This window comes from Paenibacillus sp. FSL R5-0345 (assembly GCF_000758585.1).
GTDB lineage: Bacteria > Bacillota > Bacilli > Paenibacillales > Paenibacillaceae > Paenibacillus_AQ.
In genome coordinates, this window is record NZ_CP009281.1 from 1268773 (window position 1) to 1322569 (window position 53797).

Below are 53797 nucleotides of genomic sequence, written 5' to 3' on the forward strand. Positions count from 1 at the left end.
GTGGAAAATTGTTCCTATTTCCGAGTTGCAGCCGGTACGCTTGGCAACTTATACAGATGCACAAGTAGCTACAGATTTCTTGTATGAATCCGCAAACGGTGCACTTAAGCACGGATTAATTGCTCCAGATACTGCTGATTCATCCGATTATCTATGGTATATAGAGGATTATGACGGCAATAAACGTATTCGTAATGCAGCAACTAATCATTATCTTTCGTATAGTGATGGCACAGCCAAGGCCTTGCAGATCAGTGGTAGCCAACCATCGGATCAATGGAATTTTAAAGATTCTGATGATTATGATGACTACCAGACGTTAGAAAATTGCGGGAGTAAAGGCATCTATCTATCTACCTTGGGTGGAGACAGTGCAGGAGCAAGTGGGGATGCGACTTCATTAAGCGCCCAGTGGCAGCTTCTAGACCCTAACACACCAACAGATGGCACCATTCCATATTATCGTATTCAAAATGGCTGGAAGTCTTTTTATTGGTATGAATCTGCTGACGGCCTTTTGAAGTACGGAAATATGCAGAAGGATGGCTCTGATCAATGGCTGGTTGAGAAGTACAATGGCCGTAAGCTATTCAAGAATAAGAAAACAGGCCACTATATTAACACGGTGAATATGCCAGATGGCCATATTCAGGTCACCGAGCTACCAGACAGGAATAATGTGCAGCAGGCATACATCTGGACAGGAAAAAATATTGGGAATAGTACCTACGTAATCAGTAGTGTCCTCGACAAGGAACCTAATACATTCCCAGAAAAATTCATCTCACTTCAGAATCTCACTAAATATGCTGAGTATGGTGTGATCAATCCAGGTTGGGGCAGTCCGCAGTGGAGATTTGTTCCTGTCACCGAGAAAAAGCAGGACTTGTTCCGCTTCAAGCTAGACGCTGTAAATGGTGAAGATCAATATCTTAAGGACGGTCCTTTGCTGAGTTCTCCAGATGTACTAGAGAAATTGCTAGAATCTAAGACTGTCACCGAAGCTGTCTATGATTCGCAGGACACTGAAGTAGTGGTGCCGCAGGATAAGACGGAATCTGCAACCGCTGACGCAAAAATGACCCCTCTAGCCGCTGCGAACGAGGATGTAACAGTAGGTCAGGCTACTTATGGTTCACTTGATATGAACGACGATACCTTTGTCTGGCAGCTGCAAGAAATAGCTGGCAGCAATGGATCTGTGAAGATTAAAAATAAAGGTACTGGACGTTATCTCTCCCTGGAGCATATAGGTGGTGCAGTAGATGAGGTTGAGCCTAATGTTGCCGTTCAGACACTGCAAACTGTCTATGATGTATGGGGCAGCATTAAGTGGATTGTGGATATGCAGCCTTCAGGTTTGACTACTTTCAAGAGTGGATGGGCTGGCCACTATATGTATGGGGCTTCCGATGAGAAGGGAAATCCGATTATTAAGATTAGTAAGGCTCCCGATGCAGCGGATAGAAACAGTGCGCATTTTACCGCTGAAGCCGTTGAAGCGATTGCGCCGACGATCCCTGCTTACCCTGTAAGATTTAAGAATGCAAACAGCGGGGAGTATTTATACGAGAATGAGCACGGAGTTGTTCTGTACGGGCAGCCGTCAACAGAGAATGGATTCTCGCATTGGAATATAGCTGTGCAGGACGGCAAACAGACGATTATCAATCGTGCAACTGGACATTTTTTAACATTGAATGGAGATTATTCATACTTGGAGAGCAGTAGCGCAGAACCGGCTATAGACGGAGCATCTGCTTGGGAAGTAAGCTTGGCTTCCGATTATACGCATTACACCATTCGTAGTCTCTATGGAGAATACGACGATGAATTAATAAACATTGCGAATAAGACAGGATATGCTGAACGTGCGCTCCTACTAGAGAGTGACGGCTTAGCTCAATGGACGCTTGAAGCAGCTTCGCAGGAGTTTACTACTCCGTCTGGAGAACTGCGCAATAACAAGACAACAACTCCAGTTCAGAACGATACCAATATTATAACGATCGTGCCGAAAGGGCTAACTGGCAAAGTATTGGCTGAACAAGAAGGGGCGCTCGTATATGCGGAACCTTCCGATAACGCTGCTCACTCCCAGTGGATCGTTCAGGATGTAAATGGACGTAAACGCATAATGAACGTTCAGACCAAACATTATCTTTCTTTAAATGAAGCAGACCAAGCCCTCTTGTTAGCTTCTGGGGAAACTGAACGTTCCAAGTGGACGCTGGAAGAGAAATTAGGCTACAAGCTCCTGCTAAGCGCGGATAAAACAGCCTATCTTACTCACGACGCATCAGCTGTTCAACTTGGCTCTGCTGTGGGAACCGATAGCACTCTTTGGAGCTTCTTGCCCATTCCTACAGATGCAATTTATGCAGGAGGAGAAGCATTCCAAGGCGATCATGTTATGCGGTTTGCAGTCAATGCCCAGCAAGCTGGAGAATACGATGCCGTTGTTCGATACAAGAACACTTCCAGTGATGTAACGGATCTGTTGCTTGAGGTGAACGGCCTGAAGGAATCGGCTAAAGTTAGCTTGGCGAAGTCCTCCTCTTGGACGACTGAACAGGTGAAGCTGAAGCTTCGTGCAGGGATTAATACGGTTTCTCTAAGCAACGGCAACATTGATTGGGGCAAAGTAAGTATTGATAGCCTGACCGTAAAAAATAGCGTAAACAAAGTTTACCGCGGAGCCACAGTTCCTTACATTAGTTATGAAGCTGAAGATGCAGCGACTAACGGAACGCTGATCGGTCCTTCGCGGAAATATCGTACAATGGCTTCAGAGGCTTCTGGACGACAAGCTGTCGCCTTGAAGAATACGGGGGACTATGTAGAGTTCAAGCTTGCAGAAGCAGCTAATTCTATTGTTCTTCGCTATTCCATTCCTGACAGTTCGGATGGTACTGGTGCTGATGAAACTTTGACCCTATATGTAGATGGAGTTAAGAAAAAGCTAAATCTGACATCAAAATACGCTTGGGAATACGGTAGTTACCCATGGTCTAATGATCCTCGTCAAGGTAGTGGACATCGCTTCTTTGATGAAATTCATGCTCTGATTGGGAACGCTCCTGCTGGAGCTACCATTCGTTTAGAGAAGGGAACAGGAGACAATGCCACTTCATACGTCATCGACTTGGTGGATATGGAGCAGGTAGCACCTGAGTTAACACGCCCTGAAGGATTTATTTCCGTAACGGATTTTGGAGCGGTAGCCAATGATGAAGATGATGATACCGCAGCCTTTAAGGCAGCGCTTGCCGAAGCGAAGGCAACAGGTACTGGGGTTTGGTTCCCAGCAGGTACCTTCAATGTCGGAAAGGGTTTGCTGGATCTGGATACGGCTGAAATTCGTGGTGCAGGCATGTGGTATACAGTTCTGAATGGAGCAAAATTTTATGGTCATGGCGGCAAAGTCGGTGTATACGACCTATTAATTGATGGTGGTATAAACGTACGAGATGATGAAGCATTCACCAACGCCTTCCATGGTGCTTTTGGGCAAGGCTCGGTCATTCAGAACGTATGGATTGAACATACCAAAGCAGGCTTGTGGTTAACACAACCTATTGGTGAGAAGGCTCGCACAAATGGTCTGTACATGGCAGGTCTTCGAATCCGTAACCTTATGGCAGATGGAATTAACTTTGCCGTAGGCACGGGCAACAGCATGATGGAACAAAGTGACATCCGTTATCCAGGGGATGATGGTATTGCAATGTGGTCGTTCACAGATGCCAAATTGAATGAAGTGAATGGCGCGGAACGGACACTTAGCTATAACAATACGGCACGCTTTAATAACGTCTCACTGCCATGGTTGGCCGATAACATTGTGGTCTTCGGTGGTAAAGATAACAAAGTTCAAGATAACGTGGTAAAAGATACTGTGACTAACGGAGCCGGGATCGCTGTATCTACCCGTTTCTCCGCAGAGCCGTTCCAAGGAACGACTATAGTTGAGCGGAATACATTACTTCGCACAGGTAGTTATGATTCCGGTTATGGGGTGAATCTCGGTGCGTTATGGCTGTACGCTGGTGAGAGTGATCTGAAAGGAAAAGTGTTCATCCGTAACAATACGGCGCTCGACAGCACCTATTCTGGCCTGATTGCCCACGGTAACCTTGAGGGAGAAGCGCTCACGACGATTGATGGAATTATGCTGACGAATAATGTATTAGACGGGGCAGGCACAAGCGGTATAGAAGTTACGAAAAATCTGAAAGGTAACCTGCTCGTCGACAACTTGATTATTCGTGGCGAACGGATGAATCTCCTGACCAATGCATCTCCTGAATTAAGCATCATTGAACAGAACCAAGGAATAGCCACAGCTGTTAAACCGTTCTCCCTCAAGCTTGAAGATGGACAGAGCGGACCTGTTGTACTGGAACAAGGAAAGTCAGCGATCCTTCAGGTGTTGGACAAAGAAGGGGTGGAGATTACTTCACAAGCTACACTTGTGCTGACGAACAGTGATATTGCTACTTTTACAAACGGCAGTCTGCATGGGCTTAAAGCGGGAAGCACAGACTTCACGGTAACTGTTGGCAACGATAAGAGGGTGTATACAGTTGAGGTGGTATTACCTAATGGTGGGACGGGTCCTGTGGATCCGACTGAACCAACAAGTACACCTAGTCCAACGAGTACACCAGCTCCAACGAGCACACCAGGTCCAACTAGTACTCCTGATCCGGCGGGGTTAGTAAATCCTGTTGCACCTGTCGCTACACCAATGCCAACACCAGCTGCAAATCATGATGCGCAGTTAAAGGCTAAGGCGACTGCTGGGCAGGCTGTGATTGAGATTTCAGCTAATGGAGATGGTACAGCTCGCTTTAGCGCAGAAGCTTTACGCAATGCGGCAGTACTTAGCCCGAATGCGGTGCTTGTTATTGCCAGTGGCGATATGAGCTATCGCTTCCCTCTAGGACTCGTGGAGAGCGTGCTGAAAGCGGCACAAATGCCAGCAGGTACGCTAGAGTTCCAAGTAAATCCGCTAAGCGGAAAAGGATTGGAACAACTGCTTGCTAAGGCTAAGCAGCAAGGCTTTACTGTACAAGGAACTCCGGCAAGTATTACCTTAAAGGTTACAGATGGCAAAACCATTGTACCTGCTAATGGATTCGGCACCACCTATGTAGAACGTGCATTTATGATTAAGGAAGCGCTGGATGCGAAGACGGGGGTAGTCCTTATTTATGATGAACAGACAGGTTCCTTCCGTTATGTACCTGCGATGTTCGAACTCGTGGATGGGATGACCAAGGTTACTGTTAAGAGCAGTAGTGCGAGCGGTGTATTCGTCGCAGCACTGCACCCTGTTACATTTGGGGATATTTCTTCACACTGGGCAAAGAATGAGATTGAGATGCTTGCTAGTCGACTGATCTTGACCGGACAATCCGCAGATACATTTGCGCCTCAGGAATCAGTTAGTCGTGCCGAGTTCGCGGCTATGCTGATTCGTTCGTTGGGTCTTGTCGTTGGGAATACAACGAGGACCTTCAGTGATGTGTCCGATTTATCGTGGTATGCAGCGGACGCAAGAGCCGCAGCAGCTCTAGGATTAGTTCAAGGCTATGAGGATGGAACCTTCCGTCCGAATGCTCCTATTACACGGGAGCAAATGGCTGTTATGGCAGCTAGAGCATTGAAGCTGCTGAACCTTGGAGCTGAAGTATCTGGAGCAAACACTGCTACAAATGTTTTCACAGATGCATCTTCTATTTCTTCTTGGGCAACTGAAGCTGTGAATGTCTTAACTGCTAAAGGGATTATGAAAGGCCAATCCGCAGGCAGCTTTGCGCCTGGCAGTGATACTAGCCGTGCAGAAGCAGCTGTGATTCTAGTTCGTTTGCTTAGAACAGCTAAATTATTGAATTAGCTTTGGTAGTAGAAGCTATAACATTTCATATGTAAAAAGACAGCAGAGCAGCGGTTCTCCGATTATTGGAGAATTGTTGCTCTGCGTTTTTGCATATAAGGTCAACTGATTCGATAGCGGCCTCCTACGCGATACAGCCTTATTTCAGCTTTCCCATTGATAGATTGACTCTGTAATTTCCGAACTTCAGCAGCTCGTCGAGAAAGTTATTCAATTCCTCTTGGCTTCCCGTACGAACACGTATCCAATAGCAGCCTTCTCCACTGACGCGATGTATTTCTTTAACGCTGTCATGCTGCTTTGCGAATGTCTGAAAGGCTGGATGGACCGTATTCGAACCCAGAAACACAGTAATAAAGGCATGTATAGTCTCCCCAACCTTATCCGGATTCCAGCGAACGGTGTAACCTTCAATGACTCCTGTGTCCTGCATTTTGCGAATACGCGCGCCCACAGCTTGACCTGTCATATGGACTTGCTGCCCAATGTCTCTGTGACTGATCGTGGAATCTTCAATTAGAAGCTGTAGGATGCGAAAATCCACATCATCTATGGAATAAGAACTCATCATTATCTAAAATCCTTTCTGCGTGAAAGTAGAACAGGCCAATCTCTTTCTAATCTCAATGTATTCTGTTTCAAGGTCAAACTATAATTAAATGTAGCAGAAGAGATCTGAAAGAAAGAAGGGCTTACGATGAAAATACAGCATATTCGCAACGCGACCCTATGGATTGAGTATGGAGGATGTACATTTCTGATCGATCCTATGTTGAGTGAGCAGGGTGTTAATCCTCCCATTTTTAATACCGAAAATGACCGTCGGAATCCACTCGTTCCTTTGCCGGGAGCCATAGAACAATGGCTGAGTCCTAATGTAATTCTTGTCACACATCTTCATCAGGATCATTGGGATGCCGCTGCCATTTCTTTGTTGCCGCATGATCTACCACTATTATGTCAGGAAGGAGACGGAGATAAATTATCGAAGCAGGGGTTTGAGCATACCACGGAAATTAGAGATTCGCTGACGTTTAATGGAATAACTATAACACGTACTGATGGACGGCATGGCACTGGAGTGACTGGTAAACTTATGGGTAAGGTATCCGGGTTTGTGTTTCAGGCGGAAGGAGAACCTGTTCTATATGTGGCTGGGGATACAATTTGGTGTGATAAGGTGAAAATGGCATTGGACGTTTTTAAACCTGAGGTGACAGTTGTAAATGCTGGTGGTGCGCAGTTTTTAAGCGGATGCCATATCACAATGAATGAGCAGGATGTCGTAGACTTATGCGAATATGCTCCTTCTTCTAAGGTCATCGCTGTACACATGAACGCCATCAACCATTGCCTAGTTACCCGAGATAAGTTAAAAGCTCACTTGGAGAAGGAGGAGCTACAAGATCGAGTACAGGTTCCGGAAGACGGGGAATGGTGTGTATAGACTAGAGGGGGATAGCTCCCTCTTAAATCTATATTGAGGCAGAGTAAGAGGTAAATTTGAAAACGATCACAAAAATTATTTTACCCGCTTGACTAGACCTTGAAATCATGATAAATTAATTCATGTTCACTTCTAAATTTACTTCTAATGTTCCCTGATAGCTCAGTTGGTAGAGCACTCGACTGTTAATCGAGTTGTCACAGGTTCGAGTCCTGTTCGGGGAGCCATTTTTATGGAGAGATACCCAAGTGGCTATAAGGGGACCCTCTGCTAAGGGGTTAGACTGCGTAAGCGGTGCGTGGGTTCGAATCCCACTCTCTCCGTTCTGAATTACATAAGAAGAGCTTCCATTTTGGGGGCTCTTTTTTTGTTGTATAAATTGTCTTTTTTCTAAATTATTAGTGATGATGGTGGCCGGATTCTATATTTGGGAAGGTGAATAGAGTGAGAAAAGCGAATGTTTACTAATAAGCCTAACGAAGTCGATTACATCAGCTAACACAGTAGTTATACTGCGGAGGGAAAATGAAAATTTTAAATCAATTACAAACTAAACCTTCAAGTAGATATGATAGTCTTGATCGTGATCAAGAAGGAAATAAAAATACCAAATTTGCTGACATAATAATTGATGATAGGTCTCTTTACCAAACGCTTAAAAAACATGACATGGTTCCATCCCTCGGGTGGGGGAGTGAAGAGCATCAAAGGAAAATGATTAACTATTTCTTGTTAAACGAAATGCATGAATATTTGTACTATAGGTACCCAATATTAGTCTGTCCCTGGTGTGGAGATGAAGAATGCGGCTTTATATCCGTATTTATTGAAAAAGAAGAGAATCTTATCATATGGAGAGATTTCAAACTGGAACCCAGCAATAAAGCTATTAATGTTGGGCCTTTTTATTTTGAATGGGATGAGTACGAGAAAGTTATAAATGGGACTTTTGGAATTGCGGGGATTCAATGTTAGAGATAAAACATCCGGAGGAACTTATGTCGATTAATCCTAAGATACTTTATAGCTCAAATGAAGAAACAGATTACGTTAGAAAAAAACTTATTGAATTTAATTCTAAACAAGTACCAAATGGCATCTATGAGGAGGTGAATTTATGCTTGAAGGATGATAAAGGAGATATTATTGCCGGTATCAACAGTGCGATATGTTGGAATTGGATGGAGATTGGTATTTTGTGGGTGGATGATAACTATCGTAGTCAAGGTTACGGGAAAAGATTATTGGAAGAAGCAGAGCAAGTTGCTAGAGCGAAAAAATGTACTTTTATCAAATTAGATACATTCAGCTTTCAAGCGCCTGGATTTTATAAGAAGTATGGATATAAAGTGATTGCAACTATTGAAGATGCTCCACTTGGGTGTAAGCATTTTTACTACAAGAAGGATCTTAGCTATGAGTAAGGTGGATTGAGAAAGGATTAACCTAAAATTAAAGGAGCGCAACAAATATGGAGCTTTTTAAACAAATACCCTTGTACAGATTTTTGGCATTGTGTAATGAAAGTGGTATGGAAAAAACAATATTAGATTGTGGTGCAGGAGGGGATACACCTCCACTAAGTTTGTTTGCGAATTATGGATACGCTACATACGGAATAGAGATGAATGTTGAACAAATGAACAGAGCTAATCAGTTCGCAGCAGAAAGAGGGCAGAATTTAAACATTCATCAGGGTGACATGAGACAGTTGGCATTAAACGATGAGTCGATGAGTTTCGTGTATTCGTATAATTCTATTTTTCATATGAAAAAACAAGATGTGAAAGAAGCAATAAATGAATTGAAACGGGTGCTGAAACCTGGTGGGCTATTGTTCGTTAATTTTTTAACCCTTAAGGATTTTCGAGTCGGTGACGGGGTTGATTTAGGGGAACATCAGTATGAGCAAATGGAAGATGATGAATTAGTGATCCACTCTTATTATGATTATCATGAGGCGGATTCTATGTTTGAGGATATGCAATTAATATACAAAGAAGATCGAGTATTGGAAAGAAAGTTTGAAGGCGAATGGATACGGCAAGGATTTATTGATTACATATATAAAAAATAAGCTCTTGGAATGACAGCTTCGGTTTTTGTAAAGCGAGTTACTAGTAAGTTGAGTTCTAAAGAGGTTGGAACTATTATCTTAAAGCAAAACGAAATTAACATTACTGTCAGAGATGAACTTGGTCATAGTCTATTAGTGGGCGCAGCTGATAGTGAAGAGAAGTTCTTATTGGCAAGTTTGTTACAACATCAAATAAGTCAAATGATGTAATCTTTTTAGAAAGAATTATTCTGGGATTATGATGATAAAAAAGGAGATATGCAAATGAATAACCGATCAGACTTGCTAAATCAGTTTAAGGAATGGAATGGATTTGTTCTAGAAATTATTGATTTAGATTGGAAAACACCCATCGCTGAAGGAAAATGGGCAATTCATGATGTTGTTAGTCATATAATGCTTTGGGATAAATACTTTTATGAATCGACAATAGAACCGATAGTGTGCGATAAAGCGATAACACTTCAACTTATTGATTTCGATCTATTTAATAATGATGCTGTTACATATGGTAAGACAAAAACTAAAGACGAAATAATAGAATTGACGATGAAGTATCGTAACTTAATATTAGATTGTATAGGTAGTCTTGAAGAGGAAAAATACTCGGAAAAATATGTTGACGGAAGGTTTTGCTTTGAGTCATATTTAAAGGATTTTATATCACATGACCGACATCATATGATGCAGATTAAAGAATTAGAATTAAAAGAGAAAATGTGAACAGCTTATTCTCCTTCCGTTTATCGGTTGGGAATAAGCTTTTTTTTGTATGTCATAATGAGATAAATGTTATATTATTTCCCATTGAGTTCAGCATTCGAATGAATATCGAACATGGGTCAATTGGTGCCGAACTTCAAAAATCTCTGATTTCCTCAGTTTTCCTCCTCCCTACACATTTTTCCGTAGAATCACTCCTTGTTCAATGAATTTATATGTAATGTAATATAACGTAAATATTGAATTTTTTAGTAAATAACACAGTTATCGTTAATCTATTTGTATTTTTATGTTAATATAAGTGACATAAAATAATGAAAATGAATGTAAGCTTAAGAAAGGTGCTTTTTAAAAAGTGAATATAGGAATAGGGGGACGGCGATGGAGTATTTCATTCAACAATTAATTAACGGGATTTCTGTAGGGAGCATATATGCTCTGATCGCACTAGGGTACACCATGGTTTACGGGATTATTAAATTGATCAATTTTGCTCATGGTGATGTGTTTATGGTGGGGTCGTTTATTGGATTGTTCAGCGCTAGGTATCTGGCTACGGCAGGGCTGCCTCCAATCCTGGTCTTACTTATTTCATTGGTGATCTCTATGACCATCAGTGCGTTACTGGGGATGTCGATCGAACGGCTAGCCTACAAACCTCTACGAAAAGCCTCGCGGATCGCTGTACTTATTACTGCAATCGGCGTTTCTTTTTTTCTGGAATACACAGGTGTATTTGTTCTCGGGCCTCAGGCTAAAGGCTTTCCAGAGATACTTAATAAGCAACAATACACCTTGTTTGGTTCTTCGATTCAGGTAGACTCCAACCAAATTATGATCTTGGGAACGACGGTTGTTTTGATGATCATTCTCCAGTATATTGTGCACCGAACCAAGATCGGTAAAGCGATGCGGGCTGTTTCTTTTGATATGGAAGCTGCACGCCTGATGGGAATTAATGTAGATCGGACAATTTCAGCTACTTTTGCTATAGGATCTGCACTTGCGGCAGCGGCGGGCGTTATTTTTGGAATGACTTACAATTCGGTTGACCCGATGATGGGTGTGCTCCCAGGACTCAAAGCTTTCGTGGCTGCTGTGCTTGGTGGCATTGGCAGCATTCCCGGCGCTTTGGTGGGTGGGCTTCTGCTGGGTACAGTTGAGACAGAGGTTTCTTCTCTGGGGTATTCTTCGTGGCGTGATGGTGTGGCCTTTGCTGTACTCATCCTAATCCTTATCTTTAAACCGTCCGGGCTGTTTGGTAAAAATGTCCGTGAGAAAGTGTAGGGAGATGCCGTATGAAGAAGATAAACAAGTCATTTTGGATCGGCATCGTCTTAGCTATTGTCCTATATGTCATCATTCAAGTTCTTCTAACAACGGGAATATTTGATGATGTTATGGAGTCTACGCTAATTCTGATTTGTATAAATGTCATGCTGGCGGTGTCTTTGAATCTGATTAACGGGATAACAGGGCAATTCTCAATCGGGCATGCTGGGTTTATGTCCATTGGTGCGTATGTTTCTTCTATTCTAACTCTGAATTTTGACATGCCTTTCGTACTGGCGTTAGTAATCTCTGGTCTGGTGGCTGCATTCTTTGGTGTACTTATTGGGATTCCGACCTTACGGCTAAATGGAGATTATCTGGCGATTGCTACGCTGGGATTTGGAGAGATTATTCGGATTGTCCTGCTCAATACAGAATATGTGGGCGGAGCTTCAGGTCTAAGCGGCATCCCCAATCAAACGACTTGGACGATTATGTTTCTGTTCACACTGGTCACGGTTGTTGTCATCAATAACTTTATACGTTCCACTCACGGCCGAGCTTGTATAGCGATTCGGGAGAATGAAATTGCTGCTGAAGCGATGGGGATTAATACGACTTTGTACAAAGTCATTGCTTTTTCACTCGGTGCATTATTTGCGGGGATAGCTGGTGGTCTCTCTGCTCATAAGTTCTACGTCATCAATCCTGGTAGCTTTAATTTTCTGAAATCATTCGAAATTCTAGTCATGGTTGTGTTAGGTGGACTAGGAAGTACAAGCGGTGCCATCGTGGGTGCGATTGTGCTGACAGTGCTCTTTACGGTGCTTCAGGAGTATCCGGAGCTGCGGATGATTATTTACTCGGCGATTCTAATTCTGATGATGATTTTTCGGCCTAAGGGGCTGCTTGGCAGCACGGGTTTTTCTTTCTTGAAATTGTCTAAAAAGGAGGTCAAGCCAAGTGACAGCATTAACAGCGGAAGTGCTTCTTGATGTTCAACAGGCGAGTCGTGCATTTGGGGGACTTAAGGCGCTGAATGAAGTAACCCTCCACATTAATAAAGGTGAGTTGATTGGACTTATTGGACCTAATGGGGCGGGGAAAACAACTCTTTTTAATCTGTTGACGGGGGTATATCCGCCTTCCAGCGGTAACATTACTCTGAGCAATCAGGCTGTAGGTGGGATGAAGCCTTATCGTATTAATCGAAAAGGGGCTGCGCGGACATTTCAGAATATTCGGCTATTTACCGCTATGACGGTTCTCGATAATGTTAAGATCGCGTTTCACCAGCATGCCAGACATTCAATCTTTACCTCTATGCTCCGGTTGCCTAAGCATTTTACTGAGGAGAACAAAATTACACAGAAGGCTATGGACATTCTCAAAATCTTTAATCTAGCTGATCAATGTGATGAATGTGCCGGGAATCTTAGTTACGGAAATCAGCGGCGACTGGAAATTGCGCGTGCGCTTGCAGCGGGGCCTAAGCTTTTGCTATTGGATGAACCTGCGGCAGGGATGAACCCGAACGAAACCAAAGAGCTAATGAATCTGATTGCTTGGATCCGTGAGTCCTTTGATCTGTCGATCTTGCTTATCGAGCATGATATGTCCCTTGTAATGGGAGTGTGTGACCGGATTTATGTGCTGGATCGCGGAATGCTGATTGCTGAGGGTACACCGCTACAAATACGGAATCATCCAAAAGTCATCGAAGCCTATCTAGGACAGGAGGCGTAGTGGACCATGCTTAGTATACAAGAAATTAATGTGTATTATGGGGCCATTCATGCCTTGAAGGATTTAAATATGCATGTAAAAGAAGGCGAGATCGTAACTCTAATTGGAGCTAATGGAGCAGGAAAGTCTACATTGCTCAAGACCCTCTCAGGATTGCTGAAACCGAAGACAGGTACTATAGATTTCCTTGGAAAATCGATTGCGAATCAGAGTGTGCAGTCCATCGTAAAACAGGGGCTTATTCATTGTCCGGAAGGCAGGCGTGTATTTGCTAATATGTCGGTGGAAGAAAATCTGGAGTTAGGCGCTTTTTTACAAGATTCGGGCAGCTTAGCTGCTGACTTTGCCAAGGTCTACTCCACCTTCCCGCGTCTTTTAGAGAGGAAAAAACAGCTTGCCGGCACCTTGTCTGGCGGGGAGCAGCAGATGCTCGCTATGGGGCGTGCAATGATGGGGCATCCCAAGCTATTGCTGCTAGACGAACCTTCCATGGGGCTGGCTCCATTGCTCGTTCAGGATATTTTTCGGATCATCCAAGAAGTGAATGCCTCTGGAACGACAGTACTTCTTGTAGAACAAAATGCGCATCAGGCACTTAAGATTGCTCATCGAGCTTATGTGCTCGAAACAGGCAGAGTGGTGCTTGAGGGAGATGCCAAGGAATTGGCAGACTCGGAAGAGATCAGAATGGCTTATCTGGGACATTAATTCATCGGCTAGTTCACAACAGCATCACAGAAAGAACCTATAAATCATTTATTTTGGGAGGCTGGAAGAGAATGAAGAAAATCGGGGCCATATTGATGACTGTGTTATTGGCTGGTGGATTGCTGGCAGGCTGTGGGAACAAGACAGACGACACTACCGCTGAGGGCGAGAATGCTGGTGGAGGGACCATCAAGATTGGAGCAGACCTTGAGCTTACAGGCGGCCAGGCTTCCTTCGGTGATTCTGCACTTAAAGGGGCAAAGCTGGCGGTAAAAGAAATTAATGATGCTGGTGGAGTGCTCGGCAAAAAACTTGAATTGATTGAAGCGGATAATGCATCTAAGTCGGAAGAGGCGACACGCGCAGCGCAAAAGCTAATTACTACCAATAAAGTCGTAGCTATTATCGGTGCAACTACATCTACGAATACACTAGGGATTGTTCCTGTTGCTCAAGAAAAAGGCATTCCTCTGGTCAGCTCCTCAGCCACAAACCCCAAAGTAACTGTTGATGAACGTACTGGTGACTTGAATGAATGGGTATTCCGCGCCTCTTTTATTGATCCTTTTCAAGGAGAAGTAATGGCGAACTTCGCCAAGGATACACTTAAAGCGAAAACAGCAGTTATTTATACAGATGCATCTAGTGATTATTCCAAAGGGCTGCAAACCTTTTTTAAAGCTACTTTTACTAAAAATGGCGGCTCTATCTTAAGCGAAGAATCCTATCAACAAAAAGATTCTGATTTTAAAGCCGTGTTAACACGTATTAAAGAAGCTAATCCCGATGTGATTTATCTCCCGGGCTATTATGAAGAGGTCGGCAAAATCGTAAAACAAGCTCGTGAGATGGGGATCACTATTCCGTTTATGGGCGGGGATGGCTGGGATTCACCACAGCTGGCTGAGATTGCCGGCGCTGAGGCGCTCAATAATACGTATATGTCCAATCACTATTCACCTGAAGATAGCTCGCCTGAAGTGAAATCGTTCGTAGATGCCTTCAAGGCTGCTAACGGTGATCTTGTTCCAGATGGGATGGCTGCGCTTGGATATGATGCTGTGAAGCTAGTAGCGGATGCTATTAAACGTGCGGACTCCACGGACCCTGAGAAGCTGAAGGAGGCACTCGCTGGGACGAAGGATTTACAACTGGCTACGGGTAAGATCACAATGAATGAAACGCATGACCCGGTAAAAGCAGCGGTGGTGCTAAAATTTGTAGATGGAGTACAAACCTTCGAAGCGAAGGTTAATCCATAAGTTCAGAGGAAAACAAAAGAGCAAACCCAGATCATCACACTGGGTTTGCTCTTTTTTCATATCTAAATTATTACAATTCTAAACGTTCCGCTTACATTGCCATGACCCTTGCTACTTGGCATCAAGTTAGAATGGGCTCAAGAAGTAAATTGAAGGAGGAAGCTATGAAAATTGAGCTGCACTGTCATACGAGAATGTCGGATGGTTCACTTCATTTTACAGAGCTGCTGGAGCTTGCTGTTTAAGAACAAATTGGGCACTTGGCAGTTACCAATCATGATACAACACAGGGGCTAGCTGAGATGGACGAGATGTGCAGAGAGCGTGGCATCGAATTTATCCCTGGCATTGAGATATCAGGCTATGATACGCAGCGCCAACGTCGGATTAATATTCTTGGCTATTTTATCGAACAGGATCATGAAGTCATTAATGCTTTATGTAGTCCTCTACTTCTACGGCGTCATGAAGGCTGTTGCTTGGCAACTAAGTGGTTAATCGAAGCTGGCTATAACATTCGCTGGGAGGATGTCCTGAGCTACGCCGAAGGCGGAACGGGAGTATATAAGCAGCATATTATGCATGCGCTAATTGATCAAGGCTATACGGATCGGATCTATGGCGACTTATATAAAAAGCTTTTCTCACGAGGGCAGCGAGGAGAGCGACCTGGCATTGCTTATATTCCAACAGAATATGTCGATGCGAAAGATGCAGTTCGGACCATTATTCTGGCTGGTGGTGTTCCTGTGCTAGCACATCCGGGGCAATACCAGAGCTTTGAGGCTGTAGATGAACTTGTGGAGGTTGGTTTACAAGGCATTGAGGTATGGCATCCATTGCATAGAGAAGAAGATGAGCTTCGGGCACGGGAATTGGCACTTAAATATAATCTGATCATGACCGGAGGTTCAGATTTTCATGGCTTCTATGGTGAAAGTCCTATAACACTTGGCAGTAAAAGTCCTGATGCTGCAGTTGTAGGTGCGCTGAAGGAACGTAAGCAATTGCTGCTATGGGGGTGATCAGAATGTCTGAAGAAATGGATATTATGGATCATTTGATCGCCTCTATTCAGTCAGGTGAGTATGTGTCTGACGATAAATTGCCATCGGAGCATGAGCTTGCAGAGCGGTTCAAGGTTCCGCGTATGACCGCTCGGAAAGCATATGAACGCCTGCAGGAGCTGGGGCTTGTTTATTCCACGCAGGGGAAGGGGAGCTTTGTTCGGGATAGAAAACTGCGCATTCCGCTCGCCCTCTCAGCTGGAAAAAGCTTCAGTAAGAAGATGATCGAACTTGGATTCAATTATGAATCCGTGAATATATTCGTTAGAGCCTCAAGGGCTCTTTTTTTGTTAGTTAGTGGGAGTGAGGAATATGGATTAAAGAAAAATAGAACGTTCAATCAAGTATGCAAAAATATCGTTTTATATGAACATTGTTATGGCCGTTGGAAAAATGATTGTAGGGCTCTATACTGCCTCAATCTTCTTATGCATATATGCTTTGTACAATGTAGGGTTAGCCTTAGCGAAGGCAACTGCGGTTAAAAGGCATCTTAAGGGGAAGCGGCCGCCTGACGAAACACATCCGTATGGGTACGGCAGAGAAGAATATAAGAGCTACTTCAGGGTTGGAGTCATCTTGACTACGTCTAGCATAGTTTTTATCATTTATTGCGTGCGGTTATTTCTGTACGGCGGTGCATGGATCGATTGTTACAATGAGAAAAGGAAAAGCGCCGGCAGTTTCGGCAATTAAACTATCCAATCTAGCAGCCTCCTTGATATCCCTCGTTCTTACGCAGACCGTTATACTTTCGTTTACACATCAAGGGGATATGTCTTATTATAACGGCCTGGCAGGACTGATCTTCGGTGGGCTTGCTGCGTTGATCGGCGTTGGTATGATGCTACATATGCATCGCGTACTGAATGGTAAGCACTATCCTTCTATTAGGAGAAAGCTATCCAAGACTGTAATATCTTGTGGCGCAAATCTTTCTATTGAACCTATCCGTTATGAGGACCATGGCTCCAGAAGAAAGCTTCTTTATGTCTATGAGATACACAGCGATTCAAGGGAACAATATGAGTGGGTCAAGGTCAGAATTAGATCTGATTGGGATATAGAGATGATTGAAGTATCTAAGAATGCTATGGGCTGAAAAATGGATGAAAAAAAGTGCTTGCCATGTCTTTATATTTCTGGTATCATAATTTTTGTTGTCACGTTAAGACAACCTTGCTAAGGCCCGTTGGTCAAGGGGTTAAGACACCTCCCTTTCACGGAGGTAACATGGGTTCGAATCCCATACGGGTCATATTATGCGGTAGTGGTGGAATGGCAGACACGCTATCTTGAGGGGGTAGTGGGTGTATACCCGTGGAGGTTCGAGTCCTCTCTACCGCATACAAATAAAAGTAAGAAATCCTTTGCTTCGCAGAGGTTTTCTTACTTTTTTTTATAAGATTAGATAAACTGATTAGTTCTTAAAGGCTCTGGCATATTGGGGATAAAGCTGTCTGACACAGTCTGGGCAGATATCATGGGTGAATTGTAGAGCAAGCTGTTGCTTTAAAAAATGTTCAATAGTGATCCATTCATCCTTAGAATTTCGAATAGATTTGCAGGAAGCGCAGATAGGGATTAACTCATGTGTTGACTGGCATGTCGAACAGAGGCTTGTGATTCCTGAGAGCTGAGTTCCTTCTATAAAAGCGCCCAAATCATATAGAGAAATAATAAAAGCATTTTCTAAGTAATCATCTGAAAGAAGAGGATAGAGCTCCAAACGAAAAATCCGGTTCCCTTTATTGATGGGTTGTATGGAGAATTCAGCAGTATAAACCTGATGTTCTCTGCTGAGTATGATTGTCACCGACTCACAAAGCTTGGCCCATTGTTCGGAATCGACAATCACATCTTGCATAAGCTCCGAATAATAAGCTCCAATCCATTTGTTATGGGGGGAGAGGCCGTATTCATGACTAAATACCTTCCACTTCCGATTGGTGAACTGGATAACTCCTTGATTGTTGATGACCACTGCATTGTGGGGGAGGCGTTCAAGTGAATGGATAATGGAAGATGATAAGCACTTTGACAAAAGTAACCGCTCCCTCCTAGAGATCCTTCAAGATGATAAGATAATAAAGGGAGTTACTTGTCACCTGAGTCGCCTCTTATCGTCATTCTAGCCATATGATATAATCGGATAATACATAATAGCACCAATTATATACTTTTTTACGTTATTTTACAATACGAATCACTTAAATAAGTCTTTTTTTATTTTTTTTGTGAAAGGCGGTTCACTGATGCAGACCATTTACGAACGTATAGAGTACTTAATTAAGCAAGAAGGTCTGACCAAGAAATCGTTCTGTGAGCAGTTAAATATTAGCACAGGGAATATGGGCGATTGGAAGCGGGGGAAGTCTACTCCGGGAACACATAAATTGATTGAGATCGGTGCTTTTTTTCATGTGAGTCTGGATTGGCTTATCTTAGGCAGAAACACACCTGAGATATTGAAAGAGAGCAGTGCGACCTATGATTTCGAAGAAGTGAAGACAAGTGAAGGTCGAGTGGATGAATTGCTTCCAGAAGAAAAGGAATTCATTAAAGAATACATAGCTTTTGCTGAGTATCGCAAGCAGAAATTGGTAGATGAAAATTCTTGAATCAACGCCTTTACATTTTGGAGAAGTACATTTATAATAATGAATGTTGACCTCAAACAAAGTTTTATGTTTAACACACCGCGCGGTAGTGGTGGAATGGCAGACACGCTATCTTGAGGGGGTAGTGGGTGTATACCCGTGGAGGTTCGAGTCCTCTCTACCGCATATAGATTGACGAAAGAAGCCTTGCGACGCAAGGCTTCTTTTTTGTGCTTAATCAAGTATTGGGGAAAGCACTACTTTTTCTTAATAGGGACGCATAAATGGGCTTCGAATCGTTCATCATCTGGTCCGGAATTTTCTGTATATTGAATGAAAAAGACACCATCCGGATTGAATATATATTCAGAATGCGGCAGCCATTCATTATGTATGTGATTCCAAGTGTTCTGAAAAGCCGAGTGAGGCACCCCGTTTGCTGTAAATATGGCATAGGTTGATGCAGGGAAGGTCTTCTGCACAAGCCCTTCAGGAATGAAATCTAGCTGCTTTACTTCGACCGCAAGGAAGAACTCATGATCCCAAGCAGCTTGTTCCCACAATCGGGGGACAGATGTACGATTCTGAAATAGACCCAGATAACAACCGCTGTCTTGAACTTTTGAGGGGATGGAGTCAAATTTCGCATCAATATCTAACTCACCAAAAACAAATTCCCAAAGATTCGGATAAGGCTCTCCAGAGGCATTAACATTTGTCCAACCGATAACCTGTAGTTCTGGCAAATCACGCAGTTTAACCATCGCTTGCCCCTCCCAGTAATTTTCTCAAAAATATAAATTATTCCAAAGGGGTTAGGAGGGGGATTTATCACAATATCATGTTTAAAGACAAAAAGGATACTGACCGCATATCAGCTAGTGGACTGAGTGATGTGGCCGGTATCCTTTTTCGGAATTTTTTCTTAAACGGATTATTTCAAAAGCTTGGAGATATAAGATTCGATCTGCTGAGGAGTAGTTTTAGGAGCAAAACGCTTAAGGACACGGCCTTCTTGATCCACCAGGAATTTCGTGAAGTTCCATTTCACGCTTTTTGAGCCTAGAACACCAGGTGCTTCCTTAGATAAGTATTTGAATAAGGGATGTGCTTCGTCGCCTTTTACATCAATCTTCTCGAACATGGGGAAGGTTACTCCATAATTAATCTCGCAGTATTCTGCAATTTCATCACTTTCACCAGGCTCTTGGCCGGCAAACTGATTGCTTGGGAAACCTAACACTTCGAATCCACGATCCTTAAATTTCTCGTACACTTCCTGAAGCCCTTTATACTGAGGCGTAAATCCACATTTGCTAGCTGTATTCACAACAAGGAGCACTTTGCCTTTGTACTTGGACAATGATTCTTCTGCACCCCGAAGAGTGTTGACTTCAAAATCATATATACTCATGGATGCCACCTCCTTTTGAATTCCTATTTTGATTTATCACAATTTAATTGTACACCATTTATGAGAGAGAGCCAAATAAGAATGTTCTATGAATTATTAACGCTCGTTCACTTTATCAAATCATTGTGAAATTAATGATCATAAATTAAATGTATCTGTATATATTTTATGGAAATAATGACTGAATAAAGGCGTTGATCATAAAAGAGTAATAAATAGCCTCCGTGTTAGGCGTCTTTGGTTGACATCACCCTTAAAATTCTTTAATATGTCTAAGTATCTGAGAATATGTTGCGTGTGCAATTTACAACCAAAAATTTAAATAATGGGTGATGAAGATGTCTTACAGACCGAATATTACGAATGTGACCAAAGCCAGCAGCAACGATAAGGAAGGATTGTACGAGTTCATTATCAAGCTTGCTGATGGAACGGAGTGCCGTGCGTTTTATAATCGGTTTCCGGAATGGAAAATGACGAACATCAGCCGCCTGCTTAAAACTCCATGTCCAATTTGTCGCAAAGATTTCATCTGTAAATGCATGGAGGCATTCACTGCTGATTTCGAAGGACAAATGATCGGCGATCAATGGATTGAAAAGGCAATTGCTGAATAATTAAAGAACGGTACATGTTGGCGCGGGATTTCTATCCCGCGTTTTTGTTTTACCCAAAATATGCGATACACTTATCTTTATCAGGGAGGGGGAGCAATGAACGAGGAGCTGAACATTATGCAAAATAAATCCATTGTGCTGATCGATGGGGTGTGTCATCTTTGCCAAGGTTTGATTCGTTTCATCATCCCGCGTGATCCCAAGGCTAAATTTCTATTTGCGCCTTTACAAAGTGAAATTGCTGCTAAGCTAATGAGGGAGGCTGGACTTCAACCTGGGCAGTTGAACACAGTTGTATTGCTGGAGAACGGTGTGTGTTATACAGAGTCGGCTGCTGTACTGCGGATTGCGCGTAGATTGAGATGGCCTTGGCCTGTTGCGTATTTCTTCATTATAGTGCCGCGCCCAATACGGAATATCCTTTACCGCTTTGTTGCAAGGAATCGTTACCGTTGGTTCGGGCGCGATGAGCAGTGTCTGCTCCCAACACCGGAGATCAAACAAAGATTTTTGTAATCCGAGATTTGGCTAGATGTTATAATGTAACCATAATTTGGTATAGTTTAGGACAGTTAGCGAGGGGTGAAGGGATGCTGCGAAAGGCAGGGCTTTATCTATTAATAGTTATGTTAGTTTCTTTAGGTACGATGGGAACGGTATCCGCAGAGGCTAAGCTCAAGGTAATGGTGAATAATTCGAGCGTGAATTACGGTGTGCATATCGTTTCTGGACAGACGATGGTTCCGCTGAAGGCTTTTGAGAGCTTCAAGAATACTTCTATTCAGTGGGAAGCCCGTACAAAGCAAGTAGCGATCATCAGAGACTCTATGAAGATTAAGCTTACAGTAGGTTCTCGAACAGCATGGAAGAACTCGGAATCTGTACAACTGGATGCACCTGCTAGAATCATGGATGGAAGAGTTACAGTACCGCTAAGGTTTATTGCAGAAGCTCTTGGGGCTAGAGTAACTCTGGACGCTAGTACGAATACTGTCCGGGTTCAGGAACGTGCAAATGCAAAGCTTGTGCAGAATTATAATAGTAACGATTTGGTTGTTTCCCGCATTGCTGCCTTACAATTTCCGTTTGAAGAAAGAGAGCCGTCTCAATTAACGGGTGATAATGAAGCGTTATCTATGTCGTATTATTTTCCAGAAGGCAGGTCTGATGGATATTTCATAATCTATGGGCATTTTGTATCGTATTATGAGATTAAAGACAACATTAGAACAGTCGTATGGGAAGCAGATTTGGACGATTCGAAAGAGGCTGATAAACAAGATTTTACCGCGATATTTGGACATCCTATTGCAAAGGAATATGGTAAAGCCCCTGTTTTAGCACCATCCTATGCCTATTATTATACGAGTGTATGGGGAAGTCAGATTATTTGCGGAATCGTTAATGTGGATGGAACGACTAAGGTTTCAGGGAAGTCGCTGAACTGGGAGAATAACAAGCCCTTTGTCGTTGCTATTCCCGGCGAGACCAAGCTTTAAGCACTCTACAAGTCATATAGAATATGGAGATGAATTATGAATAAAGGGAAGCCTAAAGGATTTATGCGTTTTGATTGGCCTTATCATTTTGTAACTATGCCGCTTGCGCTAATTTTGTTTGTGTGGTCGGCGATTTATGCTGTTCAAGAGATACGTGATGATGGGGTTTTAACGGTGCCATTGCTGTTATTTGGCTTGTCCTTATGCCTACTATTTGCGATTACGAGAATTCGTATATATGCGACAAAAAATCAGGATCGCGTGGTGAGAGTGGAAGAGCAATTTCGCTATTTCCGTCTGACAGGCGAAGCTTTGAACCCGGAGCTTGAATTATCCCAAATTATAGCGCTGCGCTATGCAGGTGACGATGAGTTCCCAGCACTGTGTCAGCGAGCCGTGAAGGAGAAGCTCAATCCTAACGATATCCGGTCTGCCATTAAGAACTGGCGCGAAGATAAGATGAGAGTATAGTATCCAGCTAGTGTGCGAAAAAACTTATTGCTGCCTTCTTGTATATATGCTACTATAGCTGTAAATTAAAGGAATAGCGACGGAAGCACCGTTCAATTACCGTATCCACGGTTATTGTCGGTGCTTTTTTTGCTGTCTTTTTTGAGAAAATAATGGATTTCCTTTTATCGAAAGGAGCGTGGTTTCATGGCGGCAAGGATTGTGCTCGCAGTGCGTGAAAGTCAATATATCGAACCTCTATTACATTATCTTCATCACAGCGAGTACGGAGAAATGCTGCGTATTACGGCTTTTAGCCGAAAGGATGCTTTTATTGATTTCATGAGGGGAGAGGACATCCCGGATGCTGTTGTAGGGGACTCTTCTTTCATCGAGGCTTGGCTGATAGAGGGAAAAAACATGGTTCCATGGGCGGTCCTGAGTGAGGATGGAGGTTATCTTGGTAAGAGTGCTAAGAGTCTAGCAGGAGGGGTGATGATTGCCAAATATCAGGCATTGCCTTCCCTTCTGGGGGCTTTCCTTCAGTTATGTGAAGTCCAAAGAGGTAGAGGATCTTCTGTGCTAGATGAAACGCTGTTACTTGGGGTCGTCTCTTCTAGCGGTAACATGGGCAAAACCACAATAGCATTGAATATGGCTAAGCAGCTTGGTGAGATGGGCCTTTCGGTGTTTTATCTAAACCTTGAAAGTGTAGATAGCAGTGGGTTGTTTCTTCGAATCCCTGCAGGTCATACGCCTGGGCTAGAGCGACTGCTTTATGAAATAAAGGCCAGTCGAGACAAGGGTGAAGCAGATACGATCGAATTAGGACAATACTTCATTAGATATGATCACCTCCGAACGGCTGCTTTTAGGCCAGTTATTAATGTGAAGGAAATGCTTCAGATGACTATGGAAGATACATTGGATTTGTTAGAGCGTCTAGTTGCTGAGAGAAACTTTGATGTTGTTATTGTGGATACCGGCAGTATCGAGGAAGAACGAGCAAAAGCTGTGTTACAAAGAAGCAGGATTCTACTGTGGGTCCTGAAAAATGATGATGTATGCATGTATAAGACTATGAGGTGGTTATCGCATTGCAACACCCCTAACTCTGGTATGACACCCCATGTGATGGACAAGAGTAGATTTGTAGTGAATTTTGCGGGAAATCGTATGGAAGAGTGGGTGCCTCCTGAAGGAATTAGCATTGAAGGGGTATGCCCCTTTATCCAATCATGGACGCTGCAACACCGTGAGGAGCTCTTTTTGAACTCACCGCAATTTCAGAGGGAAATCTTGCAGTTGTGTAAGCGGATTGTAGAGCCAGAACTCCCATTAGTTTTTACTGGGAAGAACTTGCATGAATGAGGAGATGTTCAGGGCGCTGCGTAGTGAGATTCGTGCAGGACTTGATGTAACTTCTGCAGTAGGAAACCGTGAACTCACCGGTTATATCGAACGAACGATTCTAGAAAGTGAAAGTCTACGTTATTTAACGGCGCATGAGAAGCATGAGTTAGTAAAGAGATTGTTTGATTCTTTCCGAGGATTGGATGTGCTTCAGCCATTAGTGGATAACCCGGCGATCACGGAGATTATGATCAACAGTCATACTGAGATTTTTATAGAAGAGGAGGGTCAGATTCGTCGTCTTCCTTTGGAATTTGAGTCCAGTAGCAGGCTGGAGGACATTATCCAAACGGTAGTCTCCGGAGTTAACAGGGTAGTTAATGACTCCTCTCCTATCGTTGATGCTCGGCTTAAGGATGGATCCCGTGTGAATATTGTACTTCCGCCAGTCTCGCTGAAAGGACCGGCGATGACTATTCGTAAATTCCCAGAGACGCCGATGACGATGAATGAATTGGTGGGGCGTGAAGCCTTAAGCCAGGAAGCAGCAGAGCTTCTGCAAATCTTAGTAGCTGCTAAATACAATATTTTTATCAGCGGGGGAACGGGCTCAGGGAAGACCACTTTTCTAAACGCGTTATCTCAGTTTATCCCTTCACAGGAGAGGGTCATTACGATAGAGGATTCCGCTGAGCTACAGATTGTAACTGTGCCTAATCTTGTATCCTTGGAGACTAGAAACGCGAATACAGAAGGTAGAGGAGAGATCTCCATTCGGGATTTGATCAGATCTTCGTTGCGGATGAGGCCTAATCGAATTGTTGTGGGTGAGGTGCGGGGAGCGGAATGTCTCGATATGCTGCAGGCGATGAACACTGGACACGATGGAAGTCTATATAATGCAATATGGTACTCATTAAGTGAAATATGAGTACCATATCATAATATTTAATTGTGAAGTTAATTAAATGATACATCTTGAATATAAGCATCAAAAAACTTATTTTTCACACCTTTAGGCTTTGTTAAGTCAGTATTTATTTCGATCCTATTGAAAATAGTGTAGATGTATTCTTTCTTTTCATCATCATCAATATATTCCCATGCCTCAGCAAGTCCTGCTAATTCAGTAACTCTCGGAATTCCTGAAAGTGATTTTTGATTATTAGCGATTCTTTGTCGAGCTTCTTGTTCTGCGACATCTTCCTCAGCCATTTTATGGCGTATGTCTTCTTTTGATATTAGACCCTCTACAAACATATACTGCCATTTCTCTCGGCGGTCTGCTATTTTGATTAGATCTCGTTTCGCCTTATCAATTTCAGTTGTCTTTTTTCCTTCATCTGCAATCATTTCTAACGATGCGGATTTTAATTTGTCAGTATCTTCCTGAACCCTATTTATATAATCCATTATTAAATATTCAACGTGATTTTGCCTAAACGTAGGCAGATCACACTTATCACCATGGTGCTTTCTAGAACAAATATAGTAAGGTGTTCTCACGACACCCTTAGTTGTTGTGCGTCTAGTTGATAGATGTCCAAACATAGCTCCGCCACATCTACCGCAGCGTAAAACTCCACTGAACCAATATGTTTTAATTTGACTATATCCACTGTGTGTTTTTCTTTTCATGAACTGTTTAATTTCATCATATTCTTCATCTGTAAATATAGATACATGACTTCCTTTACCGTATATACATTTCACTCTTTCGCTACGTCTAGTATTAACGTAAGATCCTTCAGGTGTTTTAGAACCTATTCTGATAATTCCTGCATAGAAAGGGTTCTCTAGTGTGTAACCCACAGTGGCACTCGTCCATTCACTATCGCGTCGTGATTTACCTTCACGATTCATCTTCATTGCAATGGTTTTATAACCCATACCACTCATGTACAAATCGCGAACTTCTCTAATCAAATCTGCTTCTTCAGGAATTAGTTCACCTTCTTGCGTATAACCGTACGGCAATACGCCACCAGGTCGTCTTCCCTCGGCTACCATTTGTTCCACTCCGAAACGTACACGCTCTGAGATCGTCCCACGTTCCCATTCAGCCATTGCACCAACGAGTGTGATGAAGAATCTACCCATAGCAGTAGTGGTCTCAAAAATCTCTGTAGCTGACTTAAACTTAACTCCATATCTATCAAATGTATTTAAAAGTCCGTGTAAATCTCCAACGGATCTGGTTAAACGGTCAAGTTTGTACACCAAAATTACCTCAAACTTCTTTTCCTCCATATCTTCCATCATACGGATCATGGCCGGACGTTTGAGATCCTTAGCGGAATATCCATCGTCGATGTAAGTATCATAAACTTCCCAATCTTGAGAATCTGCATAACTATTAAGCCGTGTACGTTGTCCTTCGATAGAAAAGCCGTCTTCAACTTGCATATCAGTCGAGACACGAATATATATGGCTACTTTCATTTTTCCGATAGGTGTTTCATCTGCCTTAGCTACCACATGATCACTCCTTATCTGTATGTATGTATTGTAGGGTAGGGGTAACAAAAAGACCATACCCACATTTAGGCACGGTCTGATATAATCGTAGAGTACAATGGCATAAGGGCGGTCGGCTAATCTCCCGGAAGGGAGGTGAAGCCTGTGGAGGTATACCAAGCGATGACGCTGATGATTTCATTTGCGACTTTGGTTGTGTTGATTTTATCCTTCAACAAAAAGAAATAGACCGCCCTCTGGTAAAGGACTGCGGTCTATTCTGATCACCTTTGCAAAGCCGACCGCTCTTATAGCGGATTGTACATTGGAGTCGTGTTAGCGCACGGCTCCTTCTTTAGTATATCTTAGCATAGTGGGATTTATGCAGCAATATGACTAACACAAAATTACACTAATTACATCCTGCTGCAGCTAATGATTTTTGTTGATTATTAATTAATTGTTCCTTTTGATACCCTGCTGATCCATCCCACGCAGTTGGTGCATTGTTTCTTTCATATGATGCAAGTTCTTCAGCTTGTGAATTCCTCAATACTTGGCATCCGTCTGATTTTTGCGTGGTTTGGCTAGGCTGTATATTCGTCTGTATATTTGTCTGTGTGTTGGTAGTTGTATTCTGTGTATTACTTGTTTGTGTAGGTGTTATTATCTTATATTTTTTTGCAAATTGTTCTACTGTGGTCTTCCCATCATAAAATTCTCTTGCGTCTTTTACGTAAATTGTTAGTTCATATTTATCAATCGTTTTTATTGTCAATGTATCTACGTCTGTTTTTGTACTACTTAAAAATAATGCATTTATATTATTATCTAAATCAGTAAATGACTTACTATAGTTATAAATCAGAATGGACGAAGTTCCATTAGAACTATAAACAATAGAAGATATGTAATCTCCTTTTAATTGACTGGCTAAAGTTGAGATACCCATATTCTGAGTTGTTGTGCTCTGCGCTGGTTCATTAACTACTACTGGAGATTTAACATCTACAGTTTTATTATCCTGATCCCAGTTATACCCTAATCCAATCTGCCCCAACATATTTATAGGAATCATCGTTCGACCATTGTAACTAATCGCTGGAACATCATTAGTCTTCAGCGCAACTCCGTTAGAGGTTATTCTAATGATATCATTCCCCTTATATGTACCCCACATGCTTGCTGCACTTACAACTCCAGTCATTAATAAACTCGCTGTAACTGCTATTGCTATGATTTTCTTCTTCATTATAATTTCCCCTTATATATCCGCATCGGCTGCGGAATTTGCTGTAACATATATTATATCGGATTTTAATTTGTAAAACTTATGTATAAAATCAATTTCAAGCATATAAATGCATTTTTTTACCGCTATTAATTACTAATATATCCATGGTAAAATTTGCTCATAAATGAAGGGACAACAACACTATAAAGTATACGCGTTGATATACTTTCATCCGGGTCGGAGCAGCTAATGCCGCTCAAGCCTACTCGCGAATAAACTCATATAAATCGTCAATATGGCAACCAATGGCTACAGATATTGTCTTTGCTGACGACAATGACATATATCGAGTGTTTGTAGCATAATTGGAGATTTGGGTTTTGCTGATACCAGTAACTTCACTTAACCATTGTTGATTTTTACCGATTTCTCTGAGTCTTCTACCGAGTAGGCAACGACCAGGTTTGTAACCCATGATCGAGCCTCACAATATATTTTTTTATCAAAAATGCGAACATAAGTTCCCGAGACTGACAGTAATGTGGTATATTTATAAAACATTGCTGAACCTAACACTAAGGGGTTGTTTCTATGGATAAAATCACGATGGACATTACGCGAACTACATTAGAAGAGGTGGGAGTCCGACCGGATTACATAGTAAACTGTATAGCAATGATGAACCCTGTTGATGTTAAACCAGAGTATGTTAAAGCTTATCTTCTTTTACACCCTGAACGGCAGACACTTGTTTCTTCATAGAACGTTCTGCCCTAACCAACGCTATGAATCTCATTACATCGTCGTCTTCTAACTTTATTCCATCTACAATGAAATCCATTTTTTTCATAATTTCTTCATCTGTAAGGTCCAAAGAATCAATTAAAACCCGGGATGGTTCCGATAAAACTTGTTCTGGGTTATCTGTTCTTCCTAGTAAGTAATCAATCGAGACAGAGAAGTAATCTGCAATTAGTTCTAAACGTTCTCTCTTAGGCAATTCCCCCCTTGTTTCATACCTCCTTAATGATGAAGATGGAATATCCAACGCTCCAGATAATTGATCCTGTGACAAATTCTTTTGTTTTCTGAGTTCTTTAAGTCTATGTTTGAACTCATTTTCCATATTTGACACCATCCTTTTATTCCTCCTTATATTGTAGTTTAAATTGTTCATAAAATAAACGTTCAGTAATTGATCTAAAAGTGTTGACATGTTCAATTATTGAACGTATAATAAATTCAAGAAGTTCAGTAATTGAACAGAAAGAGTGGTGAACAATCGTGACTGAAAAAGAACTAAAACCATTGCCAAATCTTATAAATTCAAGAATTGAAAAAGGTTTAACCCAAGAAAAGTTAGCGAAGAAGGCAAAGGTTTCAAGACCATTATTATGCAACATCGAACGAGGTTACGCTTTACCTTCGTTACCTGTTGCATACAGAATTGCAAAAGCACTAGATAAGCCTATGGAACATCTTTTTTTTAATAAAAATGTTCAAAAATTGAACAAACCAGCCTAAGGAGTGATTATGGTATGAACCAACTTCAAAGATTTATGTACAGCAATCAAGAAGTACGCAGCACAATTATTGATGGTCAACCTTGGTTTGTAGCGAAAGACGTTTGTGATGTTCTAGAAATTTCTAACAATCGTGATGCTTTAAATAGGCTAGATGAAGACGAAAAGGATGTAGTTTCAACCGACACCCTTGGAGGAATGCAAAATGTTTCCGTTGTAAACGAACCTGGCCTTTACTCCTTAATACTCGGCAGCCGCAAACCTGAAGCCAAACAATTCAAACGATGGATCACACACGAAGTTATTCCAAGCATCCGTAAACACGGCGCTTATATGACACCAAAAAACAATAGAGCAAGCCATCACATCACCAGACTTTCTTATCCAACTTGCAAACAAAATTAAGGACGAACAAACGAAAAATAAGTTGCTTGAAGAAAAAATTGAGCAAGACAAACCTAAAGTTCATTTTGCTGAATCGGTTGAAATCTCCAAAGATTCTATCCTGATTGCTGATTTAGCCAAGTTATTGAGGCAAAAAGGTGTAGATATTGGAGAACATCGACTTTACAGATTTATGAGAGAAGAAGGCTACCTTATAAAGTCTGGTTCTGAGTATAACAAACCAACGCAACGGTCAATGGATCTAGGAATATTTGAGATTAAAACAGGCTATCGCAGCGGTACAGGTGGGGTAACAAAACTAACTCATACATCTAAGGTAACCGGAAAAGGACAAATTTACTTCATTAATAAGTTTTTAAAACATTCTGCTTAATACAATTCAATTTTGCACAACTAATAACCTTCTCAAAAGGGATAAATTTACACAGGAGGAACACACATGCTCAAACAAAAGGTGTTTAATCCAGGAATGTCACAAAAAACATGGGACAAGCTGCACAAAATGCTGGCAGCAACAAACATTAAATATAGCGCGGAAATCCAAAAAGGAAGAATGAAGGAGGAGAAGAAAGTTGGCTAAAAAACTGGAAGAGGTAAGAAAGCTAGCAGTAGTTCGCACAATCAGACCACCAGTACCAATGGTAGCACGCTGCGGATGCGGAAAAACTGCTGACTACGAAGTGTACGAGCACCACGAACCACACTGTCGCGATTGCATGCTGGAGGCTGTAGATTGCTCGACCTTTATTGTAGTGAGACGCATTGGGGGTTATGGGGATGCAAGCTAATACGGATACACGGTACCCACAGCCCACACAGTACATGGTCGACATGGCTGACGGACGGCACATGCAATGGCCTGCATACGACTACGAAGATCTGCTTAGAACACTACACTTCTACGGTCATACAGCAAAGAAGATCATGCCGCTGAGTGAGTACGAGGCTGAAATAGCCGCCAAAGAAGCGCAAGAGGATCTGATCTACCAATGGCAACTAGAGATAGAAAGAGAGTTGAAAGAATCTGCTTAAAACGGTACTGGACATAATCGAACATTACGGGAAGGGAGAGAGTGAAGTGAGCAGTGATGAAAAAGAGAAGATGAATAGAGGGAAATCTTGGTGTTTCGACAATGGTGTTAGTGAGGATAAGATTCAGGGATCTTGGGATAATGCACTGCAATCTGGAAACATGATAATTAAAAATCATGATAAACATGGGCGTAAGTGGTGGTGCTTACCAGAGCATTTGCTTCAGCAATTAATAGAAAGATACTGAAAGGATGCGAATGAAACAATGGCACCACGCCTGAAATTCCTTGAACTAGCCAAGATCGCCAACGGACGCGGAACGTTAACCGACACACTAAAACGTGTGTATCTACTGAACTATGTAAGAGAAGTGCGCAAGGAAAAGGCCGCTGCAGCAACAGCGACCCGAGAAAGACTCTTTGAAAATTAATATACGACCATTTTAGCACGAATTAGGGAGGAATGACAGATGCAAGCATTACGCTTAGTAAGCACTAAGGACATGGAACATGACGATTGGCTTCAGTGGCGGCGAAGTGGCATAGGCGGTTCTGATGTGGCTGCTATCTGTGGACTAAGCCGTTATAAATCAGCTTTGGAAGTCTACTTAGACAAAATCGGGGAGATTCCACCTATCGCAGACAATCCAAAAATGAAGGCTGGCCGCATCCTTGAACCGGTTGTAGCTGATTGGTTCGAAGAAGAAACCGGAATACGTGTTCAAAAACAGAATTACATCTTTCAACACAAAGACCATCCTTGCATGCTTGCGAACATTGACCGCTGGGTTCCAGGAGAGAATGCCGGGCTTGAAATAAAAAACACTGGAGAATATTCGCGGAATCACTGGTTTGATGGGAATTCAGAGGTTATTCCAACAGAGTACCAATTACAAGCTAATCATTATATGGCTGTTACTGGCGCTGACAAGTGGTATGTAGCTGTACTTATAGGTGGCTGGGACTTTCAGTGGCGCGTAATTGAGCGTGATGAAAACCTGATTAACAGCCTGATCGCAATAGAAGAAAACTTTTGGAATGACCATGTGAAGGCAAAGGTTCTACCAGAAGTTAAAGCGCAGGACACTAACCTGATGAATTACATGTTCCCACGTAGCGCCTCTACAAGCGTCAATATAAGCGAAGTCTACTATGACCTTGTAAATAGACTACTAGCAACGAAGACAGCCTTAAAACAGGCAGAGGAAGACCATGAGGACGTGAAAAACAAAGTTAAGCAGTTGATGGGAGAGAATGAACTAGCAATATGGAAAGATGAAAAACTTTGTTCTTGGAAAACAAACGCACGCGGTAGTCGCGTATTCAAAATATTAGGAGGAAATTAACAATGAGTATGACAAAATCACCAACAAGCCAAAGCGGATTAGCCGGAACGTTATCAAGTATAGCTACAACAACCACAACAACACCGACCAAAGGTAAAACCATCAATGACCTATTCGAACAAATGAAGCCAGCTATCGCGCAGGCTATTCCTAAACATCTTACTCCTGATCGTCTCCTTCGAATCGCTACAACCAGTATCCGCACTAACCCTAAACTAAAGGTTTGCTCGCCAGAAAGTCTTCTAGGAGCCGTTATGCAGTGCGCTCAATTAGGACTTGAACCTTCTATCTTAGGTCACGCTTACCTCATTCCTTATAAGAACAAAGGCGTGGACGAATGCCAGTTCCAGATTGGTTACAAAGGATTGATCGAGCTAGCACGACGTACCGGACAGATCAGCAGCATCATGGCACAGGCTGTTCACCAGAATGATGAATTTGAATATGAGTACGGAATTAATGAAAAGTTGAAACACGTTCCAGCTGATGGTGATCGGGGACCGGTAGTGAAGTATTACTCTTATGCCAAGTTCAAGGATGGCGGTTACTCCTTCATGGTCATGAGTAGACAGGACATCATGATACATCGAGATAAATTCAGTAAGGCTAAGAACTTCGGGCCATGGGTTGACCACTTTGACGAGATGGCCAAGAAGACAGTTCTTAAATCTCTAATGAAATATATGCCGATCAGTGTTGAGTTCCAACGCGCAGTCGATCAGGACGAAACAACCAAATACTTTGATTCCTCTGCTGAAAATATGAGTGAAATTGTAGATGTTACGGATTGGAAAGATGTTACTGAGGAAACGACAGAGACCACGACTGATCCAAATCAGGGCGAGCTACCCTTCTAATGGAGGGTGGTAGTTAACGGAGTTTACAAAGCCACCCACGCGCGCGTGGAGTTATAAGGAGGAAGCATAAATGAGTAGAGAGATTAAGTTCCGGGCGTGGGATAAAATCCAAAAGGAAATGTTGTTTAGTAGTACTGGAGAATATCCTGACTTCAGATCAGACACACAACATATCAAAATTGTACACGATGGTGTTTTATTCGCAGATGCTCCAGATATGGGTTATTACGGTGGCGGTGATTGGAGTTATTTAGACGGAGAATTTGAGATCATGGAATATACCGGACTAAAAGATAAGAACGGACGGAAGATATACGAAGGGGATCTAGTATATGTTCTTCAATGGAAAAACAAATACAAGGTAATTTTCGATGATGGAATGTTTAAGGCTAGTGGAAAAGCAAAATTCTCTCTTATAACAATAATGGGAGAAGTTAAATGCGAAGTGATCGGTAACATCTACGAAACACCGGAGCTAATCCATGGAACGTAACCGCGTTATCCAACAAATGGACAAGCACCTAGAAGTATGAAAAACGTGCCCATTGAAACTGGACAAGCGGTGGGCCCACCCATCCTATAACCGACTGCAGAAGCATTGCAACGAGAAGTGTCCCACAGGTAAGGAACTACGCAAAGTCGCTGATGATCTCGACCAGATCGTGAAGGATAAACGCAATAAGAAGGGGATGATCGCATGACCAGTGCAGATTATGAAAAGTTGGCTAGACGTGAGATATCGGAGAACGGAAATGTATCACCTTCGCTTGCTATCAAGATGCTGATTCACATGAAATCTCTTGAAACTCCAAGAGTGCAGATTGATAAGCGTCTGCTGGATCGGAACTATGGATTCAAGGCATACAGAGAGAGGAAAGTGATCGCATGACTAGGCAGGAACGGATTTCTGCTGAAATAGAAGTATGGGAGAACGCTGCAGTCGTGTACGCCAAAGGATTGGAAGAGGCGAAAAAGTACGGAGACTACGGCGGTATGCAGCATAACGAGCACATGATCCAGTTTTCAAACGATAAGATAGCAGCGCTGGAGGATGAATTACAGCAGCTAAAGAGCGCTTAAAGGTGGTGATCAAGTGGCTGGATACATCGGGATCGACCGCGGAATAGTCAACCACTGGATATACAAAGACCCGGAGTACTTCAAAACGTGGTTCGAGATCCTATACCGAGCTAGGTATTCCAAAGAAACTGGTACTGAACTTATCGAAGGTCAATTGGTTGAAATCAAGTACGGCGAATTTATTTTTGGTCGAATCAAATGGAGTGAGCGAATTGGCATTTCAGAAAGAAGACTTAGGACATTGATAGATAAGTTGATTGCTGATGAAATGATAACTCTGGTAAAACGCGCGCCGAAGTTCAGTATATATTCGGTCAAAAACTACGCCAAATACCGTCAGCAAAACGACCAGCAAGAAACCTTAGAGCAGTATGGGGTTGATATCTATAGCGACCAGCAGAATGTCCAGCAAACGACCAGCAAGCGACCAGCAAGCGACCAGCAAGTGACCACAAAAGAAAAAGGTAGTAATAAGGTGAAAAAGGTAAATAAAGAATCTATTAAAACATATACACCCGAATTCGATGAATTCTGGAATGTGTATCCTAGAAAACTTGGAAAAGTTGAAGCCTTTAAAACATGGACAAAGGTAATCAAGAACGGCGAATCATCAGAGATCATTATCAAATGCGCTACGAACTACGCAACAGACTGCGAGAACAAACAGACGGAGCAGCAGTTCATAAAGCATCCAAAGACCTTTTTAAACGATGAGAGATACAAAGATTACACTTTGATAGCTGTTGGAGGTGGTAACGGTGGAGAGTTTAAGGGACGCACTAAAGACGTTCGATCTGGAGGCGATCAAAAGAAGAGCGAGTATGCATTCCTCGATGTCAGTAGCTCCAGAACGGGCACAGCCCCTTACGACCCGACCATCTTCTGATCCTATTTGTATAAAGTGTCGAGGTGCAGAAGGTGAGTTCTACCGAAACGAGCAAGGATACGAATACTGGCGTGAATGTGAGTGCGTGAAACAAAGGAGAGTGGCGCGCTTGATTCAATCTAGCAATATCACAGAAGAATTCAAGAACAAAAGCTTCGGAAACTTCGAAAAAGATGATCTTCATCAAGAAGTGATTAAAGCTCATGACCTTGCATTTGAATATACGAAGAAATTCAAAGAGATTCGAAAGGATAGACAGAATAGCATCTGCTTGCTGGGTCAACCTGGATGTGGGAAGACGCATCTGCTAATGGCAGTGTCCAACAACTTGATACAACGGGGCGTAGAGGTGATTTACTTTCCGTGGGTGGAAGGCTGGACGGAGATCAGCGAGGATTTCAAGATGATGCCAGAACGAGTGAGAAGATTACAACATGCTCAAGTTTTGTTTCTGGATGATGTGTACAAGGGTCGAGAGGAACCAACTAAGACGCAACGTGAACAGTTTTTCGCAATCGTGAATTATCGCTACATGGAAAAACTACCAATGCTGATTAGCTCAGAACGTACTATATCTGAAATGTGCCAGTTTGACGAGGCGGTTGGTAGCAGAATAAACGAAATGTGTCGTGACTATAAGGCGATCATTAACAGAAATATGGAACTTAATCTGCGTCTTAAATAAGAGAGGATGGATGAACAGTGAAAGTACTATTCGTAGATGGTAACTGCATCGGGGATATAGAACACGACATAAACAAATTTATCCAGACAGTATCCATTGAAGTAGTTGACATCAAGTACCAGATGCTAACTGATCCAGCATGTGACAATCAACTTTATGTGACAGCAATGATCATGTACAAGGAGTTATAAACCAATGAACAAACCAATCCACGACTACGACCTATACGACGAAGACTTCCGGGAATGGTGGCGGCGCGGACTAGAAGCATTCGGAATGGATCCTAGCATTGCAGATGCAGAAGAGGAGGAAGCAGCATAATGCCAAGCGTGAGACCCATGAAAATCCTATGTAGACTATTCGGCCACAAGTACGACTACAACATGCGGAGATGGCACAAGCGGTGTAAGCGGTGTGGGAAGACAGCGTTGTGAGAAAAAAATTAGGAGAGTGAAGGAAATGAAAATTAAAACAATAGAAACGAATGAGTGTGAGATTCAAATTAACGCTAGAAATGCAGGAGACTTTGGTTTTGTAAGAATCGGCGGTCAAAGTAGATCACCGCGTGAGGAATACAGACTTTGCGAAGAAATTGTTGGAAATATCAAACGTCATGTTGATGATATCGGCTGGACCAATATCCATCAAAAACAGATGTATGAAACTGAAGACGGAGAACAGTTCGAAACGATGTTTGAGGCACTGGAACATCTGTATGACACAGAAGGATGCGGATCTTATTTTGAGTACAGGTATAAACATCCGAATGAAAAGTATGGAACAAGGAGCCGAGCAAATAACTTTGAAAAACTAATAGTTGATGCTTACGCTAACCCATATAATTTTGAACTTGTAAGAGGTGAACTAACTCCTGAACAAACTATGTTCCTCTGGAAAGTGGTAGATACATCGCTTGATGATAAACTTCCGAAGGCCATCAATTCGACCGAATCACCTAGCGTAGCGGCAGCCGAAACAGGTATAGGGGGTTCCTATGAGTAAACTAACAGAGATCAAAGAGAGAGTGAAATCATTCAACGCTGATCCAAACTTATACGGTGTAATCATGACAGTGGATGAAATGAATCACCTACTTTCTCTCCTAGAAGAAAAGGACAAAGCCCTACAAGATATTGCCGCTAATTATAATCATTCGTACAAATATGAATTTGTTCATTTAGGAGACGCAGGTATTGCGCTAACTGATTGCGTAGAAATCGCCCGTAAAGCCCTTAATACATCCTCTAACAACGAAGGAGAGATATAAAATATGACACCAGAACGGATAGAAGAGATCAAACAGACAGCGAAGCAAATGGGCTTAATCCCTGCATTGATGGCATCTGACTTGCTGGCTGCTCTAGAAGAGTCGCAACAACAAAACAAACGTTTGGAAGTTAAGCTTCAAGCCAGCCGAGACAGTGTTTACCCCATATCAGTAGAGAGGGATGAATACAAAGTTGAACTGGCAGAGGCACAGCAGACCATAGCCAGACAACAAAAGGTGATTGATTGGTATGAGAGTGGTGGAAGCATGGGTGAATTGGTTGAGGAAGGGAGCGACAAGGCACCGCAAAGCACTAGGGAAGGCGGGGAATGTACCTGTGTAGACTGCGGTGGCTTAAATAGTAGCACTTGGGTATGCAAGCAATGCCAAGATAAAAGAGATCAGCGGTACAGGGAGGGTAAGTCATGACACAAGTAAAGGATAAGACAAAAATTTGCCCCCGAGAGAGGGCAGAGGCGGCATATATCACGCTACAGGGGGCACGAGAATAGGAGGCATACATGCTGAACCAGATCATTAACGCGGATTGCTTCGATGTATTTCCGAAAATCAAGTCTGCCAGTATAGATATGATCTTATGTGACTTGCCATATGGGAAAACACAAAATAAATGGGACAGTATACTGCCTATTGATCAACTATGGTCTGAATATGAGCGGATCATAAAAGACGATGGAGTAATTGTCTTAACGGCTCAGCAGCCATTCACATCCCTTCTTGTTACTTCGAATATAAAACTTTTCAAGTACAGCATGGTTTGGGATAAACGCTTAGGCACTGGATTTCTTAATGCTAATAAGATGCCACTTTCAATCCATGAGGATATCCTTATATTTTCGAAATCATCGAACGGAAATTACACGTACAACCCTCAGATGCGAAAAGGGAAAATGAGAAAAAAGGCTACAGGGCATATGAGTTCTAACTACGGAAAGTTCGAACGATTAGACAAGGTGAATGATATTTACCATCCCACAACGATAATTGATGTTTACGCCAAGCAGGAAGGCAAAGAACATCCAACTCAAAAGCCAATTGAGCTATTCCTTTATCTGATTGAAACATTTAGCAACGTTGGGGATACGATCTTGGATAACTGTCTTGGAAGTGGGACGACAGCGGTGGCGGCGCTAAGCTGCAGCAGGAATTTTATTGGAATTGAAAAGGACTCTAAATATGCAGAATTAGCAAGAAATCGTATACAGTGCATACAGCCTATAATGAACTTTTGAGGCCGTCAGGCCCCCGTAACGACCGAATAGGCGCGAGCCGTAACAGATCATTCAGATCATTAAGGGAGTAGGAGTATCCCTCCTCTCCCAAAGGCAGAGTGGACGCAAACTGTGAACTAATAGGGCACCGAAGTGCCCAACAAGTTTCTATTATTTTTCTGGTGTGAAAGTAAAGGTTTCTTTGTACTTTCTATGATGGGTTTCGTTGTTTGAAGGTTTTCCGTACCAGCTAATTTCGATTTGAAGTTCCTTTGAATCAACTGAAATAGGGAAGTTAGAAAAGTCGACTAACTCACCATGTTTAAAATTCTTATGATGATCGTCTGAAATGCTTAATCCATACTTTGTTTGGGTATTTGGTTCATCTCTATAGGAGTTAAATACGACATTTTCTAATCCAGCTCCGATATTGGTGATGATAATGTTGTACATTTCACTTTCATTTTCACGAGGTTTTGACATCTTGGAGGTATATTTCTCAACTTTTTTGATTTCAACTTTCCACTGATCAGATTGTTTTGATGTAGGTGTTTTGTAGAGATCATTTGATGCTACGGCAGCATATGGAGAAATTCCAACGGCTATAAAGCAAAAAACAAAGAGAATTATTAGTTTTTTCAGCATTGTTGCCTCCTGTGAAATAAACAATTTTTGATTAGTATCTCTTTAAGAAGAAAAAATATTCTATTGCACAGTACGAAAATACAACCCTAGAAGGAGGTAACACGATTTGAGGTGGATCATCTGCAAAATATTTGGGCATCGGTACTCATGGGTGTGGCATCACATTCAAGTATGTCGTGTTTGCGGCAAAGAAATAGAGAACTTCAATGATTGAGGGATAATCCGAAGAATCAGGGACAGAGAGGGTTAATAGCCCTCCTCTCCCAAAAGGAGGATATAACGTGGAATGTTCAGCATTTAACGGTTCTACATGTTCGGTAAGTGGCAGCTCTTGCATGTTTGTATTTCCTGACAGCCAAGCTTGCGCTGAAATCTACAATGAAGGCCCTGACGCTCATGTCGATAAGTGCGAAGATTGCAGGTTCTTTTACATGAAAGATGGAAAGCGTTGCTGTACAACGAGGCCTTATTTTCCAGTATGGGAAGGAGATCCGCCTAAGACAGATTATTTAGAAGATGACTTAACGTCTTGTGGTGGATTTGAAGCAGTAGGGGAGGAAGCCCAATGACACAAAGGGACTGGCAAAAGGATATGGAGATGTGTCAGGAAGAACAACTGAAAGAGGATTCCAACATTCAATCTCGGATGATGGGTGCGTTAGGTTCACATATTGCATCCTACTGGCTCCAAGAAGCCAAGATGCTTAAAGAAACGATAGAAATGGCAATGAACGAATATCACCTATGGCAGAGTGGAGATACCGCAGCTCCGATGATGTACGGAATTCTTCAAGAGGCTATGTCCACCCTTTACCCAGATACCCCAGCACCCAAGGAGGACGAATAGATCATGAATGCTATTGAATCAATAAATCTCATGCGGAAATATAACCAATGTCCAAGCTGTGGAAACGACAGAGTTGGCGGCGGGGAGGGTACTGTAAATATCGAAGGTGAGGTCTTCCGACGGACATGTAAATGTGGATGGATCGTTATTGTTGAAAATGGGAAGGTCAAGGAAGGAGATAACCAATGACACTCAGCTGGGGCACACCATTAAAGCCAAAGTATCTATCATTCGTATTCGGTAGTGGATGGGAGAAAGGGGATTTCAGAATGTTTCAGGTTCGGAGAGTACCGTTAGGTTGGGATATGAATATCTGGCGCATATCAGTTTCTTATGACAATTACGGGAAGGTGAAGCCGCAATGACACTCACAAGGGAAGAGATACTGAACCAGTCATCAGGCAGAAAATTAGATCGGTGGATACAGGAGCACGTTTTTAATTGGATACCTTGGGCGGAACAGCGCGGTGATTATCTTATAGTCGCTTTTCAAAAGCCCGGAGAAAGTGAGCCTTATAAACGCTCACAAAATTGGAAGTCACAAATGGACCGTTACTCAGTGATCCAATATTCAGACCTTGATCCAATGAAACACGCTGTATATGGAGACAAGGACTGGTCAACAGACATATCCGCAGCATGGGAAGTGCTAGGAAAACACAAGACGCATCAGGTCACATTTAACGAAACTGGATTCTCTCACTCAGAATTAAAATATCGAGTTATCGTAGGCAAAAATCAAAATGTCGCCTATGCAAATGCTGCGCCTGAAGCCATATGTAAAGCAGCATTATTGGCTGTACTTAACTTATAAGGGGGCTGAGACCCCAATCAAAGGAGACGATACACGATGGGCAGAGAGAATAAATTTCGCGGTAGACGCAAAAACGGCGAGTGGATGTATGGCAGCTTAGTAATAAGCAGCGAGGGTGATACGCACATCATCGACCATAAAAGCTGGCACAAATGGCAGGTTGATCCGAAAACGGTCGGGCAATTCATCGGGCTTACTGACAAGAATGGACGAGAGGTTTACAGCCACGATCTGGTAGAAGACGAAAACGGAATTGGAGAAGTTGAATGGGTACAGGAACATTGCGCTTACTTGGTATTCACCCGGAATCCTAGCCAATACCACAGACTTGAATCAGACGGACAGTTGAGCCAAACCGTGGTAGTTGGTAACGCGATAGATAATCCAGAACTAATAGAGGTATAAGGGGGAGAAGAGGATATGTTCAGAAAAAAAGATCGTGAACTGCTTAAGCTCATTGAAAGTCAAACCAGAAGCATTGCCGCGCTGACTATGGCATTGACATCATGCCTTGCAGATGAAGGACACATTGACGGAGATAAGGCTGCAAAGATATCGAAAGAACTCATGAAAACATATAAAGTCCGGGAATAGGCCGAAGGGCAACGATTCGACCGAAATACTCAGGCGGAGCCGGTAGCCGTAAAAGGTTATCTGCTCCCCATAAAGAGAGGAACAAGACACTATTACAATCCGAAAGCGAGGTAATCAATTATGAGTAGTGGAATCAAACGTCACCGTCGTATATCCCCAATGCCAGTAGTATCCACCTTTCCACCACCGAATCGGCAGACAGTACACAGTGAAGTCACCACATGGAAAATGACAGCAGAGGATTGGGAGAAGTATGGACCATACAATCCAACGCCCCGGAATAAGAACCACTACATGTCAGGCAAGAAAGGGAGTGGTAAGCATGGTGCGGTTCGAGATCAAGATAAAGCCAATGGGCGCGGTAAGAATGACTCAAAAGGGGAAGTGGAAAGACGAGAATGCCCAAAGGTATCTGGCTTATAAGCGAATTTTGGGATATGAAGCCAAGAAGCACATCAAGAAGCCATTACTAGAACCGATCGTCATAACAGCGGACTTTTACTACCAACTGCCAAAGAGAACGAGTAAAGTCAATCGACAACTAGCAGAAGAAAGAAAGTATAGACCAGTAGTGAAGCCAGACATAGACAATGCTGCAAAAGGCGTGATGGACTCACTTAATAAAATTGCTTACCTGGATGATAACCAAGTAGTCGGACTCATAACAAACAAATACTATGCAGACGAACCGAAAATAGTGGTCACTATCGAGGAGTGGATCGCATGATGGCGGCATGGATCAACCTAGGCGGCGTACTTGCTCGCATAGACGCTACAGGTAGGCTCACAGGCGCGATTATACCAGTGGACAACCAAATACATGCCAAGGAACAGAAAGCGCGTGGTGAGCCTCCTAGAGCGCCAATAATGGATGGTCGGTCAGATAATAAAAGTGCGTAAAATATCGCGAAAATGTAAGAAAAAAGTACCATTATAGTGGTACTAATGATAAAATAGAAGTATAAGATCATATACGGACTAAAAGGAGATTTGACAAATGAGCGTAACGGAAATTGAACTGTTGAAGCAGCAGAAAAGTGAGATCGAAAACAATATTGTTGCAGTCAACAACGGCGAGAAGGTCGGGAATGCAGCTGCTTTGCTGGACGAGCTTAATATGATCACGAATCAGATATCCGACCTCGAATACCGGATGAAGTTGCAAGAGCAGTCAGAAGCTATTGAACAGGAGCACGTTACGCTTGTCGAAGAAACTAAGGTTAGAACGGCGTATCTGCTAGATACTTTGGAAATAGAAGGATTGAGTATCAGCCAGTTGTCGGCTAGCGTAGAAGCATATGATATCTTGCGTCAAGGTCTGCAAAGCTTTATCGACGGAAAAGATGCGAAGATGCTGGAACAGTTGAAGGCGGCCAAAGAAGAATCAGCTAAGGTAATCGCAGATCTCAAAAAACAAAATGACGCTTTGAGTGAAAGTGTTGAAGTTAAGAACGAACAATACGTAGCGTTAAAAGCTGCTCACAATGGATTGGTTGATGAAAATAAAGATTTGATCGCTAAGAGAGATGCTGCTGCCTCTGAGTTAGAAATTGCAAATGCAGAAATTGAGCGTCTCAAGAGTGAAGTTAATGATCTACAAATTGAAAAGGCTATCGGAGCAAGAGCAGCTACACAGGTTGTGAGTGGGTCCGATGATCTGAAAGCAAAGGCAGAAGCATATAAGCAATCTATCCAATACACATTGACCCCAATTTACAACCTCAGATGGGATGAGGATACCAAGCCAGCAAAAAGTTTTTATCTAGCTGAAGTCGCGGAAACTGGAGAAACCATCCGATTTTCATGGATTCAAAAGTCGAAATATAGAGAGGTCTCGCCGGAACAGGCTGATACATTTCGAACCGAATACCTCGCCAAACAAGAAGCCGAGCAAGTGGATACAGATAGCCCAGGGGTTTTGGAAATGGAGGAACAGCCTGTAACGGTTCAACCGTTTCAAGAGGACAGCGCAGGCACAGTCGGTGGATTGGCTGAAGAGTCATCAGACGTGGCTGGAGAGACAATTACGCGGAAAGAATTTAACGAACTCGCCGCAAGAGTTGCCACAATCGAAGCGAACCAAGGCATCGGACATACTTATAAGCAAGTTGGAGAGGTAGCCTAACGGCTGCCTTATCTCCCACTATGGAAAAAGGCGATAGAGTACTACACAAGTCGGGTAATAAAGGAACTGTGATACGCATCTCACATCCGTGGATATTTGTTGCGTTAGATGGGATGAACGTAGGAATACCTTACAGCGTTGAGAGTTTAGAAGTAATCGAAGAGGAGGGAGAACATGGACAACAACACAGTGATTAAGTTGCTAATGGATTATCGTTCCTATAAGTTTGCATTGATGAACCTTGGAACAGATACAGACTTCAGATACACAAACCGCAACGTGTATGAAGAAAGAAAGCCTCTACACATCAGCAATTACAACACATGGTATGACAGGGAAAGATACACGCGTGTTGTAGGTCTACTTGAATCAGCAGTAGATTTTGTTCTGAGTGACGAACAACGTTCAATCATTCGCGATAAATATATGGAACGTAACAGGTTAAATCTTGGGGAGATTGCAGATAAGCTTCACAAGGACAGAAAGACAGTATCAACCCAGCATAAAAAGGCGATTAACAGCCTATGCAAAGCGTTGCTGCCGATCAGTAAGGATTACATGGAGATAAACAACTTGGATTACATGTTTGAAGAACTCAGACCATCAGCATAATTCCCCATTTTTTACCCATTATTGCCCACAAATTACCCAAGCTAAATGCTAGAATTGTAGTATAAGGAACATGGGCATGGGCGCCAGATAGCTAATTGCGCAGTCGTCGCCCACTCTGTTTCTTCTCATTCCCTCACTATTCACTCCTTACTAAGCGTCGATTGCTACGGGTCGGCGCTACTTTTTTAGCAACAACCACTCAGCACCAGATGGATAACCAAGGATCGGGGATATCCCGGTCGGCTGAGAGGATTGCATATAGATGCGAACGCATCAAACGTAAGAGTAACGGTTATCGCCGTTGCTCTTTTTGTTTTACCAATACGATGAAGAGGATGATGAAAAGTGGAACAAATCGTGTTAACGAGTTCAAATCCAATGGTTGAGGTCATAACCGAAAATGGTAAATTTTTTGTTACTGATGATGCAAGAATTGTTAAGGATTGTTTCTATTCTGATAGAGATGAATATTCGCAAAATTTTGATCAAGCAAGAATAAGAAATGTAAATGAAATATCTAATAGTGACAAGATTTATACTTATCTGCTTCTATTGTTCGAGTCTCAAAAGAGCGGTCACGATGTTCATAATGAAATTTCACAAGCACTTGAATCATACAGAAACGAGGTCGGCTTATAGCCGGCCTTTCTTTTACATCGTATCGACCGAATACGCTTAACGAAGTGGAGACCGCATAACAGTGTCCAAAGACATTAGATACCTATACATCACACTAATACTCATGTATATCATAACAGCCTATTGTATGCGAGGAGGTAGTGTATGAACCTACAAGAGCTTACTCATAAACGTACGTTGTTAATGAATGAGTTGGCGAAGGTAGATGATGAGATCATAAAGGCTAGGCAAGAGGTGTATAAGAATATGCTTCGTAGGACGTATGTGGACTGTCTTAGTAGGGCGAGTATGACGCACATTACTGTGGATGATAAGGTAATTCAAATTTAGGTGGAGGTGAATGGTATGGCCGAGACAGTGACACAAGTTGACACATACAAGCCAACCGGAAACGAAATGAAGCTGATCGAAGCCTTATCTAATCCGGAGAATCGAGATTTGAATATCTCACAGGTTTGTGAACTGATTGGAATCAGTAGGCAGGCGTATTACAAAATGTTCAAAAAGCAGGATTTTGTAAAGTACTACAACCAGTTTCAGCTAGATCTGGTTAAGAGCAGCATAGGAGATATTATCAAAGCAACTATATTTTTTGGTGTTAATGATCCAAAGTGTCATCAGGATAGAAAACTCATTCTGGAAATGGGAAATGTCTATACTCCGAAACAGGAGTTGAAACACGAAGGTAGTATGGGGGTGACTATTGTAAATGACATCCCTCGTAACAACAAAATTAACTAACGTAATCGCCCCATCCTTTTATGACGTTCATTGGGACATTGTAGATGGCAAGTATACGCATTTCTGGTTAAGTGGTGGGCGAGGAAGCACAAAGTCTTCTGTCATTTCTATAGAGATCATACTAGGGATCATGGAAGATCCAATGGCGAATGCAGTGGTGCTTCGCAAAGTTAAAGATACCCTGAATGATTCCGTTAAAGACCAGTTAGAATGGGCGATTGCCGCATTAGGCGTAGAAGACTACTGGGAAGTACCTGGAGAAAAACTAGTAATCACGTATAAGCCTACCGGACAAGAGATCCGGTTTCGTGGTGCTGACAAGCCGAAGAAGATTAAAGGCTTAAAGTATGTAAAGGGATATTGCAAATATATTTGGTACGAAGAACTCGACGAGTTTACAAGTATGGAAGAAGTTCGGATGATTAACCAGTCGTTAATGCGTGGTGGTCCTAAATTCACAGTGTTTTACTCTTACAACCCACCAAAGAGCGCTAACAACTGGGTTAACACTGAATCTAAATATACACGTGATGATCGGCTAGCCGTACACACGAACTATTTAAGCGTGCCTAAAGAGTGGCTAGGAGAACAATTCCTCATTGAGGCTGAACACCTCAGGGACACGAAGCCAGCAGCATATGAGCATGAGTATCTTGGTAACATCACAGGTACAGGCGGCGAGGTATTCGATAACGTACAGATCAGACGAATAAGCGACGAAGAGATAGAAGACTTCTACAACATCCGTAGAGGTCTTGATTTTGGTTATGGACCAGATCCACTATCTTACGGAGCTATGCACTACGACCGCAAGCATAAGCGACTGTACATCTTCTTCGAGCTCTACAAGTACCGCATGAGTAACTACGAGCTGTACCACGATCACATGAGAGTTGAGAACAAGGACAATGAGCTAGTATTTGCAGACTCTGCCGAACCCAAGTCAATCAGTGAGTTGGCTCAGTACGGTGCAAAGGTCGCGGGAGTCAAAAAGGGTCCTGATAGCATTGATTACGGCATCAAGTTTCTCCAGAGCTTGGAGAGTATCATCATAGACGATCACAGGTGTCCAGATACAGCAAGAGAGTTTCTGACCTATGAGCTTGAGAAGGATGCAAATGGTAACTTCAAGAGTGGTTACCCAGACAAGAACAATCACAGTATTGATATGGTGCGTTATGCCATGAATATTGAGTGCATGGACTTCAAGGATCGTACCAAGAACCCGCAGGAGTACGATGATAGTTCAGAAGCACGTGTAAGACGCAACATAGCCAAGCAAGGAAGACCAAAGAGAGGGGGTCAGGCAGTCTGATGGAAATGTACATCATGCTCACCATGTTTATAGCTGTGATTGGCTATGCGGTGCATGTAGATATACGTAAGGACACTGAACACCGTAAAGAAAAGGATCAATGGAATTCGGAGCGTCAACAGTTGCTAGACCGGATTCAAGCTCCTTCCTTCGACCACCTGAAGCAAGCTGAGGTTAGGGCTATCAAAGCGCAGAAGGAAGAGCCGAAAGAAACTATCAAGTTGGAGGTTGTGTAATGAAATTATTCAAATTAGAGATAGGTAACACATTGGAATATGCTGCTGCTGAGTCATTGGAGGATATGATCGAGCGCAAAGAAGAAGTTGACCCAACATTCGCGTTCTTGCCTGTGCAGATCGAGGAATTAACGATAGAAGGGTATGAGATTGTAGTTACGCCAACAGATCAACCTAAAAAGACTAGGACGCGAAAACAGGAATAACACCGCACATTGAGAGGGGGTGATCTTTGTTGAAGCTTTTTAAAGGAAAAGCTGAGTCTACAGAAAAAAAAGAAGTAACTGATTCTGAATGGGTCAGTAAGGTCGAGGAAAAGAAAAAACAAGGTGAGAATTGGGCTATCCGGAAGCAGATTCTTATCAACCTCAACTACTACATTGGAAATCAGTGGATAGGATGGAATGAACACACTCATAGCATCCACGCTTTACCTCATGATGGGCAGGAACGCATAACTCATAACGTCCTGCAGCAGCGTGTACAGACGAAGCTTGCTAAGCAGACGAAGAACCGTATCAAGTACGATGTAACACCGGACACGGGCGATCAAACACGCATTGAAGTGGCAAAAGCAGCGACGAAGTTCGTTCATTACTGGTGGGACACTGAGGAAATGGATAAAAAGACGCGTGATATCTTCTTAAACAGTGGTGTCAAAGGTTATGCCGCTGCTAAAGTGTTTTTCGATCCCGAAGCAGGTACGGACATTACTCCGAATGAGGATGAACCAGGATACGAAGAAGGTCAGCAGACTATAAACATTGGTGAGATTTCTTGCCGTATATGCGACCCACTCACGTTGTTCATTGACCCTGCTGCTACTTCAGATGATGAAATCAGATGGGTTGTGGAAGAAAAGCCGCGTGATATTGATTACGTTGAAGAGAAATATGGCAAGAAAGTCACGCCTGATGAGACAGTCACATATGCACCGTCATTCGATATCAGTAATAGTGGATATGTAGACAGCACACGTAAGAATAAAAACATGGTCATGGTCCGAGAAATGTGGATGCAGCCGTGCAAAAAGTACCCAAAAGGATTAAAGGTCACTACCACACGAAGTGAGTTCTTGGATAAGGACGAAAGTGCAGGTGAGCATCCATATATCCTGTTCGGTGATATACCGGTTCCGGGTTCGCCGTTGTATAAGTCGTTTCTTGAAGCTATGTTGCCGATCCAACGCGGTTTAAACATTGCGCTTACTATGTTCTCCACTAACCTGAAGAAGATGGGCGGAACAAAGTGGCTGGTGCCAATCGGTTCAAACGTGGATGAAGAAGAATTAAACGATGAAATCAGCGGTATCATCCATTTCAACGCTGCAACAGGCGGTAAGGTTGATCGCGTTTCTGGTGCTGATGTTCCAAACGGATTTGATCGCATAATTGAGTATTACAACAGGCTCATAGATGATATGTCCGGTGTGCGTGAAATCTCACAAGGTGCTTTGCCAGCTGGATTGGATACAGCGTCAGGTCTTGCGCTCATGGTTGAGCAGGAGAATGAGAAGCTTGCGGTAACCTCTCAAAACTATGAACGCGGCATGAAGAAGCTGTTAAAGCGTGTGCTTCAGCTCATGAAGAAACATTACACTGAGGAACGTTTAGGACGCATCTTAGGTCCTGATGATGAAATTGAACTCGTTAGTTTCACTGGTTCTGATCTCAGTGGCGAGGAAGATATCAATATCATCCAAGGTTCTAGCCTTCCAGAGATGAAAAGCGCTCAGCAAGACCGCATTATGACGATGTGGACAGCTAATGCAATTCTCACGAAAGAAGGTGCTCCTGACGCTAACACATTCCTGAAACTCATGGGATTGGGCGATTCTACTGAGCTGTTTGAACAAAACCAATTGGACGAGAACAAATCCAAGATGGAGAATAAAACGTTTCAGGAAATGGGAGGGAATCCACAAGCCTTGCAAATGGTACAAACGTACATGCAAGCAAAGGATGCTTACAGCCAACAAGATCAGTTGTATCAGCAAACCGTCCAGAAGGTACAGTCTATAGGTGGAGATCCTTCGCAGATTCCACCACCGCAAGTTCAACCGCCACAGCCGATACCGGGAGCGCCGATTGTTAGGGACTTCTACGATCACGATATACACATTTACAACCATAATATCTTCCGTAAGTCCAGCGATTACGAGAGGTTACCTCCTGAGATGCAAGCATTAGTTGATGCTCACGTTCAGGAACATATGGATGCACTGCAAGCACCAATCATTGCACAGCAACAGGCAGAGATGGCAGCTCAACAGCAACAAAGCCAACAACAGGAACAACAATCGAAGGAACAGCACCAGAGAGCCGTAGAGCTTAAAACGATGGACAACGAATCAACTATGCAAGGTGAGTTAATGAAGGCTAGAACAGCCATTCAGAGCGCTCAGATGCGTACTGCAAGTGGTCATTAACCAAATATTTACCGTCAGGACCCTAATGAGACTTTGGGGTCCTATTCTATATTCACATTTCGTCGGGCGTTAATCATCTATGGTCGCCGCATAGAAAGGAGAACCATCATGCACAAACGTTTAAAACTTGATTTACAACTGTTTTCCGAGGATGAGATTGCAGTTGAAACGGGCGTAGAAGATGCACCTGCCGCCGAGGTGTCTAGTGAAATAACTGAAGATGTGGAAACTTCCGAAACGGGCGCTAATGAAGAGGTTGCCGCCGAACCTGAGAAGCAAAACAACTTCGAAAAAGCCTTTGCCAAACGTTTAGCCGCTGAGCGAGATAAATGGCAGAAGGAAGTTTCTGAGAAATACAAGGATTATGACACGCATAAAGAGCTGAGCGAATACATGCAGGAGCTTAATGGTGCAGACGCAATGACGCTCAAAGAAACCATCGAAATGGAAAAATTGCAAAAACGGGCTGAGAAGAACGAAACCACTCCCGAGATGCAGAAACGTCTCGAAGCGCTTGAAGCTAAGTCAGCGAGAGCAGACGAGCTCGAAGAACAACAGGTCAAAGAATACACAAACAAGTTGTTCTGGGATGCAGCAGACAAGTTCGCAGAAGGCAAGGACATCAGCAAAGACGACCTCAATAAGTTCATGATCGAAAACGAAATCATTATATCTGATGTTACAAACCCAGAATTGGTGGAACGTAAATTCAATATTGCTTACAACGCAATGAAGACGGAAGAGTACAAGCAGCAGCTCACAACAGCTAAAGAAACGGCTGTGAAAGAGTATCTGCAAAGTAAGGCAGCACCACGTGTTGAGGGTAGTGGAAGCCCAGGTGTGGTCAATGAAGACACTAGCAAGATGGGTTGGAAGGATATTAACGAACGGATTGTCGCTAGGATGAACGCAGCAAATCAATCACAATAAAAGGGGAAATGACAAATGGCAGGTACATTAACAACACTAGCAGACGCAATGAAAATAGATTATCTTCCGAAGATTCGGGAGCAAGTAAATAATGGCGCTAACTACTTTGTTATGATGCTGATGAAAAAAGCTGAGACTCTTAGTGGCGGCGGTGAAAACTTTTCCATCTCACACCACTTTGGACGTAACTCCGGTGTTGGTTCAGGTACGGAGGCAGGTACACTACCAACTGCTGGTAATCAACAATACAAAAAGTCAAAAGGTAACGTTGGATACGTTCATGGACGTTTGCAAGTAACTAACGCAGCCATTCAAGCAACTAAAAAAGATGCTGCCACTTATGTGAAAGAGATGTCTGCTGAAGTCGATGGACTGATTACAGACACCAAAAACTATGTGCAACGTGCATTCTTCGGTGATGGATCTGGTAAACTGGCAACATTTGCAGTGAATACCGCAGTTAATACGCTTACTGTCGATAATGTTAAAGCGTTCTTCATTGGTCAGGTTATCGACATTATGAATACTGGAGGTACTATTTCGGCTGCTGGAAGAACTGTAACGGCCATTAACCCTGTAGCAAAGACAATTACTGTAGATGGTGCCGCAGTAACGACAGCTGCAACGGATTTTCCGGTAGTTAAAGGAACGTATAACCTCGACCCAATGGGGCTGTCTGGTATTATTTCGGACACCGCGACTCTTCAAACTCTTGATCCAGCGGTACACACTTGGTGGAAATCTACCATCTTGTCCGGATCACCTGCAGGTACAGGTCGCGCAATCTCTGATGCACTACTTCGCCAATTGGTAGACTTTGTTGACTTGGCATCAGGTAAAAAGGTTGAATGGATGGCAGCAGGTCATGGGGTACGTGCAGCATATGAGGCTGTATTGACAGCAAATAAGAGATACGTTAACCCTATGCAACTAGAAGGTGGCTATACAGCACTTGAATTCGATGGCATGCCGATCGTTGTAGATAAATACATGCCTGATAAAACGATCTTTGCTGGTAACTGGAATGACATTAACATCTATCAAACATCTGAACTAAACTGGCTGGATGAAGATGGTTCGATGTTTAACCGCGTTTCTAATACCCCTCAATACGAAGCCACGGCATTCTGGTACTACACCGTTGTGTGCCATGCTCGTAATGCTTATGCAGCACTTAAAGATATCAATATCCCAGCAGGATACTAAAACACTATGGAGGGCTTCGGCTCTCCTTTTCTTTTTAGGAGGATCTATGAACAGACATTATGCAGATGGATATCAGAGAGTTTTTTTGAACGACATAAATAATATCGAACAGAGATTGCAGGAGTATGACCCAGATTTATACCTTATGTGGAACCCAAAAGACGGTACATGGCTTGTAATGGATGGAGTTATGGAGATGGCCATTATGAAGATTCCTCAGATTGGACTTCCTACCATGGATGCAAGGGTATATACCAGAATTCGAGAGATACACGCACCGGGATTCAGCGCACAACAAGTCATTAAAGAAGCTGAAGAAAAGGCTGAACGCGACGAAGCAGCGTTCATTGAATCGTTATCTCATGACTTTGCTCGTGAATCCAAACGAGCTTTCATAAATGCGTATGATTATGGGCGCGAAAGTGGCGTATCTCAATATGTAAATGGGGTGTAACCGTGCCTACATTGGGTGAACTCAGACAACGCGTGTTCCATGCAACTAGTGGATTGTACACAGAAACGTATCATATGGACAATTTGCTTAATGACGCTTTAAACCAGTTGGTGGAGATCGCTAAGCTTCGTGGTGTTCAGACTCTATCGCTCGTTCCTGGCACAGATACGTATACTTTAGCTGATAATTTCAAGTCTCCCGGTCAGCTGCTCGATACCACCGATCAAAACTGTGCAATACCTTATGAACTGGTTGATATCACCGAGAATCGATTTGGATACACCATAGAGAACGGTAATATCATTATCAAACCTGTTCCGCAGCAATCGAAGGAACTCACACATTACTACTACAAATACGCCACGCAGTTAGTCAATGACTCTGATGTGCCTGAAATAGACTCGCAATACCATGACTTACTTTCAACCTATGCTTCTGGAATGATCCTGCTGTTACCGACGCTTCAGATACAGGACAAAACGATATCTGATCGTTATTTAGTAAGGTGGCAGGAAGGTAAATTGAACTTCGCTAATGACATGCAGCGCAAAAACAAAGCCACAAGAGGTCGAACGGTGAACCTGTGGTAACTAGGAGGTGACACCGTGCTAACAGCCGGAGATTTAGTCCCAACCATCAAAAAACTAGCTGAGTCCTTCCTTGAAGAGATCGGTGACGAAGACAACGTTCAGAACTCGTTCATCTTCCAGTACCTCAACCAAGGCTTGCGGAGATTAGTGCACCTTGCCTATCAACAAAAAGACTCTGATGCGATCTACATTTCGTCTGATGGTCTGCAAATATTCACGGTTGGTGGTGCGCCAATAACCAACATGTACTCGCCACTTCGAATATTGGATCCTCAGGGAAGAGATATGCAGAAACGTGTATCCTACGCCGATACTCGCGGATGGTGGAGAGAAGCAACGAACACAAACATCACAATCAAAGGGTATGCGTTAGTTACAAACCCATTGCCACAAGGTGAGCACATCTTACAGTACCTAGCCTATCCATCAACTGTCAGCTCTCTACAGAGCCGTGTAGAGTTCCCAGACGCTGGTAGCATGGGTTTATGTTACTACGTGGCTGGATTGATCCTAGAGAGCCGCCCAACAGCCAAGGATCTGGTAAACCACTACTACGGACTGGCGGACGGTTATTGGGATATCGTATTGCTTGCGAATACAGCAGGTCGCGGAGTATCCAGCGGTGGTATGGTGCCAAGCCAAGCAGATGCTAAATACTTCTACAGTAGGAAGGTGTAGTCATGGCAGAGACACCTTTTGCAATCGAGATTACACCGTCACTTGGCATGAATAGCGCTCTTAACCCCGGTCAACTACCGCAGGGATCACACAGGTTGGCGCTTGATGCCTGTTTAAAGTCCATAGACACCATCGGAAAGCGTCCTGGTAGCGTACCTGTTACATCATCTGCATTAGGACAGCCGTTAACATGTCTCATGTCTTATAAAGCAGCAGCATCGAGCGTAGCGCCTGACCTATTCGCTGTATCGGGGAATACATTGTACAAGTATTCCGCATCAGCACTCACGGCGCAGACCATGACTAACGCTTTCACCTCTTCCAACGTGTTTGGAGTCGGATACACAGACTTTGCAGAGGTGTCTAACCTCTTGTTAACCAGCGGAGGTAGCTTGCAGCAGTATACAGGAACAGAAGTGAAAAACGTAGTTCCTGCGGCAGATGATACGGGTTATGACCCAACACATCCAAGCATATTGCCGCCGAACACACTAGCAACAATCAACGCACGAGGAATTAAATATATTTGGGTGTTTACAGGTCATGTATTTGTTTCAGACGGAACCGATCTCATATGGTACTCCAAGCGATATCATTACGATTACTTCCCAGGTGGCGTTCAGTATTTCCGGTTTATTGCTGATAACGACTATGTAACGGGACCGGGGATATCATTTGGCGGCTTATGCTTGATACCCATGCGAAGACATTGGGGTGTAATCACAGGTGAAACGTTTGATGATGGAGTATCTACCAACTCATTCAAAGCAAACCAGTACCTCAATACATCTAATGGCAACATT

The 53797-nt window shown here is 42.8% G+C and carries 80 protein-coding genes, 5 tRNA genes and 1 pseudogene (2 of these 86 running past the window's edge); 77 read left to right on the top strand and 9 right to left on the bottom strand.

The window, feature by feature from the left end:
• Positions 1-5902, top strand: partial view of an S-layer homology domain-containing protein gene (locus R50345_RS30135; protein ID WP_052414480.1) — the 3' portion only. 974 nt of this gene lie to the left of the window's left edge; only the last 5902 of its 6876 coding nucleotides appear in the window; its start codon lies beyond the left edge, outside the window; the stop codon is at positions 5900-5902.
• Between the two features lie 139 nt (positions 5903-6041).
• On the opposite strand, the gene R50345_RS05560 is transcribed toward R50345_RS30135, so the two are convergent.
• On the bottom strand, positions 6042-6470 hold the full coding sequence (locus tag R50345_RS05560; protein ID WP_081954235.1) for an Lrp/AsnC family transcriptional regulator: 429 nt from the start codon (positions 6468-6470) through the stop codon (positions 6042-6044).
• 129 nt (positions 6471-6599) lie between these two features.
• On the opposite strand from R50345_RS05560, the gene R50345_RS05565 reads away from it, so the two are divergent.
• From R50345_RS05565 to R50345_RS05650, 20 genes are all read left to right on the top strand, one after another.
• Positions 6600-7349 (top strand): MBL fold metallo-hydrolase, encoded by a 750-nt coding sequence (locus R50345_RS05565; protein ID WP_042124775.1) that lies wholly within the window; start codon positions 6600-6602, stop codon positions 7347-7349.
• A gap of 151 nt (positions 7350-7500) precedes the next feature.
• A tRNA-Asn gene (locus tag R50345_RS05570) sits at positions 7501-7576 on the top strand.
• 7 nt (positions 7577-7583) lie between these two features.
• A tRNA-Ser gene (locus R50345_RS05575) sits at positions 7584-7672 on the top strand.
• A gap of 202 nt (positions 7673-7874) precedes the next feature.
• Positions 7875-8324: a hypothetical protein gene (locus R50345_RS05580; protein WP_042124777.1), complete on the top strand. Its 450-nt coding sequence runs from the start codon at positions 7875-7877 to the stop codon at positions 8322-8324.
• A gap of 23 nt (positions 8325-8347) precedes the next feature.
• Positions 8348-8773, top strand: coding sequence for a GNAT family N-acetyltransferase (locus tag R50345_RS05585; protein WP_042124779.1), 426 nt, complete (start codon positions 8348-8350; stop codon positions 8771-8773).
• 47 nt (positions 8774-8820) lie between these two features.
• Complete coding sequence (locus tag R50345_RS05590; RefSeq protein WP_042124781.1) at positions 8821-9426, top strand: class I SAM-dependent methyltransferase; 606 nt, start codon at positions 8821-8823, stop codon at positions 9424-9426.
• A 9-nt stretch (positions 9427-9435) separates the two neighbouring features.
• Positions 9436-9636: a hypothetical protein gene (locus tag R50345_RS05595; RefSeq protein WP_042124783.1), complete on the top strand. Its 201-nt coding sequence runs from the start codon at positions 9436-9438 to the stop codon at positions 9634-9636.
• Positions 9637-9690: 54 nt separating this feature from the next.
• A complete protein-coding gene (locus tag R50345_RS05600) occupies positions 9691-10149 on the top strand; it encodes a DinB family protein (RefSeq protein WP_042124785.1) in 459 nt (152 codons plus the stop codon).
• Between the two features lie 459 nt (positions 10150-10608).
• On the top strand, positions 10609-11436 hold the full coding sequence (locus R50345_RS05605; RefSeq protein WP_375105351.1) for a branched-chain amino acid ABC transporter permease: 828 nt from the start codon (positions 10609-10611) through the stop codon (positions 11434-11436).
• Positions 11437-11447: 11 nt separating this feature from the next.
• Positions 11448-12416 (top strand): branched-chain amino acid ABC transporter permease, encoded by a 969-nt coding sequence (locus R50345_RS05610; protein WP_042124789.1) that lies wholly within the window; start codon positions 11448-11450, stop codon positions 12414-12416.
• Positions 12385-13167 (top strand): ABC transporter ATP-binding protein, encoded by a 783-nt coding sequence (locus R50345_RS05615; protein ID WP_081390102.1) that lies wholly within the window; start codon positions 12385-12387, stop codon positions 13165-13167. Before R50345_RS05610 ends, R50345_RS05615 begins: the two co-directional genes overlap by 32 nt.
• Positions 13168-13173: 6 nt before the next feature.
• The gene (locus tag R50345_RS05620; RefSeq protein ID WP_042124791.1) at positions 13174-13875 is read left to right on the top strand and encodes an ABC transporter ATP-binding protein; all 702 of its coding nucleotides are present in this window, start codon (positions 13174-13176) and stop codon (positions 13873-13875) included.
• Between the two features lie 71 nt (positions 13876-13946).
• Positions 13947-15137 carry an ABC transporter substrate-binding protein gene (locus tag R50345_RS05625; protein ID WP_042124793.1) on the top strand — a complete coding sequence of 397 codons (1191 nt, stop codon included), beginning with the start codon at positions 13947-13949 and terminating at the stop codon, positions 15135-15137.
• A 101-nt stretch (positions 15138-15238) separates the two neighbouring features.
• Positions 15239-15382 carry a hypothetical protein gene (locus R50345_RS32295; protein ID WP_331281354.1) on the top strand — a complete coding sequence of 48 codons (144 nt, stop codon included), beginning with the start codon at positions 15239-15241 and terminating at the stop codon, positions 15380-15382.
• Between the two features lie 15 nt (positions 15383-15397).
• Positions 15398-16162: a PHP domain-containing protein gene (locus R50345_RS05630; RefSeq protein WP_331281355.1), complete on the top strand. Its 765-nt coding sequence runs from the start codon at positions 15398-15400 to the stop codon at positions 16160-16162.
• Positions 16163-16167: 5 nt separating this feature from the next.
• Entirely contained in the window at positions 16168-16689 is a 522-nt protein-coding gene (locus R50345_RS31820) for a GntR family transcriptional regulator (RefSeq protein WP_052414481.1), read from the top strand.
• Positions 16598-16900, top strand: coding sequence for a cation efflux transmembrane domain-containing protein (locus R50345_RS32395; protein ID WP_375105352.1), 303 nt, complete (start codon positions 16598-16600; stop codon positions 16898-16900). Before R50345_RS31820 ends, R50345_RS32395 begins: the two co-directional genes overlap by 92 nt.
• A complete protein-coding gene (locus tag R50345_RS05640) occupies positions 16863-17306 on the top strand; it encodes a hypothetical protein (RefSeq protein WP_042124795.1) in 444 nt (147 codons plus the stop codon). The genes R50345_RS32395 and R50345_RS05640 overlap by 38 nt, the downstream gene beginning before the upstream one ends.
• Before the next feature lie 84 nt (positions 17307-17390).
• Positions 17391-17462 (top strand) — tRNA-Glu (locus tag R50345_RS05645).
• Positions 17463-17468: 6 nt separating this feature from the next.
• A tRNA-Leu gene (locus R50345_RS05650) sits at positions 17469-17551 on the top strand.
• 73 nt (positions 17552-17624) lie between these two features.
• Here R50345_RS05650 and R50345_RS05655 read toward each other — a convergent pair.
• Positions 17625-18248, bottom strand: a complete 624-nt coding sequence (locus R50345_RS05655) for a hypothetical protein (protein WP_042124797.1) — start codon at positions 18246-18248, stop codon at positions 17625-17627.
• A 211-nt stretch (positions 18249-18459) separates the two neighbouring features.
• Between R50345_RS05655 and R50345_RS05660 the strand changes: the two genes are divergently transcribed.
• Together R50345_RS05660 and R50345_RS05665 are read left to right on the top strand one after the other, a co-directional pair.
• Positions 18460-18825 (top strand): helix-turn-helix domain-containing protein, encoded by a 366-nt coding sequence (locus tag R50345_RS05660; RefSeq protein WP_042124799.1) that lies wholly within the window; start codon positions 18460-18462, stop codon positions 18823-18825.
• A gap of 82 nt (positions 18826-18907) precedes the next feature.
• Positions 18908-18990, top strand: a tRNA-Leu gene (locus tag R50345_RS05665).
• A gap of 71 nt (positions 18991-19061) precedes the next feature.
• Here R50345_RS05665 and R50345_RS30145 read toward each other — a convergent pair.
• The gene (locus tag R50345_RS30145; RefSeq protein ID WP_052414482.1) at positions 19062-19568 is read right to left on the bottom strand and encodes a GyrI-like domain-containing protein; all 507 of its coding nucleotides are present in this window, start codon (positions 19566-19568) and stop codon (positions 19062-19064) included.
• 170 nt (positions 19569-19738) lie between these two features.
• Positions 19739-20218 (bottom strand): glutathione peroxidase, encoded by a 480-nt coding sequence (locus tag R50345_RS05675; protein WP_042124801.1) that lies wholly within the window; start codon positions 20216-20218, stop codon positions 19739-19741.
• Between the two features lie 338 nt (positions 20219-20556).
• Here R50345_RS05675 and R50345_RS05680 point away from each other — a divergent pair, with 338 nt between their 5' ends.
• The 6 genes and pseudogenes from R50345_RS05680 to R50345_RS05705 form a co-directional block, all read left to right on the top strand.
• A complete protein-coding gene (locus R50345_RS05680; protein WP_042124803.1) occupies positions 20557-20835 on the top strand; it encodes a hypothetical protein in 279 nt (92 codons plus the stop codon).
• Between the two features lie 96 nt (positions 20836-20931).
• On the top strand, positions 20932-21351 hold the full coding sequence (locus R50345_RS05685) for a thiol-disulfide oxidoreductase DCC family protein (RefSeq protein ID WP_042124805.1): 420 nt from the start codon (positions 20932-20934) through the stop codon (positions 21349-21351).
• Between the two features lie 74 nt (positions 21352-21425).
• Entirely contained in the window at positions 21426-22334 is a 909-nt protein-coding gene (locus R50345_RS05690) for a copper amine oxidase N-terminal domain-containing protein (RefSeq protein WP_042124807.1), read from the top strand.
• Positions 22335-22370: 36 nt separating this feature from the next.
• The gene (locus R50345_RS05695) at positions 22371-22805 is read left to right on the top strand and encodes a DUF6526 family protein (RefSeq protein ID WP_042124810.1); all 435 of its coding nucleotides are present in this window, start codon (positions 22371-22373) and stop codon (positions 22803-22805) included.
• 186 nt (positions 22806-22991) lie between these two features.
• Positions 22992-24155: a P-loop NTPase family protein gene (locus R50345_RS05700; RefSeq protein WP_042124812.1), complete on the top strand. Its 1164-nt coding sequence runs from the start codon at positions 22992-22994 to the stop codon at positions 24153-24155.
• Positions 24148-25032 (top strand): annotated as a pseudogene (locus tag R50345_RS05705) (CpaF family protein); the annotation flags it as partial. The gene R50345_RS05700 and the pseudogene R50345_RS05705, both read left to right, overlap by 8 nt.
• Positions 25033-25097: 65 nt before the next feature.
• On the opposite strand, the gene R50345_RS30150 reads toward R50345_RS05705, so the two are convergent.
• Positions 25098-26615, bottom strand: a complete 1518-nt coding sequence (locus tag R50345_RS30150; protein WP_052414483.1) for a recombinase family protein — start codon at positions 26613-26615, stop codon at positions 25098-25100.
• 144 nt (positions 26616-26759) lie between these two features.
• On the opposite strand from R50345_RS30150, the gene R50345_RS32400 reads away from it, so the two are divergent.
• Complete coding sequence (locus tag R50345_RS32400; RefSeq protein WP_442950204.1) at positions 26760-26843, top strand: putative holin-like toxin; 84 nt, start codon at positions 26760-26762, stop codon at positions 26841-26843.
• 163 nt (positions 26844-27006) lie between these two features.
• On the opposite strand, the gene R50345_RS05715 is transcribed toward R50345_RS32400, so the two are convergent.
• The 3 genes from R50345_RS05715 to R50345_RS05720 all read right to left on the bottom strand — a co-directional run bounded on the left by R50345_RS05715 (position 27007) and on the right by R50345_RS05720 (position 28966).
• Complete coding sequence (locus R50345_RS05715) at positions 27007-27846, bottom strand: stalk domain-containing protein (protein ID WP_042124813.1); 840 nt, start codon at positions 27844-27846, stop codon at positions 27007-27009.
• 244 nt (positions 27847-28090) lie between these two features.
• Positions 28091-28303, bottom strand: coding sequence for a helix-turn-helix domain-containing protein (locus R50345_RS30665; protein WP_081954007.1), 213 nt, complete (start codon positions 28301-28303; stop codon positions 28091-28093).
• 234 nt (positions 28304-28537) lie between these two features.
• Positions 28538-28966 (bottom strand): helix-turn-helix domain-containing protein, encoded by a 429-nt coding sequence (locus R50345_RS05720; protein ID WP_052414484.1) that lies wholly within the window; start codon positions 28964-28966, stop codon positions 28538-28540.
• A 146-nt stretch (positions 28967-29112) separates the two neighbouring features.
• Here R50345_RS05720 and R50345_RS05725 point away from each other — a divergent pair, with 146 nt between their 5' ends.
• The 22 genes from R50345_RS05725 (at position 29113) to R50345_RS05800 (ending at position 38161) form a co-directional block, all read left to right on the top strand.
• Entirely contained in the window at positions 29113-29352 is a 240-nt protein-coding gene (locus R50345_RS05725) for a helix-turn-helix transcriptional regulator (RefSeq protein WP_052414485.1), read from the top strand.
• Positions 29353-29366: 14 nt separating this feature from the next.
• On the top strand, positions 29367-29756 hold the full coding sequence (locus R50345_RS32300) for a BRO-N domain-containing protein (protein ID WP_331281356.1): 390 nt from the start codon (positions 29367-29369) through the stop codon (positions 29754-29756).
• A 22-nt stretch (positions 29757-29778) separates the two neighbouring features.
• Positions 29779-30129 carry a phage antirepressor KilAC domain-containing protein gene (locus tag R50345_RS32305; protein ID WP_331281357.1) on the top strand — a complete coding sequence of 117 codons (351 nt, stop codon included), beginning with the start codon at positions 29779-29781 and terminating at the stop codon, positions 30127-30129.
• 66 nt (positions 30130-30195) lie between these two features.
• Positions 30196-30336 (top strand): hypothetical protein, encoded by a 141-nt coding sequence (locus R50345_RS31140; RefSeq protein WP_156114727.1) that lies wholly within the window; start codon positions 30196-30198, stop codon positions 30334-30336.
• On the top strand, positions 30329-30544 hold the full coding sequence (locus R50345_RS05735; RefSeq protein ID WP_042124814.1) for a hypothetical protein: 216 nt from the start codon (positions 30329-30331) through the stop codon (positions 30542-30544). The genes R50345_RS31140 and R50345_RS05735 overlap by 8 nt, the downstream gene beginning before the upstream one ends.
• Positions 30545-30605: 61 nt before the next feature.
• A complete protein-coding gene (locus R50345_RS05740; RefSeq protein WP_156114728.1) occupies positions 30606-30788 on the top strand; it encodes a hypothetical protein in 183 nt (60 codons plus the stop codon).
• Between the two features lie 46 nt (positions 30789-30834).
• Positions 30835-31035: a hypothetical protein gene (locus R50345_RS05745; protein ID WP_042124818.1), complete on the top strand. Its 201-nt coding sequence runs from the start codon at positions 30835-30837 to the stop codon at positions 31033-31035.
• 18 nt (positions 31036-31053) lie between these two features.
• Positions 31054-31218 carry a hypothetical protein gene (locus tag R50345_RS31145; protein WP_156114729.1) on the top strand — a complete coding sequence of 55 codons (165 nt, stop codon included), beginning with the start codon at positions 31054-31056 and terminating at the stop codon, positions 31216-31218.
• Between the two features lie 39 nt (positions 31219-31257).
• Positions 31258-32133 carry a YqaJ viral recombinase family nuclease gene (locus R50345_RS05750; protein ID WP_042124820.1) on the top strand — a complete coding sequence of 292 codons (876 nt, stop codon included), beginning with the start codon at positions 31258-31260 and terminating at the stop codon, positions 32131-32133.
• 2 nt (positions 32134-32135) lie between these two features.
• The gene (gene recT, locus R50345_RS05755) at positions 32136-32990 is read left to right on the top strand and encodes a recombination protein RecT (protein WP_052414486.1); all 855 of its coding nucleotides are present in this window, start codon (positions 32136-32138) and stop codon (positions 32988-32990) included.
• A 70-nt stretch (positions 32991-33060) separates the two neighbouring features.
• Entirely contained in the window at positions 33061-33483 is a 423-nt protein-coding gene (locus R50345_RS05760; protein ID WP_052414487.1) for a YopX family protein, read from the top strand.
• A gap of 204 nt (positions 33484-33687) precedes the next feature.
• A complete protein-coding gene (locus tag R50345_RS05765) occupies positions 33688-33879 on the top strand; it encodes a hypothetical protein (protein ID WP_042124821.1) in 192 nt (63 codons plus the stop codon).
• Positions 33876-34070, top strand: coding sequence for a hypothetical protein (locus R50345_RS05770; protein ID WP_042124823.1), 195 nt, complete (start codon positions 33876-33878; stop codon positions 34068-34070). Before R50345_RS05765 ends, R50345_RS05770 begins: the two co-directional genes overlap by 4 nt.
• Before the next feature lie 13 nt (positions 34071-34083).
• Entirely contained in the window at positions 34084-34956 is an 873-nt protein-coding gene (locus R50345_RS05775; RefSeq protein WP_042124825.1) for an LvrA C-terminal domain-related protein, read from the top strand.
• Positions 34904-35641: a DnaA ATPase domain-containing protein gene (locus tag R50345_RS05780; RefSeq protein WP_081954010.1), complete on the top strand. Its 738-nt coding sequence runs from the start codon at positions 34904-34906 to the stop codon at positions 35639-35641. Before R50345_RS05775 ends, R50345_RS05780 begins: the two co-directional genes overlap by 53 nt.
• Positions 35642-35658: 17 nt before the next feature.
• Entirely contained in the window at positions 35659-35832 is a 174-nt protein-coding gene (locus tag R50345_RS30670; protein ID WP_081954011.1) for a sporulation protein Cse60, read from the top strand.
• 4 nt (positions 35833-35836) lie between these two features.
• On the top strand, positions 35837-35962 hold the full coding sequence (locus R50345_RS32170; protein WP_269321980.1) for a hypothetical protein: 126 nt from the start codon (positions 35837-35839) through the stop codon (positions 35960-35962).
• Between the two features lie 17 nt (positions 35963-35979).
• Positions 35980-36075, top strand: a complete 96-nt coding sequence (locus tag R50345_RS32405; protein ID WP_442950205.1) for a DUF1660 family phage protein — start codon at positions 35980-35982, stop codon at positions 36073-36075.
• A gap of 25 nt (positions 36076-36100) precedes the next feature.
• Positions 36101-36643 carry a hypothetical protein gene (locus R50345_RS05785; protein WP_042124830.1) on the top strand — a complete coding sequence of 181 codons (543 nt, stop codon included), beginning with the start codon at positions 36101-36103 and terminating at the stop codon, positions 36641-36643.
• On the top strand, positions 36636-36908 hold the full coding sequence (locus R50345_RS05790) for a hypothetical protein (protein ID WP_042124832.1): 273 nt from the start codon (positions 36636-36638) through the stop codon (positions 36906-36908). Before R50345_RS05785 ends, R50345_RS05790 begins: the two co-directional genes overlap by 8 nt.
• Positions 36909-36911: 3 nt before the next feature.
• On the top strand, positions 36912-37337 hold the full coding sequence (locus R50345_RS05795; protein ID WP_042124834.1) for a hypothetical protein: 426 nt from the start codon (positions 36912-36914) through the stop codon (positions 37335-37337).
• A gap of 92 nt (positions 37338-37429) precedes the next feature.
• Positions 37430-38161: a DNA-methyltransferase gene (locus R50345_RS05800; RefSeq protein WP_042124836.1), complete on the top strand. Its 732-nt coding sequence runs from the start codon at positions 37430-37432 to the stop codon at positions 38159-38161.
• A gap of 150 nt (positions 38162-38311) precedes the next feature.
• Here the strand turns inward: R50345_RS05800 and R50345_RS05805 are convergent, their stop codons facing one another.
• Positions 38312-38785: a hypothetical protein gene (locus R50345_RS05805; protein ID WP_036681919.1), complete on the bottom strand. Its 474-nt coding sequence runs from the start codon at positions 38783-38785 to the stop codon at positions 38312-38314.
• 281 nt (positions 38786-39066) lie between these two features.
• Between R50345_RS05805 and R50345_RS05815 the strand changes: the two genes are divergently transcribed.
• The 25 genes from R50345_RS05815 to R50345_RS05920 all read left to right on the top strand — a co-directional run.
• Positions 39067-39354 carry a hypothetical protein gene (locus R50345_RS05815; RefSeq protein WP_156114730.1) on the top strand — a complete coding sequence of 96 codons (288 nt, stop codon included), beginning with the start codon at positions 39067-39069 and terminating at the stop codon, positions 39352-39354.
• The gene (locus R50345_RS05820; protein ID WP_042124843.1) at positions 39351-39632 is read left to right on the top strand and encodes a hypothetical protein; all 282 of its coding nucleotides are present in this window, start codon (positions 39351-39353) and stop codon (positions 39630-39632) included. The genes R50345_RS05815 and R50345_RS05820 overlap by 4 nt, the downstream gene beginning before the upstream one ends.
• A gap of 3 nt (positions 39633-39635) precedes the next feature.
• Positions 39636-39821 carry a DUF3797 domain-containing protein gene (locus R50345_RS05825; protein ID WP_042124845.1) on the top strand — a complete coding sequence of 62 codons (186 nt, stop codon included), beginning with the start codon at positions 39636-39638 and terminating at the stop codon, positions 39819-39821.
• Positions 39818-39997, top strand: a complete 180-nt coding sequence (locus tag R50345_RS05830; protein WP_042124847.1) for a hypothetical protein — start codon at positions 39818-39820, stop codon at positions 39995-39997. The genes R50345_RS05825 and R50345_RS05830 overlap by 4 nt, the downstream gene beginning before the upstream one ends.
• Positions 39994-40446: a BC1872 family protein gene (locus R50345_RS05835; RefSeq protein ID WP_042124849.1), complete on the top strand. Its 453-nt coding sequence runs from the start codon at positions 39994-39996 to the stop codon at positions 40444-40446. The genes R50345_RS05830 and R50345_RS05835 overlap by 4 nt, the downstream gene beginning before the upstream one ends.
• A 36-nt stretch (positions 40447-40482) precedes the next feature.
• Positions 40483-40851, top strand: a complete 369-nt coding sequence (locus R50345_RS05840; RefSeq protein WP_042124850.1) for a YopX family protein — start codon at positions 40483-40485, stop codon at positions 40849-40851.
• Between the two features lie 15 nt (positions 40852-40866).
• Positions 40867-41040, top strand: a complete 174-nt coding sequence (locus R50345_RS31150) for a hypothetical protein (protein ID WP_156114731.1) — start codon at positions 40867-40869, stop codon at positions 41038-41040.
• 120 nt (positions 41041-41160) lie between these two features.
• Entirely contained in the window at positions 41161-41463 is a 303-nt protein-coding gene (locus tag R50345_RS31585) for a hypothetical protein (RefSeq protein WP_197069750.1), read from the top strand.
• Entirely contained in the window at positions 41393-41767 is a 375-nt protein-coding gene (locus R50345_RS05845) for a RusA family crossover junction endodeoxyribonuclease (RefSeq protein WP_231574057.1), read from the top strand. The genes R50345_RS31585 and R50345_RS05845 overlap by 71 nt, the downstream gene beginning before the upstream one ends.
• The gene (locus R50345_RS31155; protein ID WP_156114732.1) at positions 41764-41940 is read left to right on the top strand and encodes a hypothetical protein; all 177 of its coding nucleotides are present in this window, start codon (positions 41764-41766) and stop codon (positions 41938-41940) included. Before R50345_RS05845 ends, R50345_RS31155 begins: the two co-directional genes overlap by 4 nt.
• Before the next feature lie 97 nt (positions 41941-42037).
• Positions 42038-43165: a hypothetical protein gene (locus R50345_RS05850; RefSeq protein ID WP_042124854.1), complete on the top strand. Its 1128-nt coding sequence runs from the start codon at positions 42038-42040 to the stop codon at positions 43163-43165.
• Positions 43166-43339: 174 nt separating this feature from the next.
• Positions 43340-43777, top strand: coding sequence for a sigma factor-like helix-turn-helix DNA-binding protein (locus tag R50345_RS05855; RefSeq protein ID WP_042124858.1), 438 nt, complete (start codon positions 43340-43342; stop codon positions 43775-43777).
• 345 nt (positions 43778-44122) lie between these two features.
• Complete coding sequence (locus tag R50345_RS05860) at positions 44123-44416, top strand: hypothetical protein (protein ID WP_042124860.1); 294 nt, start codon at positions 44123-44125, stop codon at positions 44414-44416.
• A 144-nt stretch (positions 44417-44560) separates the two neighbouring features.
• Positions 44561-44746, top strand: a complete 186-nt coding sequence (locus R50345_RS05865) for a hypothetical protein (protein WP_042124862.1) — start codon at positions 44561-44563, stop codon at positions 44744-44746.
• A gap of 15 nt (positions 44747-44761) precedes the next feature.
• Positions 44762-45157: a phBC6A51 family helix-turn-helix protein gene (locus R50345_RS05870; protein WP_042124865.1), complete on the top strand. Its 396-nt coding sequence runs from the start codon at positions 44762-44764 to the stop codon at positions 45155-45157.
• Entirely contained in the window at positions 45126-46472 is a 1347-nt protein-coding gene (locus R50345_RS05875) for a PBSX family phage terminase large subunit (RefSeq protein WP_081954014.1), read from the top strand. The genes R50345_RS05870 and R50345_RS05875 overlap by 32 nt, the downstream gene beginning before the upstream one ends.
• Complete coding sequence (locus R50345_RS05880) at positions 46472-46708, top strand: hypothetical protein (protein WP_231574058.1); 237 nt, start codon at positions 46472-46474, stop codon at positions 46706-46708. The genes R50345_RS05875 and R50345_RS05880 overlap by 1 nt, the downstream gene beginning before the upstream one ends.
• The gene (locus R50345_RS05885) at positions 46708-46914 is read left to right on the top strand and encodes a hypothetical protein (RefSeq protein ID WP_042124867.1); all 207 of its coding nucleotides are present in this window, start codon (positions 46708-46710) and stop codon (positions 46912-46914) included. The genes R50345_RS05880 and R50345_RS05885 overlap by 1 nt, the downstream gene beginning before the upstream one ends.
• Positions 46915-46943: 29 nt before the next feature.
• Positions 46944-49136 (top strand): portal protein, encoded by a 2193-nt coding sequence (locus R50345_RS05890; protein ID WP_156114733.1) that lies wholly within the window; start codon positions 46944-46946, stop codon positions 49134-49136.
• A gap of 108 nt (positions 49137-49244) precedes the next feature.
• Positions 49245-50066, top strand: coding sequence for a hypothetical protein (locus R50345_RS05895; protein ID WP_052414488.1), 822 nt, complete (start codon positions 49245-49247; stop codon positions 50064-50066).
• 15 nt (positions 50067-50081) lie between these two features.
• The gene (locus R50345_RS05900; protein WP_042124870.1) at positions 50082-51272 is read left to right on the top strand and encodes a phage major capsid protein; all 1191 of its coding nucleotides are present in this window, start codon (positions 50082-50084) and stop codon (positions 51270-51272) included.
• Positions 51273-51318: 46 nt separating this feature from the next.
• Complete coding sequence (locus tag R50345_RS05905) at positions 51319-51726, top strand: hypothetical protein (RefSeq protein WP_042124872.1); 408 nt, start codon at positions 51319-51321, stop codon at positions 51724-51726.
• 2 nt (positions 51727-51728) lie between these two features.
• Positions 51729-52316, top strand: coding sequence for a phage adaptor protein (locus R50345_RS05910; protein ID WP_042124874.1), 588 nt, complete (start codon positions 51729-51731; stop codon positions 52314-52316).
• A gap of 15 nt (positions 52317-52331) precedes the next feature.
• Positions 52332-52994, top strand: a complete 663-nt coding sequence (locus tag R50345_RS05915; protein WP_042124876.1) for a hypothetical protein — start codon at positions 52332-52334, stop codon at positions 52992-52994.
• 2 nt (positions 52995-52996) lie between these two features.
• Positions 52997-53797 carry the beginning of a hypothetical protein gene (locus R50345_RS05920; RefSeq protein WP_042124878.1) on the top strand. The gene runs 825 nt beyond the window's last position, so the window shows 801 of its 1626 coding nt (coding positions 1-801); the start codon lies at positions 52997-52999; its stop codon lies off the right edge, out of view.

Excerpts from the sequence above, each read along its gene's own strand:
- R50345_RS05560 (WP_081954235.1), bottom strand. The coding sequence starts at position 6,470 with ATGAGTTCTTATTCCATAGATGATGTGGATTTTCGCATCCTACAGCTT.
- R50345_RS05565 (WP_042124775.1), top strand. The coding sequence starts at position 6,600 with ATGAAAATACAGCATATTCGCAACGCGACCCTATGGATTGAGTATGGA.
- R50345_RS05580 (WP_042124777.1), top strand. The coding sequence starts at position 7,875 with ATGAAAATTTTAAATCAATTACAAACTAAACCTTCAAGTAGATATGAT.
- R50345_RS05585 (WP_042124779.1), top strand. The coding sequence starts at position 8,348 with ATGTCGATTAATCCTAAGATACTTTATAGCTCAAATGAAGAAACAGAT.
- R50345_RS05590 (WP_042124781.1), top strand. The coding sequence starts at position 8,821 with ATGGAGCTTTTTAAACAAATACCCTTGTACAGATTTTTGGCATTGTGT.
- R50345_RS05595 (WP_042124783.1), top strand. The coding sequence starts at position 9,436 with ATGACAGCTTCGGTTTTTGTAAAGCGAGTTACTAGTAAGTTGAGTTCT.
- R50345_RS05600 (WP_042124785.1), top strand. The coding sequence starts at position 9,691 with ATGAATAACCGATCAGACTTGCTAAATCAGTTTAAGGAATGGAATGGA.
- R50345_RS05605 (WP_375105351.1), top strand. The coding sequence starts at position 10,609 with ATGGTTTACGGGATTATTAAATTGATCAATTTTGCTCATGGTGATGTG.
- R50345_RS05610 (WP_042124789.1), top strand. The coding sequence starts at position 11,448 with ATGAAGAAGATAAACAAGTCATTTTGGATCGGCATCGTCTTAGCTATT.
- R50345_RS05620 (WP_042124791.1), top strand. The coding sequence starts at position 13,174 with ATGCTTAGTATACAAGAAATTAATGTGTATTATGGGGCCATTCATGCC.
- R50345_RS05625 (WP_042124793.1), top strand. The coding sequence starts at position 13,947 with ATGAAGAAAATCGGGGCCATATTGATGACTGTGTTATTGGCTGGTGGA.
- R50345_RS32295 (WP_331281354.1), top strand. The coding sequence starts at position 15,239 with ATGACCCTTGCTACTTGGCATCAAGTTAGAATGGGCTCAAGAAGTAAA.
- R50345_RS31820 (WP_052414481.1), top strand. The coding sequence starts at position 16,168 with ATGTCTGAAGAAATGGATATTATGGATCATTTGATCGCCTCTATTCAG.
- R50345_RS32395 (WP_375105352.1), top strand. The coding sequence starts at position 16,598 with ATGATTGTAGGGCTCTATACTGCCTCAATCTTCTTATGCATATATGCT.
- R50345_RS05640 (WP_042124795.1), top strand. The coding sequence starts at position 16,863 with ATGAGAAAAGGAAAAGCGCCGGCAGTTTCGGCAATTAAACTATCCAAT.
- R50345_RS05660 (WP_042124799.1), top strand. The coding sequence starts at position 18,460 with ATGCAGACCATTTACGAACGTATAGAGTACTTAATTAAGCAAGAAGGT.
- R50345_RS30145 (WP_052414482.1), bottom strand. The coding sequence starts at position 19,568 with ATGGTTAAACTGCGTGATTTGCCAGAACTACAGGTTATCGGTTGGACA.
- R50345_RS05675 (WP_042124801.1), bottom strand. The coding sequence starts at position 20,218 with ATGAGTATATATGATTTTGAAGTCAACACTCTTCGGGGTGCAGAAGAA.
- R50345_RS05680 (WP_042124803.1), top strand. The coding sequence starts at position 20,557 with ATGTCTTACAGACCGAATATTACGAATGTGACCAAAGCCAGCAGCAAC.
- R50345_RS05685 (WP_042124805.1), top strand. The coding sequence starts at position 20,932 with ATGAACGAGGAGCTGAACATTATGCAAAATAAATCCATTGTGCTGATC.
- R50345_RS05690 (WP_042124807.1), top strand. The coding sequence starts at position 21,426 with ATGCTGCGAAAGGCAGGGCTTTATCTATTAATAGTTATGTTAGTTTCT.
- R50345_RS05695 (WP_042124810.1), top strand. The coding sequence starts at position 22,371 with ATGAATAAAGGGAAGCCTAAAGGATTTATGCGTTTTGATTGGCCTTAT.
- R50345_RS05700 (WP_042124812.1), top strand. The coding sequence starts at position 22,992 with ATGGCGGCAAGGATTGTGCTCGCAGTGCGTGAAAGTCAATATATCGAA.
- R50345_RS05715 (WP_042124813.1), bottom strand. The coding sequence starts at position 27,846 with ATGAAGAAGAAAATCATAGCAATAGCAGTTACAGCGAGTTTATTAATG.
- R50345_RS30665 (WP_081954007.1), bottom strand. The coding sequence starts at position 28,303 with ATGGGTTACAAACCTGGTCGTTGCCTACTCGGTAGAAGACTCAGAGAA.
- R50345_RS05720 (WP_052414484.1), bottom strand. The coding sequence starts at position 28,966 with ATGGTGTCAAATATGGAAAATGAGTTCAAACATAGACTTAAAGAACTC.
- R50345_RS32300 (WP_331281356.1), top strand. The coding sequence starts at position 29,367 with ATGAACCAACTTCAAAGATTTATGTACAGCAATCAAGAAGTACGCAGC.
- R50345_RS31140 (WP_156114727.1), top strand. The coding sequence starts at position 30,196 with ATGCTCAAACAAAAGGTGTTTAATCCAGGAATGTCACAAAAAACATGG.
- R50345_RS05740 (WP_156114728.1), top strand. The coding sequence starts at position 30,606 with ATGCAATGGCCTGCATACGACTACGAAGATCTGCTTAGAACACTACAC.
- R50345_RS31145 (WP_156114729.1), top strand. The coding sequence starts at position 31,054 with ATGGCACCACGCCTGAAATTCCTTGAACTAGCCAAGATCGCCAACGGA.
- R50345_RS05750 (WP_042124820.1), top strand. The coding sequence starts at position 31,258 with ATGCAAGCATTACGCTTAGTAAGCACTAAGGACATGGAACATGACGAT.
- recT (WP_052414486.1), top strand. The coding sequence starts at position 32,136 with ATGAGTATGACAAAATCACCAACAAGCCAAAGCGGATTAGCCGGAACG.
- R50345_RS05760 (WP_052414487.1), top strand. The coding sequence starts at position 33,061 with ATGAGTAGAGAGATTAAGTTCCGGGCGTGGGATAAAATCCAAAAGGAA.
- R50345_RS05765 (WP_042124821.1), top strand. The coding sequence starts at position 33,688 with ATGACCAGTGCAGATTATGAAAAGTTGGCTAGACGTGAGATATCGGAG.
- R50345_RS05770 (WP_042124823.1), top strand. The coding sequence starts at position 33,876 with ATGACTAGGCAGGAACGGATTTCTGCTGAAATAGAAGTATGGGAGAAC.
- R50345_RS05780 (WP_081954010.1), top strand. The coding sequence starts at position 34,904 with ATGTCAGTAGCTCCAGAACGGGCACAGCCCCTTACGACCCGACCATCT.
- R50345_RS32170 (WP_269321980.1), top strand. The coding sequence starts at position 35,837 with ATGAACAAACCAATCCACGACTACGACCTATACGACGAAGACTTCCGG.
- R50345_RS32405 (WP_442950205.1), top strand. The coding sequence starts at position 35,980 with ATGAAAATCCTATGTAGACTATTCGGCCACAAGTACGACTACAACATG.
- R50345_RS05785 (WP_042124830.1), top strand. The coding sequence starts at position 36,101 with ATGAAAATTAAAACAATAGAAACGAATGAGTGTGAGATTCAAATTAAC.
- R50345_RS05790 (WP_042124832.1), top strand. The coding sequence starts at position 36,636 with ATGAGTAAACTAACAGAGATCAAAGAGAGAGTGAAATCATTCAACGCT.
- R50345_RS05795 (WP_042124834.1), top strand. The coding sequence starts at position 36,912 with ATGACACCAGAACGGATAGAAGAGATCAAACAGACAGCGAAGCAAATG.
- R50345_RS05800 (WP_042124836.1), top strand. The coding sequence starts at position 37,430 with ATGCTGAACCAGATCATTAACGCGGATTGCTTCGATGTATTTCCGAAA.
- R50345_RS05805 (WP_036681919.1), bottom strand. The coding sequence starts at position 38,785 with ATGCTGAAAAAACTAATAATTCTCTTTGTTTTTTGCTTTATAGCCGTT.
- R50345_RS05820 (WP_042124843.1), top strand. The coding sequence starts at position 39,351 with ATGACACAAAGGGACTGGCAAAAGGATATGGAGATGTGTCAGGAAGAA.
- R50345_RS05825 (WP_042124845.1), top strand. The coding sequence starts at position 39,636 with ATGAATGCTATTGAATCAATAAATCTCATGCGGAAATATAACCAATGT.
- R50345_RS05830 (WP_042124847.1), top strand. The coding sequence starts at position 39,818 with ATGACACTCAGCTGGGGCACACCATTAAAGCCAAAGTATCTATCATTC.
- R50345_RS05835 (WP_042124849.1), top strand. The coding sequence starts at position 39,994 with ATGACACTCACAAGGGAAGAGATACTGAACCAGTCATCAGGCAGAAAA.
- R50345_RS05840 (WP_042124850.1), top strand. The coding sequence starts at position 40,483 with ATGGGCAGAGAGAATAAATTTCGCGGTAGACGCAAAAACGGCGAGTGG.
- R50345_RS31150 (WP_156114731.1), top strand. The coding sequence starts at position 40,867 with ATGTTCAGAAAAAAAGATCGTGAACTGCTTAAGCTCATTGAAAGTCAA.
- R50345_RS31585 (WP_197069750.1), top strand. The coding sequence starts at position 41,161 with ATGAGTAGTGGAATCAAACGTCACCGTCGTATATCCCCAATGCCAGTA.
- R50345_RS05845 (WP_231574057.1), top strand. The coding sequence starts at position 41,393 with ATGGGCGCGGTAAGAATGACTCAAAAGGGGAAGTGGAAAGACGAGAAT.
- R50345_RS31155 (WP_156114732.1), top strand. The coding sequence starts at position 41,764 with ATGATGGCGGCATGGATCAACCTAGGCGGCGTACTTGCTCGCATAGAC.
- R50345_RS05850 (WP_042124854.1), top strand. The coding sequence starts at position 42,038 with ATGAGCGTAACGGAAATTGAACTGTTGAAGCAGCAGAAAAGTGAGATC.
- R50345_RS05855 (WP_042124858.1), top strand. The coding sequence starts at position 43,340 with ATGGACAACAACACAGTGATTAAGTTGCTAATGGATTATCGTTCCTAT.
- R50345_RS05865 (WP_042124862.1), top strand. The coding sequence starts at position 44,561 with ATGAACCTACAAGAGCTTACTCATAAACGTACGTTGTTAATGAATGAG.
- R50345_RS05870 (WP_042124865.1), top strand. The coding sequence starts at position 44,762 with ATGGCCGAGACAGTGACACAAGTTGACACATACAAGCCAACCGGAAAC.
- R50345_RS05875 (WP_081954014.1), top strand. The coding sequence starts at position 45,126 with ATGACATCCCTCGTAACAACAAAATTAACTAACGTAATCGCCCCATCC.
- R50345_RS05880 (WP_231574058.1), top strand. The coding sequence starts at position 46,472 with ATGGAAATGTACATCATGCTCACCATGTTTATAGCTGTGATTGGCTAT.
- R50345_RS05885 (WP_042124867.1), top strand. The coding sequence starts at position 46,708 with ATGAAATTATTCAAATTAGAGATAGGTAACACATTGGAATATGCTGCT.
- R50345_RS05895 (WP_052414488.1), top strand. The coding sequence starts at position 49,245 with ATGCACAAACGTTTAAAACTTGATTTACAACTGTTTTCCGAGGATGAG.
- R50345_RS05900 (WP_042124870.1), top strand. The coding sequence starts at position 50,082 with ATGGCAGGTACATTAACAACACTAGCAGACGCAATGAAAATAGATTAT.
- R50345_RS05905 (WP_042124872.1), top strand. The coding sequence starts at position 51,319 with ATGAACAGACATTATGCAGATGGATATCAGAGAGTTTTTTTGAACGAC.